This is a genomic window from Streptomyces sp. NPDC057287, assembly GCF_042667905.1.
Classification (GTDB): domain Bacteria; phylum Actinomycetota; class Actinomycetes; order Streptomycetales; family Streptomycetaceae; genus Streptomyces.
The window spans coordinates 456,147-511,848 of the sequence record NZ_JBHUYV010000003.1 but is presented as its reverse complement, the minus strand read 5'-3'; the positions used below and the strand labels follow the sequence as shown (position 1 = coordinate 511,848).

At 70.9% G+C, this 55,702-nt stretch carries 54 protein-coding genes, 1 pseudogene and 1 riboswitch (2 of these 56 only partly in view); of the genes and pseudogenes, 16 read left to right on the top strand and 39 right to left on the bottom strand.

The annotated features are described in order from the left end of the window. A protein-coding gene (locus ACFUNE_RS08850) for a gamma-aminobutyraldehyde dehydrogenase (RefSeq protein ID WP_383564118.1) crosses the window boundary here: on the bottom strand, positions 1–1,387 show its 5' portion. It extends 128 nt beyond the left edge of the window; only the first 1,387 of its 1,515 coding nucleotides appear in the window; its start codon is at positions 1,385–1,387; its stop codon lies beyond the left edge, outside the window. A gap of 220 nt (positions 1,388–1,607) precedes the next feature. On the opposite strand from ACFUNE_RS08850, the gene ACFUNE_RS08845 reads away from it, so the two are divergent. Next, entirely contained in the window at positions 1,608–2,147 is a 540-nt protein-coding gene (locus ACFUNE_RS08845; RefSeq protein ID WP_383564183.1) for an NADAR family protein, read from the top strand. A gap of 82 nt (positions 2,148–2,229) precedes the next feature. Here ACFUNE_RS08845 and ACFUNE_RS08840 read toward each other — a convergent pair whose 3' ends face one another. Then, the gene (locus tag ACFUNE_RS08840) at positions 2,230–2,943 is read right to left on the bottom strand and encodes a DUF4190 domain-containing protein (RefSeq protein WP_383564116.1); all 714 of its coding nucleotides are present in this window, start codon (positions 2,941–2,943) and stop codon (positions 2,230–2,232) included. Positions 2,944–3,061: 118 nt separating this feature from the next. Between ACFUNE_RS08840 and ACFUNE_RS08835 the strand changes: the two genes are divergently transcribed. From ACFUNE_RS08835 to ACFUNE_RS08810, 6 genes are all read left to right on the top strand, one after another. Continuing rightward, positions 3,062–4,096, top strand: a complete 1,035-nt coding sequence (locus tag ACFUNE_RS08835; RefSeq protein WP_383564114.1) for an adenosine deaminase — start codon at positions 3,062–3,064, stop codon at positions 4,094–4,096. A gap of 22 nt (positions 4,097–4,118) precedes the next feature. Continuing rightward, the gene (locus tag ACFUNE_RS08830) at positions 4,119–4,823 is read left to right on the top strand and encodes a glycerophosphodiester phosphodiesterase (protein WP_383564113.1); all 705 of its coding nucleotides are present in this window, start codon (positions 4,119–4,121) and stop codon (positions 4,821–4,823) included. Positions 4,824–4,859: 36 nt separating this feature from the next. Beyond that, a complete protein-coding gene (locus ACFUNE_RS08825; protein ID WP_383564111.1) occupies positions 4,860–5,681 on the top strand; it encodes an SAM-dependent methyltransferase in 822 nt (273 codons plus the stop codon). A gap of 116 nt (positions 5,682–5,797) precedes the next feature. Then, positions 5,798–6,889: a sensor histidine kinase gene (locus ACFUNE_RS08820; RefSeq protein WP_383564181.1), complete on the top strand. Its 1,092-nt coding sequence runs from the start codon at positions 5,798–5,800 to the stop codon at positions 6,887–6,889. Then, positions 6,886–7,617 (top strand): response regulator, encoded by a 732-nt coding sequence (locus ACFUNE_RS08815; protein WP_383564109.1) that lies wholly within the window; start codon positions 6,886–6,888, stop codon positions 7,615–7,617. The genes ACFUNE_RS08820 and ACFUNE_RS08815 overlap by 4 nt, the downstream gene beginning before the upstream one ends. Before the next feature lie 71 nt (positions 7,618–7,688). Next, a complete protein-coding gene (locus ACFUNE_RS08810; protein ID WP_383564107.1) occupies positions 7,689–8,888 on the top strand; it encodes a serine hydrolase domain-containing protein in 1,200 nt (399 codons plus the stop codon). A gap of 3 nt (positions 8,889–8,891) precedes the next feature. On the opposite strand, the gene ACFUNE_RS08805 is transcribed toward ACFUNE_RS08810, so the two are convergent. The 3 genes from ACFUNE_RS08805 to ACFUNE_RS08795 form a co-directional block, all read right to left on the bottom strand. Continuing rightward, positions 8,892–9,401 (bottom strand): hypothetical protein, encoded by a 510-nt coding sequence (locus ACFUNE_RS08805; protein ID WP_383564105.1) that lies wholly within the window; start codon positions 9,399–9,401, stop codon positions 8,892–8,894. A gap of 200 nt (positions 9,402–9,601) precedes the next feature. Further along, positions 9,602–10,765, bottom strand: a complete 1,164-nt coding sequence (locus ACFUNE_RS08800; protein WP_383564179.1) for a spermidine/putrescine ABC transporter substrate-binding protein — start codon at positions 10,763–10,765, stop codon at positions 9,602–9,604. Between the two features lie 235 nt (positions 10,766–11,000). Beyond that, positions 11,001–12,440, bottom strand: coding sequence for a gamma-aminobutyraldehyde dehydrogenase (locus tag ACFUNE_RS08795; RefSeq protein ID WP_383564103.1), 1,440 nt, complete (start codon positions 12,438–12,440; stop codon positions 11,001–11,003). 177 nt (positions 12,441–12,617) lie between these two features. Here ACFUNE_RS08795 and ACFUNE_RS08790 point away from each other — a divergent pair, with 177 nt between their 5' ends. The 5 genes from ACFUNE_RS08790 (at position 12,618) to ACFUNE_RS08770 (ending at position 17,736) form a co-directional block, all read left to right on the top strand. Beyond that, positions 12,618–13,109 carry an Lrp/AsnC family transcriptional regulator gene (locus tag ACFUNE_RS08790; RefSeq protein WP_187281839.1) on the top strand — a complete coding sequence of 164 codons (492 nt, stop codon included), beginning with the start codon at positions 12,618–12,620 and terminating at the stop codon, positions 13,107–13,109. Continuing rightward, the gene (locus ACFUNE_RS08785; RefSeq protein WP_383564100.1) at positions 13,094–14,473 is read left to right on the top strand and encodes an aspartate aminotransferase family protein; all 1,380 of its coding nucleotides are present in this window, start codon (positions 13,094–13,096) and stop codon (positions 14,471–14,473) included. Before ACFUNE_RS08790 ends, ACFUNE_RS08785 begins: the two co-directional genes overlap by 16 nt. 227 nt (positions 14,474–14,700) lie before the next feature. Next, on the top strand, positions 14,701–15,438 hold the full coding sequence (locus ACFUNE_RS08780; RefSeq protein ID WP_383564098.1) for an ABC transporter ATP-binding protein: 738 nt from the start codon (positions 14,701–14,703) through the stop codon (positions 15,436–15,438). Beyond that, the gene (locus ACFUNE_RS08775) at positions 15,420–16,583 is read left to right on the top strand and encodes a hypothetical protein (protein WP_383564096.1); all 1,164 of its coding nucleotides are present in this window, start codon (positions 15,420–15,422) and stop codon (positions 16,581–16,583) included. The genes ACFUNE_RS08780 and ACFUNE_RS08775 overlap by 19 nt, the downstream gene beginning before the upstream one ends. A gap of 34 nt (positions 16,584–16,617) precedes the next feature. Beyond that, positions 16,618–17,736, top strand: coding sequence for an LOG family protein (locus tag ACFUNE_RS08770; RefSeq protein WP_383564094.1), 1,119 nt, complete (start codon positions 16,618–16,620; stop codon positions 17,734–17,736). 15 nt (positions 17,737–17,751) lie between these two features. Here ACFUNE_RS08770 and ACFUNE_RS08765 read toward each other — a convergent pair whose 3' ends face one another. The 10 genes from ACFUNE_RS08765 to rpsB form a co-directional block, all read right to left on the bottom strand. Then, complete coding sequence (locus tag ACFUNE_RS08765) at positions 17,752–18,204, bottom strand: SRPBCC domain-containing protein (RefSeq protein WP_383564092.1); 453 nt, start codon at positions 18,202–18,204, stop codon at positions 17,752–17,754. A 68-nt stretch (positions 18,205–18,272) separates the two neighbouring features. Further along, on the bottom strand, positions 18,273–19,295 hold the full coding sequence (locus ACFUNE_RS08760) for an ABC transporter ATP-binding protein (RefSeq protein ID WP_383564090.1): 1,023 nt from the start codon (positions 19,293–19,295) through the stop codon (positions 18,273–18,275). Between the two features lie 2 nt (positions 19,296–19,297). After that, positions 19,298–20,911: an ABC transporter permease gene (locus tag ACFUNE_RS08755; RefSeq protein WP_383564177.1), complete on the bottom strand. Its 1,614-nt coding sequence runs from the start codon at positions 20,909–20,911 to the stop codon at positions 19,298–19,300. A 44-nt stretch (positions 20,912–20,955) separates the two neighbouring features. Next, entirely contained in the window at positions 20,956–22,050 is a 1,095-nt protein-coding gene (locus ACFUNE_RS08750) for a thiamine ABC transporter substrate binding subunit (RefSeq protein WP_383564088.1), read from the bottom strand. Positions 22,051–22,121: 71 nt separating this feature from the next. Further along, positions 22,122–22,238, bottom strand: a riboswitch (TPP riboswitch). Positions 22,239–22,317: 79 nt separating this feature from the next. Continuing rightward, entirely contained in the window at positions 22,318–23,424 is a 1,107-nt protein-coding gene (rlmN, locus tag ACFUNE_RS08745) for a 23S rRNA (adenine(2503)-C(2))-methyltransferase RlmN (RefSeq protein ID WP_383564086.1), read from the bottom strand. A gap of 397 nt (positions 23,425–23,821) precedes the next feature. Beyond that, positions 23,822–24,907: a phosphatidate cytidylyltransferase gene (locus ACFUNE_RS08740; protein ID WP_383564084.1), complete on the bottom strand. Its 1,086-nt coding sequence runs from the start codon at positions 24,905–24,907 to the stop codon at positions 23,822–23,824. Next, the gene (gene frr, locus ACFUNE_RS08735) at positions 24,907–25,464 is read right to left on the bottom strand and encodes a ribosome recycling factor (protein WP_031100531.1); all 558 of its coding nucleotides are present in this window, start codon (positions 25,462–25,464) and stop codon (positions 24,907–24,909) included. The genes ACFUNE_RS08740 and frr overlap by 1 nt, the downstream gene beginning before the upstream one ends. Before the next feature lie 115 nt (positions 25,465–25,579). Then, the gene (gene pyrH, locus ACFUNE_RS08730) at positions 25,580–26,353 is read right to left on the bottom strand and encodes a UMP kinase (RefSeq protein WP_383564082.1); all 774 of its coding nucleotides are present in this window, start codon (positions 26,351–26,353) and stop codon (positions 25,580–25,582) included. A 160-nt stretch (positions 26,354–26,513) separates the two neighbouring features. After that, positions 26,514–27,350, bottom strand: coding sequence for a translation elongation factor Ts (gene tsf / locus ACFUNE_RS08725; RefSeq protein WP_383564080.1), 837 nt, complete (start codon positions 27,348–27,350; stop codon positions 26,514–26,516). 100 nt (positions 27,351–27,450) lie between these two features. Then, positions 27,451–28,395, bottom strand: a complete 945-nt coding sequence (gene rpsB / locus ACFUNE_RS08720) for a 30S ribosomal protein S2 (protein ID WP_383564078.1) — start codon at positions 28,393–28,395, stop codon at positions 27,451–27,453. Positions 28,396–28,595: 200 nt separating this feature from the next. On the opposite strand from rpsB, the pseudogene ACFUNE_RS08715 reads away from it, so the two are divergent. Next, positions 28,596–29,276 (top strand): annotated as a pseudogene (locus ACFUNE_RS08715) (murein hydrolase activator EnvC family protein); the annotation flags it as partial. Between the two features lie 176 nt (positions 29,277–29,452). On the opposite strand, the gene ACFUNE_RS08710 reads toward ACFUNE_RS08715, so the two are convergent. The 17 genes from ACFUNE_RS08710 to ACFUNE_RS08630 form a co-directional block, all read right to left on the bottom strand. Continuing rightward, positions 29,453–30,010: a TetR/AcrR family transcriptional regulator gene (locus tag ACFUNE_RS08710; protein WP_099177582.1), complete on the bottom strand. Its 558-nt coding sequence runs from the start codon at positions 30,008–30,010 to the stop codon at positions 29,453–29,455. A 97-nt stretch (positions 30,011–30,107) separates the two neighbouring features. Then, entirely contained in the window at positions 30,108–30,944 is an 837-nt protein-coding gene (gene whiG, locus ACFUNE_RS08705) for an RNA polymerase sigma factor WhiG (RefSeq protein ID WP_033304072.1), read from the bottom strand. A 262-nt stretch (positions 30,945–31,206) separates the two neighbouring features. After that, positions 31,207–32,379, bottom strand: a complete 1,173-nt coding sequence (gene dprA, locus ACFUNE_RS08700; RefSeq protein WP_383564075.1) for a DNA-processing protein DprA — start codon at positions 32,377–32,379, stop codon at positions 31,207–31,209. Further along, positions 32,376–34,001, bottom strand: coding sequence for a YifB family Mg chelatase-like AAA ATPase (locus tag ACFUNE_RS08695; protein WP_383564073.1), 1,626 nt, complete (start codon positions 33,999–34,001; stop codon positions 32,376–32,378). The genes dprA and ACFUNE_RS08695 overlap by 4 nt, the downstream gene beginning before the upstream one ends. After that, on the bottom strand, positions 34,001–34,360 hold the full coding sequence (locus ACFUNE_RS08690) for a YraN family protein (RefSeq protein WP_383564071.1): 360 nt from the start codon (positions 34,358–34,360) through the stop codon (positions 34,001–34,003). The genes ACFUNE_RS08695 and ACFUNE_RS08690 overlap by 1 nt, the downstream gene beginning before the upstream one ends. Positions 34,361–34,492: 132 nt before the next feature. Further along, the gene (locus ACFUNE_RS08685) at positions 34,493–34,801 is read right to left on the bottom strand and encodes a DUF2469 domain-containing protein (protein ID WP_005311352.1); all 309 of its coding nucleotides are present in this window, start codon (positions 34,799–34,801) and stop codon (positions 34,493–34,495) included. Positions 34,802–34,864: 63 nt separating this feature from the next. Further along, a complete protein-coding gene (locus ACFUNE_RS08680; RefSeq protein WP_383564069.1) occupies positions 34,865–35,353 on the bottom strand; it encodes an NUDIX hydrolase in 489 nt (162 codons plus the stop codon). Further along, a complete protein-coding gene (gene lepB, locus ACFUNE_RS08675; RefSeq protein WP_383564067.1) occupies positions 35,343–36,113 on the bottom strand; it encodes a signal peptidase I in 771 nt (256 codons plus the stop codon). The genes ACFUNE_RS08680 and lepB (ACFUNE_RS08675) overlap by 11 nt, the downstream gene beginning before the upstream one ends. A 48-nt stretch (positions 36,114–36,161) precedes the next feature. Further along, complete coding sequence (lepB, locus tag ACFUNE_RS08670) at positions 36,162–37,043, bottom strand: signal peptidase I (RefSeq protein WP_383564174.1); 882 nt, start codon at positions 37,041–37,043, stop codon at positions 36,162–36,164. Further along, complete coding sequence (gene lepB, locus ACFUNE_RS08665; protein WP_383564065.1) at positions 36,961–38,019, bottom strand: signal peptidase I; 1,059 nt, start codon at positions 38,017–38,019, stop codon at positions 36,961–36,963. The genes lepB (ACFUNE_RS08670) and lepB (ACFUNE_RS08665) overlap by 83 nt, the downstream gene beginning before the upstream one ends. Beyond that, positions 38,012–38,779, bottom strand: coding sequence for a signal peptidase I (gene lepB, locus ACFUNE_RS08660; RefSeq protein ID WP_383564063.1), 768 nt, complete (start codon positions 38,777–38,779; stop codon positions 38,012–38,014). The genes lepB (ACFUNE_RS08665) and lepB (ACFUNE_RS08660) overlap by 8 nt, the downstream gene beginning before the upstream one ends. A gap of 45 nt (positions 38,780–38,824) precedes the next feature. Next, a complete protein-coding gene (gene rplS / locus ACFUNE_RS08655; RefSeq protein WP_056791121.1) occupies positions 38,825–39,175 on the bottom strand; it encodes a 50S ribosomal protein L19 in 351 nt (116 codons plus the stop codon). Positions 39,176–39,299: 124 nt separating this feature from the next. Further along, a complete protein-coding gene (trmD, locus tag ACFUNE_RS08650) occupies positions 39,300–40,121 on the bottom strand; it encodes a tRNA (guanosine(37)-N1)-methyltransferase TrmD (RefSeq protein WP_383564061.1) in 822 nt (273 codons plus the stop codon). Then, on the bottom strand, positions 40,121–40,771 hold the full coding sequence (gene rimM, locus ACFUNE_RS08645) for a ribosome maturation factor RimM (protein ID WP_383564059.1): 651 nt from the start codon (positions 40,769–40,771) through the stop codon (positions 40,121–40,123). Before rimM ends, trmD begins: the two co-directional genes overlap by 1 nt. Positions 40,772–40,876: 105 nt before the next feature. Then, positions 40,877–41,116, bottom strand: coding sequence for an RNA-binding protein (locus ACFUNE_RS08640; protein ID WP_014048589.1), 240 nt, complete (start codon positions 41,114–41,116; stop codon positions 40,877–40,879). A gap of 2 nt (positions 41,117–41,118) precedes the next feature. Beyond that, on the bottom strand, positions 41,119–41,559 hold the full coding sequence (gene rpsP, locus ACFUNE_RS08635; RefSeq protein WP_383564056.1) for a 30S ribosomal protein S16: 441 nt from the start codon (positions 41,557–41,559) through the stop codon (positions 41,119–41,121). Between the two features lie 155 nt (positions 41,560–41,714). After that, positions 41,715–42,308, bottom strand: coding sequence for a hypothetical protein (locus ACFUNE_RS08630; protein WP_014153813.1), 594 nt, complete (start codon positions 42,306–42,308; stop codon positions 41,715–41,717). Positions 42,309–42,827: 519 nt separating this feature from the next. Between ACFUNE_RS08630 and ACFUNE_RS08625 the strand changes: the two genes are divergently transcribed. Further along, a complete protein-coding gene (locus ACFUNE_RS08625; RefSeq protein ID WP_383564054.1) occupies positions 42,828–43,694 on the top strand; it encodes a methyltransferase domain-containing protein in 867 nt (288 codons plus the stop codon). Positions 43,695–43,754: 60 nt separating this feature from the next. Here ACFUNE_RS08625 and ffh read toward each other — a convergent pair whose 3' ends face one another. The 5 genes from ffh to ACFUNE_RS08600 form a co-directional block, all read right to left on the bottom strand. Continuing rightward, the gene (gene ffh / locus ACFUNE_RS08620) at positions 43,755–45,302 is read right to left on the bottom strand and encodes a signal recognition particle protein (RefSeq protein ID WP_329233329.1); all 1,548 of its coding nucleotides are present in this window, start codon (positions 45,300–45,302) and stop codon (positions 43,755–43,757) included. A gap of 121 nt (positions 45,303–45,423) precedes the next feature. Next, positions 45,424–47,874: a [protein-PII] uridylyltransferase gene (locus ACFUNE_RS08615; protein ID WP_383564051.1), complete on the bottom strand. Its 2,451-nt coding sequence runs from the start codon at positions 47,872–47,874 to the stop codon at positions 45,424–45,426. Between the two features lie 32 nt (positions 47,875–47,906). After that, entirely contained in the window at positions 47,907–48,245 is a 339-nt protein-coding gene (locus tag ACFUNE_RS08610) for a P-II family nitrogen regulator (RefSeq protein WP_033304048.1), read from the bottom strand. After that, the gene (locus ACFUNE_RS08605) at positions 48,242–49,594 is read right to left on the bottom strand and encodes an ammonium transporter (protein ID WP_383564049.1); all 1,353 of its coding nucleotides are present in this window, start codon (positions 49,592–49,594) and stop codon (positions 48,242–48,244) included. Before ACFUNE_RS08605 ends, ACFUNE_RS08610 begins: the two co-directional genes overlap by 4 nt. A 338-nt stretch (positions 49,595–49,932) precedes the next feature. After that, positions 49,933–51,408: a hypothetical protein gene (locus ACFUNE_RS08600; RefSeq protein WP_383564047.1), complete on the bottom strand. Its 1,476-nt coding sequence runs from the start codon at positions 51,406–51,408 to the stop codon at positions 49,933–49,935. 424 nt (positions 51,409–51,832) lie between these two features. On the opposite strand from ACFUNE_RS08600, the gene ACFUNE_RS08595 reads away from it, so the two are divergent. Continuing rightward, positions 51,833–52,480, top strand: a complete 648-nt coding sequence (locus ACFUNE_RS08595; protein ID WP_383564045.1) for a bifunctional DNA primase/polymerase — start codon at positions 51,833–51,835, stop codon at positions 52,478–52,480. A gap of 65 nt (positions 52,481–52,545) precedes the next feature. Here ACFUNE_RS08595 and ftsY read toward each other — a convergent pair whose 3' ends face one another. After that, the gene (ftsY, locus tag ACFUNE_RS08590) at positions 52,546–53,751 is read right to left on the bottom strand and encodes a signal recognition particle-docking protein FtsY (RefSeq protein ID WP_383564043.1); all 1,206 of its coding nucleotides are present in this window, start codon (positions 53,749–53,751) and stop codon (positions 52,546–52,548) included. Positions 53,752–53,997: 246 nt separating this feature from the next. Beyond that, positions 53,998–55,260 (bottom strand): beta-ketoacyl-[acyl-carrier-protein] synthase family protein, encoded by a 1,263-nt coding sequence (locus ACFUNE_RS08585; protein WP_383564041.1) that lies wholly within the window; start codon positions 55,258–55,260, stop codon positions 53,998–54,000. A 65-nt stretch (positions 55,261–55,325) separates the two neighbouring features. On the opposite strand from ACFUNE_RS08585, the gene ACFUNE_RS08580 reads away from it, so the two are divergent. Further along, positions 55,326–55,702 carry the 5' portion of a TetR/AcrR family transcriptional regulator C-terminal domain-containing protein gene (locus ACFUNE_RS08580; RefSeq protein ID WP_383564039.1) on the top strand. Its footprint extends 241 nt past the window's final position, so 377 of the gene's 618 nt are visible here — the first part of the coding sequence; its start codon is at positions 55,326–55,328; its stop codon lies off the right edge, out of view.

The window sequence follows — 55,702 nt, the reverse complement described above, 5'->3', positions numbered from 1 at the left end:
CCTTGTATCCGCCGTGCGGCATCTCGCTGATGATCGGGATGTGGTCGTTGATCCACACGCAGCCCGCCGCGATCTCGCGGGTGGCGCGGTTGGCCCGGTACAGGTCGCGGCTCCAGGCGGAGGCGGCCAGCCCGTACGGGGTGTCGTTGGCGAGGCGGATTCCCTCGTCGTCCGTGTCGAAGGGCAGCACCACGAGGACCGGGCCGAAGATCTCCGAGCTGACGATCTCGCTGTCCTGGGCGGCCCCCGTGATCAGGGTCGGCAGGTAGTAGGCACCGTCGGCGAGCGCGCCGCCGGGGGCCTCGCCGCCGGTGACGACGGTGGCGTAGGCACGGGCGCGCTCGACGAACCCCGCCACCCGGTCACGCTGCTGGTGGCTGATCAGCGGGCCGAGATCGGTCGACGGATCGAAGGGGTCGCCGAGCCGCACACTCTCCATCAGTGCGGCGACACCGCTCACGAACGCGTCGTACAGGGGGCGCTGCACGTAGGCCCTGGTGGCGGCCGTGCAGTCCTGGCCGGTGTTGATGAGGGATCCGGCGACCGCCCCGTTGACCGCGGCGTCGAGGTCGGCGTCGTCGAAGACGAGGAAGGGCGCCTTGCCCCCGAGCTCCAGGTGCAGGCGCTTGACGGTCTCCGTGGCGAGCGAGGCGACCCGCTTGCCGACCTCGGTGGACCCGGTGAAGGAGGTCATCACGACGTCGGGGTGGCCCACGAGGTGCTCCCCCGCGTCCCGGCCGGCACCGGAGACGATGTTGATCACGCCGTCGGGGATGCCCGCCCCCGTGGCGGCCTGCGCGAACATCAGCGAGGTCAGCGGGGTGATCTCGGCGGGCTTGAGCACGATCGTGTTGCCCGCCGCGACGGCCGGGAGGATCTTCCAGGCGGCCATCTGGAGCGGATAGTTCCACGGTGCGATCGAGCCGACGACCCCGATGGCCTCCCGGCGCACGTAGGAGGTGTGGTCGCCGCTGTACTCGGCGGCCGAACTCCCCTCCAGGTGGCGTGCGGCGCCGGCGAAGAAGGAGGCGTTGTCCACCGTGCCGGGGACGTCGAACTCGGTGGAGAGCTTGAGGGGCTTGCCGCACTGCAGGGACTCGGCGTACGCGAAGTCGTCCGCCTGCTCCGCGAGTACGGCGGCGAAGCGGTGCAGCGCCTCGGAGCGTTCGCCCGGGGTGAGCCCCGCCCAGCCGGGGAACGCCCCGCGGGCTGCGGCCACGGCGGCGTCGACGTCGTCGGTGCCCGCCAGTTCGTAGCGGAGCACCGTCGTGCCCGTCGCGGGGTCCACCACTTCCTGGTGGTGTCCTGACGTGCCGTGGCGCAGGCGTCCGCCGATGTACTGCGCCCCCTCGGCGAAGCGGTCCTGCACCTGGAATCCGTTGCCCATGACGCTCTCCTCCGCCGTCTCCCTGAACAGGGGCGCGGCGTAGCTTCTTCGCGAATTGAGTGCCGATCCTGACAGAGGGACCCTCCACCAACAAGGGATTCCGTTGTTTCCTTTTGGTTACGCGACGGAATCTGTCGACGTTGTGTCGCGTGAACAAGGAAATCCCCATACCTGCTGTCAGTGGCGGATGCCAGACTCGGCTGCCATGGGACAGGAACACATGGACGGCCTGCTGGCGCGCACGGCACGCGGTGAGCGTGTGAAGTACCTGCCGTTCTGGGGACACAGGCCCCGCCCGGACGGTGGGCTCGGGGAGAGCTGCCTCAGCCAGTGGTGGCCGGCCCCGTTCACGGTGGACTCGGTGACCTACGCCTCGGCCGAGCACTGGATGATGGCCGGCAAGGCGCGGCTCTTCGAGGACGCGGAGGCCGAGGCTCTGGCCGTCGCGGCGACCAGCCCCGCGGCGGCGAAGAAGGTGGGCCGGCTGGTCAAGGGCTTCGACGACGGCATATGGGCCCGGGAGCGGTTCGCCCTGGTCGTCGAGGGCAGCGTCCACAAGTTCGGCCAGGATCCCGCGCTGCGCGCCTACTTGCTGGGCACGGGCGAGCGCGTCCTCGTCGAGGCCAGCCCGATGGACCGTATATGGGGGATCGGCCTCACCAAGGACGATCCGCGCGCCGCGGATCCGGCGTCCTGGCGCGGGCTGAATCTGCTCGGCTTCGCGCTCATGGAGGCGCGTGCGCGGCTGCGCGCGGGGTGAAAGGGCCCGTGTCCGGGCCCGGGGACGTGTTTCCCCGGGCCCGGGAGAGCGTGTCCCGGGCCCGGGAAGCGTTCGCGCGAGGTCAGCGCGAGGCGCCGACGACCAGTGACGTCGCGTACGGGTCGTAGTCGTAGTCACTGCCCGAATCGTCGTTGGCGACGGCCCAGATCAGGAAGCCGAGGAAGACCGCGCTGATGACGATCGAGATCGACCCCAGGATGATCCCGGCGAGCGCCATGCCCGCGTTGGTCGCCTCACCCCGCTTGGCGCGGCCCCGGCCGATGATGCCGAAGATCAGGGCGAGGATGCCCAGGATGATGCCGAACCCCCACATGCAGAAGCCGACCACCGCGATGATCCCCAGGACCATCGCAGCGATCCCCAGCCCGTTCGCCGGCGCCGGGCCCCAGGGCGGCTGGCCTCCGTAGCCGGGGTATCCCGGGTAGCCGTAGGACGGCGACGGAGCGGCCGGAGCCGCCGGGTAGCCGTACGCCGCGGAGGGTGCGGCCGGGGCTGCCGGATAGCCGTACTGACCCGGCTGGCCCGGCCCGTTCGGCCCGACCGGCGGCGCGGGCACCGGGGGTTGCTGCGGGCCGAAGGCTCCCGCGGGTCCGGTTCCGGGTATGGGGCCGTGGCCCCCGTCCGCGCCCGACATCGACGTCATGGTCGGCTGGTCGTGCACGGCGGGCGGAACCGCGTCCGCGGGCTGCTTGCCCAGCTCGACCCTGCTGTCCGGCGGAGCCCACGGATCGCGCGGCGCGCCCTCGCCCCCGGGATGCTGTGTGTTGTCTGACATGGGCCTCCCCCATCGTGGTCCCGCCATGCTACGGCCCGGCACACGGCCGCAGGGCCCCGCCTACGATGAACGGTGCAGCCGGTACGCCCGGCCGAAAACAGAGATCCGGGAGTATCCGATGAACGATCTGCACCCCTTCATCGCGGGGCTGCCCAAGGCCGAACTCCACGTCCACCACGTCGGGTCGGCGTCACCCCGCATCGTGGCCGAACTCGCGGCCCACCACCCAGACTCCAAGGTCCCCACGGACCCGGAGGCATTGTCGGACTTCTTCACGTTCACCGACTTCGGGCACTTCATCGACGTCTACCTCTCGGTGGTGGACCTGATCCGTACCCCCGAGGACGTCCGGCTGCTGACCTTCGAGGTCGCCCGGGACATGGCCCGGCAGAACATCCGGTACGCGGAGCTGACCGTCACGCCGTTCAGCTCGACCCGCCGGGGCATCCCGGAGGAGGGCTTCATGGAGGCCATCGAGGACGCCCGCAAGGCTGCCGAGGCCGAGCTCGGCGTCGTCCTGCGCTGGTGCTTCGACATCCCGGGCGAGGCCGGTCTCGAGGCCGCCGAGGAGACGACCCGGCTCGCCGTCGACCTGCGGCCCGAGGGGCTGGTCTCCTTCGGTCTCGGCGGGCCCGAGGTCGGGGTGGACCGGCCGCAGTTCAAGCCGTACTTCGACCGTGCGATCGCCGAAGGCCTGCACTCGGTCCCGCACGCCGGGGAGACCACGGGCCCGCAGACGATCTGGGACGCCCTCACCGCGCTGCGCGCGGAGCGCATCGGGCACGGCACCAGCTCCACCCAGGACCCGAAGCTGCTGGCCCACCTCGCCGAGCACCGCATCGCCCTGGAGGTCTGCCCGACGTCGAACATCGCCACCCGTGCCGTCGCGGACCTCGACCGGCACCCGATCAGGGAGATGGTCGAGGCGGGCGTCCTCGTCACCGTCAACAGCGACGACCCGCCCATGTTCGGTACCGATCTCAACAACGAGTACGGGGTGGCGGGCCGTCTGCTCGGCCTGGACGAGCGCGGCCTGGCCGATCTGGCGAAGAACGCGGTGGAGGCATCCTTCCTCGACCCGGCCGGCAAGCGGACGCTGGCCGCGGAGATCGACACGTACACGTCGAACTGGCTGGGGGCCCCGGGCCGGTGACCCCTCCGGTCACAATGGCCCCATGACCACCACCGTCACCGCCGTGGCCCACCGCGGCGATCCCTACCGTGCCCGCGAGAACACGCTCCCCTCGGTCCGCTCCGCCGTGGACCGGGGGGCTGACGCCGTCGAGATCGACGTCCGCGTCACCCGGGACCGGGTGCCCGTACTGCTCCACGACTCCACGCTGAAGCGCCTGTGGGGCCACGACGTCCGGCTCGACCGGCTGGATCACCGGGAGCTGACGGAGAGGACCGGCGGCGGGGTGCCGACCCTGCGCGAGGCGCTGTCCGCCGCCGGGGACCGCCGGATCATGCTCGACCTGCCCGGTGCGACCGACGCGTCCGTGCGGGACATCGTCGGGGTCGTGCGGGAGTGCGGGGCCCAGGAACGCGTCTACTACTGCGCGGACACACACGCGATGCTGAAGGTGCGCGCGGCCGATCCGTCCGCCGAAATCGCGCTGACCTGGACGACCCTCGCGCCGCCGCGCGCCGTCCTGCTCGAAGCGGTACGGCCCCGCTGGCTGAACTACCGTTTCGGCCTGCTCAGCCGCGGGCTGGCCGACCGCGTCCACGCCGACGGGCTCCTCGTCTCCGCCTGGACGGTGGACACCCGGCGCACGATGCGGCGGCTGCTGGCGTACGGCGTCGATTCGATGACCACCAACCGGATCGATGCGCTCCGCAGCCAGTTGGCCAACTCGGGTTCTGTGGAAGCCTCTTGATCGATCCGGCATCATGGGCGGTCCGTACCGTCCCTGATGCCAGGAGCAGACGTGACCGAGACCGGCCCCCGTACCGCACCCTCCCGGGTCCGTGCCGACATCGCCCACAACGCGCGGGTGTGGAACCACTGGCTGGGCGGCGGCGACAACTACCCCGTCGACCGCGCGGTGGGCGACCGGGTCACCGGAATGTACCCGAGCATCGGCGAAGTGGCCCGTGCCGACCGGGCGTTCCTGGGGCGGGTGGTGCGTCATCTGGCCGGTGACGCGGGGATCGGGCAGTTCCTGGACATAGGCACCGGGCTGCCGACCGCGGACAACACCCATGAGGTCGCCCAGCACACCGCTCCCGACGCACGGGTCGTCTACGTCGACAACGACCCGATCGTCCTGGCCCACGCGCGCTCCCTGCTCACCAGCTCACCCGAGGGCGCCACCGAGTACGTCGACGCGGACGCCCGGGACCCCGAGCGGATCCTGCGTGCGGCCGGGCGGACCCTGGACCTCCGGCGTCCGGTCGCGGTGATGATGCTGGGCATCCTCAACTTCGTCCTGGACACGGACGAGGCGCGGAGCATCGTGACGCGGCTGATGGACGCCCTGCCGCCGGGCAGCCATCTGGTCCTCACCCACCCCACGCTGGAGATGGGCGGGGAGGGCAACGAGGCGGCGATGCGCTTCTGGAACGAGAACGCCACCCCGCCGATCACCGCCCGCAGCCGGTCCGATTTCGCCTCGTTCCTCGACGGCCTGGAGATCCTTGAACCGGGCATCGTGTCCTGCTCCCGCTGGCGGTCGGGCCCCACGCCCCGGACCCCGGAGGTGGCCCAGTTCGGCGCGGTGGGCCGGAAGCCCTGATGCGAAGACCCCGGGTGCCCGGCCTCCGGCCGCCGGGGCCGTGGTCCCGGTGGCTGCCGCGGGACGCGTGGGCCGCCGACATCGGCGTCACCCTGCTGGTGCAGGCCGCGGTGACCATGCCGTTCGTGGTGCCCCGCTCCACCGGCCTGCCGCCGGCCACCTGGGCGGCGTACGGGCTCACGACACTGACCGTACTGCCGTTGGTGGCCCGGCGGCGAGCACCTGCCGCCGTACTGCTGACCGTACTGGCGGCGGGCGCCCTCTACAGGTTCGGCGTGGACGGTCCGGGGCAGCCCCTGCCGTACACCGGGCTGGTGGCGTTCTACACGGTGGCCGAGCTGTCCTCGCCGCGGCTGCGGTCGGCGGTCGCCGTGCTGGTGTCGGCAGCGGTGTTCCCGTCGGTGGCCTGGAACACGGGTGAAGCCAGGGAGCTGCTGTTCTCCCTGTTCGTGTTCGCCGCCGCCTACGCCTTCGGCCGGTTCACGCACACGCGCAAGGCGTACATCCGCGCGATGGAGGACCGGGCACGGCAGCGGGAGGTGACGCACCGGATCGAGGCCGAGCAGGCGGCGGCCCGGGAGCGGGCCCGGATCGCGCGGGAGATGCACGACATCCTGTCCCATGCGGTGAGCCTGATGATCGTGCAGGCGGAGGCCGGCCCGGTGGCGGTGCGCTCGGCCCCGGAACGCACGGAGGCCGCGTTCGACGCCATCTCGGAGACCGGCAGGGACGCCATGGTGCAGCTGCGCCGCATGCTCGGGGTGCTGCGGGAGGACGGCCCCGGGGACCTGGCGTCACCGCGCGCCCCGCAGCCCTCGATGGCCGAACTGCCCGGTCTGGTGGACCGGGTGAGCTCCGGAGGCCCCGAGGTCACCTGCACGGTGACGGGTCAGCCCGGCCCGTTGCCGGCGGACACCGGGGCCACGGTCTACCGGATCGTGCAGGAGGCGTTGACGAACGTCGTCAAGCACGCCCGCGCGGACCGTGTGGCGGTCGAACTGGCCCACTCGCCCATGGAGCTGACCGTCACCGTCACGGACGACGGCCGCGGGCCGGGCACCACCACCGGTCTGGGGCTGATCGGCATCCGCGAACGGGCCGCCGCACACGGCGGGAGGGCGACGGCCGGTGCGGGTCCCGGCGGCAGGGGGTTCCGGGTGCATGTCGTCATTCCCCTTGTAACCTCCCCTCAGGGGGTGGGGAGTTGACGATCCGTGTGGTGGTGGCGGACGACCAGGAACTGGTGCGCAGCGGCTTCGCGATGATCCTGGACGCACAGCCGGACATCGAGGTGCTCGCCGAGGCCGGGGACGGTGCTCAGGCTCTCGACGCGGTACGCGGACTGCGCCCCGATGTCGCGCTGCTGGACGTCAGGATGCCCGTCATGGACGGGATCGAGGCCTGCCGTGCGATCAGCACCCTGGGCGGCTGTCGCACCGTCATGCTGACCACCTTCGACTCGGACGACTACGTCTACGAGGCGCTGCACGCGGGCGCGAGCGGTTTCCTCCTGAAGGACGTACGGCGGGACGACCTGGTGCACGCGGTACGGGTGGTGGCGGCCGGTGACTCGCTCGTCGCGCCGTCGGTGGCACGCCGGCTCATCGCCGAGTACACCTCCCGGCCACCGCGGGGCAGGTCGGCTTCCGAGCCTGCCCGGCTGGACGTCCTCACCGCCCGTGAGCGCGAGACCCTTCTCCATCTGGCCCGGGGGCTGTCCAACGCGGAGATCGCGGCGGCGCTGGTGCTCAGCGAGCACACGGTGAAGACCCACGTGGGCAATGTGCTGTCCAAACTGGGCCTGCGGGACCGCGTCCAGGCGGTCATCTGCGCGTACGAGACGGGGCTCGTCGCTCCCTCGCCCGGGGGAGAGAATTCCGCCGCCTCCCCCGCCCGGGTGAGACGACCTCCCCCGCACGACCCCTCGCTCGGGTGATCCGCCGGGGCCGCCGGATCAAGAGGATGGAGCCATCGAGCAGCACGGACTTCATCTCCCGGAGGCACCCGATGAACACACGCACCCGCACGTTCCTCGCCACCGCCCTGGTCCTCGGACTGGCGGCGGGGCCCGCCGTCTCGGCGGCGTCGGCCCGCGTCACCACTGCCGGGGAACACGTGCGCGCGCACGCCGTCCCCCCGGCCGACGCCGAAGCCCTGAGCGCGGCGATCTCCGGGCTGCCCTCCACCGAAGACGCCACCGCCGCACTCGTACGGGTGAGCGGATCCGACGGCAGCTGGCGCGGCAGCTCCGGCGTGCACGATCTGGTCTCGAACCGTCCGGCCGACCCGTCCGCGCGCTTCCGGGCCGGGTCGGTGACCAAGGTCTTCACCGCGGCGGCGGTCCTTCAGCTGGCCGGTGAGCGGAAGCTGGACCTGGGCCGGACGGCCAGGCACTACCTGCCGGACCTGATCCCCGCGGCGTACGGGCAGGTCACCGTGCGGCAGCTGCTCAATCACACCAGCGGGATACCGGCGGCCGAGATGCCAGGCGACACCCTGGAGGAGTGGTACGCCCACCGCTTCGACCTGCACACCCCGCGCGGCATGGTCGCCTCGGCGACGGCGCAGGATCCGGAGTTCGCCCCCGGCGACAGCCAGCACTACCTCAACATCAACTACACGGTGCTGGGGCTGCTGATAGAGAGAGTGACCGGCGACTCGTACGCCCATCAGGTGGGTCAGCGTGTTCTGCGGCCGCTGGGACTGCGCTCCACGTCGTTCCCCGGCGCCGACCCGGACATACGGGGCCCGCACAACCACGGGTACCAGGTCTTCGGCACGCCGGACGGCGGTACGGAGCTGCGGGACGTGACGGTGTGGGGCACGACGGACGGCTGGGCCGCCGGGGACATCGTGTCGACCACGGCCGATCTGGAGCGCTTCACCCGGGCGCTGTTCTCCGGCCGGGTCGTGCGCGGACCGCTGCTGGAGGAGATGTTCACCCTGCCCGACGAGTCGGTGCTCACCTTCGGGACGGGCGGGCCCGCCCAGTTCAGCGCGGGTCTGAGCGTGCTGAATCTGGGCGGACGTGAGGTGTGGGGGAAGACGGGCGGCCGCTACGGCTACAACACGGCGGTGGCTGCCACCCGCGATCTCTCCAGGATGCTCGTGTACAGCGTCAACTCCACGGACGCGAAGGGCCGGGACGTCAACGCCACCGCCATGGACGTCGTGGTGGCCGCATTCGGGGCCCCGTCGGCCGGGTGAGTCTCAGGCCGGCACGGCTGCCGCCGTCTCCAGGCGCTTGATCATGCGGTGGACGACGAGCAGGGGAATGACGCCGAAGACCCCGAAGGACATGTCGATGACGGTCCACCAGAAGGGGATGTCGCGGATCGGTCCGCAGATCAGGGCGAGCGGGATGATCCCCGCGCAGGCGATCATCCCGAACTCGATGACCCAGATGTTGCGGACCGGGTCGCGGTAGGGGCCGTAGAAGGCGACCGCGATGACGAGGTGGGCGAAGGCCAGCCAGTCGGTGCCGTACAGCACGAAGGGGTAGTTCGCGTCGGCCTCGTCCAGGCCGGTGCGGACCCTGGTGATCCACTCCGCCAGGGCCGGGAAGTGCTCGGGCACGGGAGAGGCGGAGGCGTTCAACAGGTCATCGGCCCAGTGGAGTTCGGTGACCAGCGGGAAGGCGGTGAGCCCGCTGAGCACCAGACACACGATAAAGACGACCAACCACACGCGTATGCGCCGCAAGAGGGCTCGCTCGCTCATGGCCGCAGCTTACGCCTGGCATGAACGCGTTCAAAAACGGGGGTGGCCACGCACCGCGGGTCACCGGTCGCCGGTCGTCGCCACGGCCGACGACAAGGCGGTCGCGGCCCCGGGGAGGACGTGTACCGGGGTGGCCGTCCGCGACCGCACGGACGCGATCCACTGCAGGACGTACGACATCTTCGGCTGAGAGCGGTCCCTCAGAGACCGACGAGGGAGTTCCACTTCTTCGCGAACCCGGTGCGCTCCTCGGAGGTGATGTCGCGGGCGATGGCGAGCCGTGCGCGCATCGCGCGGTCGGGGAAGATCAGCGGGTCCTCGGCGAGCGCGGCGGTCTCCTCGTCCTTGGAGGAGGCCAGGATCTCCCGGGCAGCGGGCACCGGGCAGACGTAGTTGACCCAGGTGGCCAGTTCCGCCGCGACCTCCGGCTCGTAGTAGAAGTCGACGAGCTTCTCCGCGTTCCGCTTGTGCCGGGCGAGGTCGGGGATCATGAGGGACTCCGACCAGAGCTCGGCGCCCTCCTCGGGGACCACGAACTCGATGCCGGGGTTGTCGGCCCGGAGCTGGATGACGTCCCCCGAGTAGGCCTGGCAGGCGAGCACATCCCCGTTGGCCAGGTCCTTGATGTAGTCGTTCCCGGTGAAACGGCGGATGTGGCGGGACCTCACCCGCCTCTCCACCTGCTCGCACATCTCGTGGAAGTCGTCGGCGGTCCAGCGGGTGATGTCGGCCCCGTTGCCCTGCATCAGCAGGGCGAAGGCCTCGTCGAGCCCGGACAGCAGGGTCACCCTGCCCCGCAGGTCGTCCGCCCAGAGCTCGCCCGTGTGCCGGATCTCCCGGCCGAGCTTCTCCCTGTTGTACGCGATGCCGGTGATGCCGGACTGCCAGGGCACGCTGTGCGTGCGCCCCCGGTCGAAAGCGGGCGTGCGCAGCTGGGGGTCCAGGTGCGCGGCGACGTTCGGCTGCCGCGACCGGTCCATCTCCTGGACCCAGCCGAGCCGCACGAACCGGGCCGCCATCCAGTCGCTGATGACGACGAGGTCCCGGCCCGTCGGCTGGTGGTTCATCAGCGCCGGACTGATCTTCCCGAAGAACTCGTCGTTGTCGTTGATCTCCTCCGTGTACGTGACGGAGATCCCGGTGCGGCGCGAGAAGGCGTCGAGCGTGGGCCGCTTCGACTCGTCCTCGTCGTCGGTGTCGATGTAGAGGGGCCAATTGGCGAAGTGCAGCGAGCGTTCGCTGCCCGACCGGTCGCGGCCCGCCCGGTCACCGGGCTCCACGTAGGCGGCGGGCACGCCGCAGGCGGCCAGAGCGGCACCGGCCGGTCCGGCACCGAGGGCTCTGAGGAGGGAACGACGGGACATGAGGTGGTCCGGTATCGAGCGCACCCGCGCAGCATGTCGGTCCGCTGCCGCGCCGGGCAATGGACCAACCGTCCAGCGGGAGCGGCCGGTTGCGCACATCCTGTCCATGTCGCCGGCTGCCCGGCACCTGCCCGGCGGAGCCGGTGCGGCGTCCGGGAGCACGGCAGGGGACGGGGCGGGGACACACGAACGGCCCTGGACGCCGCCCGGGGCCGTTCGTCACCGCTGTGGCCGGTCAGTCGTCGAGCGACGTCATGACGTGCTTGATGCGGGTGTAGTCCTCGAAGCCGTACGCGGAGAGGTCCTTGCCGTAGCCGGACTTCTTGAACCCGCCGTGCGGCATCTCGGCGACGAGCGGGATGTGGGTGTTGATCCACACACAGCCGAAGTCGAGCTTCTTGGACATCCGCATCGCGCGGGAGTGGTCCTTGGTCCACACCGAGGAGGCCAGGGCGTACTCGACGCCGTTGGCGTACTCGACGGCCTGGGCCTCGTCCGTGAAGGACTGGACGGTGATGACGGGCCCGAACACCTCGTGCTGGACGATCTCGTCGTCCTGGCGGAGGCCGGAGACGACGGTCGGGGCGTAGAAGTAGCCCTTGTCGCCGACCCGGTGACCGCCGGCCTCCACCTTGGCGTGCGCGGGGAGCCGCTCGATGAAGCCGCTGACCTGCGTCAGCTGGTTGGCGTTGTTGAGCGGGCCGTACAGCACGTCCTCGTCGTCCGGCAGGCCGGTCTTCGTGTCGGCCGCAGCCTTGGCGAGCGCGGTGACGAACTCGTCGTGGATGGACTCGTGGACCATGACACGGGTGGCGGCCGTGCAGTCCTGGCCCGCGTTGAAGTAACCCGCCACCGAGATGCCCTCGACGGCCTTGGCGATGTCGGTGTCCTCGAAGACGACGACCGGGGCCTTGCCCCCGAGCTCCAGGTGGACCCGCTTGACGTCCTTGGCGGCGGACTCGGCGACCTGCATGCCGGCCCGCACGGAGCCGGTGATGGACGCCATCGCCGGGGTCGGGTGCTCCACCATCGCGCGGCCGGTGTCACGGTCGCCGCAGATGACGTTGAAGACGCCCTTGGGAAGGATCTGCCCGATGATCTCGGCGATCAGCACGGTCGACGCCGGAGTGGTGTCGGAGGGCTTGATGACGACGGTGTTGCCCGCGGCGAGCGCCGGGGCGAACTTCCACACGGCCATCATCATCGGGTAGTTCCACGGCGCGACCTGGGCGCAGACGCCCACCGGCTCGCGGCGCACGATGGAGGTGAGCCCCTCCATGTACTCGCCGGCCGAGCGGCCTTCGAGCAGCCGGGCGGCACCCGCGAAGAAGCGGATCTGGTCCACCATCGGCGGGATCTCTTCGGTACGCGTGAGCTCCAGCGGCTTGCCCGTGTTCTCCGACTCCGCCGCGACGAGGTCCTCGGCCCGCTCCTCGAACGCGTCCGCGATCTTGAGCAGTGCCTTCTGGCGCTCGGCGGGCGTCACGTCGCGCCAGGCGGGGAACGCCGCCGCGGCGGCGTCCATGGCGGCATCGACATCGGCCTGCCCGGAGAGCGGCGAGGTCGCGTAGACCTCTTCCGTCACCGGGTTGACCACGTCGATGGTCCGCCCGTCCGCGGCGTCCCGGAACTCTCCGTTGATGTAGTTGCGCAGGCGGCGCACCTCGGTGGTCACAACCACCCCTCCTGTCGACTGTCCGATGGGTGAGACTTCCACACTAAACCGTTGGGTGACGCTTTCGACATACCCAACCGCCGTGAACTTCGGATTCAGTGAGATTCAGATGCTCAGACAACGAATTTCATCGATTCAGGCTTGCCAGACAGACGAGGCGCAGTGCAGAGTGGAGGTGTGGCCAGTCGCAGCGCAGACTCCAGGACCGGGAACGGATCGTCACCAGCGGTCGATGCCGTCTCCCTCGCAATCATCGAACAGCTCCAGGAGGACGGGCGCCGGCCGTACGCCGCGATCGGCAAGGCCGTGGGCCTCTCCGAGGCCGCCGTGCGCCAGCGCGTGCAGAAGCTGCTCGACCAGGGCGTGATGCAGATCGTCGCCGTCACGGACCCGCTCACCGTGGGACTCCGGCGCCAGGCGATGGTCGGGATCAACGTCGAGGGCGACCTCGACCCGGTGGCCGAGGCCCTGTCGGCCATGGCCGAGTGCGAGTACGTGGTGATGACCGCGGGCTCCTTCGACCTCATGGTGGAGATCGTCTGCGAGGACGACGACCACCTGCTGGAGACGATCAACAAACGCATCCGGGCCATACCCGGAGTGCGCTCCACCGAGAGCTTCGTCTACCTCAAGCTCAAGAAGCAGACCTATATGTGGGGAACCCGATAGCCGTGAGCAAGGACCTCAGCCGAACCGCGTACGACCACCTGTGGATGCACTTCACCCGCATGTCGGACTACGAGAACGCGCCCGTTCCCACCATCGTGCGTGGCGAGGGCACCTACATCTACGACGACAAGGGCAAGCGCTACCTCGACGGTCTCTCCGGGCTGTTCGTCGTCAACGCCGGACACGGCCGCCACGAGCTCGCCGAGGCGGCGTACAAGCAGGGCCAGGAGCTGGCCTTCTTCCCGGTGTGGTCCTACGCGCACCCCAAGGCCGTCGAGCTCGCGGAGCGGCTGGCCCAGCACGCCCCGGGCGACCTCAACAAGGTCTTCTTCACCACCGGCGGCGGCGAGGCGGTCGAGACCGCCTGGAAGCTGGCCAAGCAGTACTTCAAGCTCAAGGGCAAGCCGACCAAGTACAAGGTCATCTCGCGCGCGGTCGCCTACCACGGCACCCCGCAGGGCGCCCTGTCGATCACCGGACTGCCCGCGCTCAAGGCCCCGTTCGAGCCGCTGGTGCCCGGCGCGCACAAGGTGCCGAACACCAACATCTACCGCGCCCCGCTCTTCGGTGACGACCCGGAGGCCTTCGGCCGCTGGGCCGCGGACCAGATCGAGCAGGAGATCCTCTTCGAGGGCCCGGACACCGTAGCGGCGGTCTTCCTGGAGCCCGTGCAGAACGCCGGCGGCTGCTTCCCGCCCCCGCCCGGCTACTTCCAGAGGGTTCGGGAGATCTGCGACCGGTACGACGTGCTGCTCGTCTCCGACGAGGTCATCTGCGCGTTCGGACGCCTCGGCACGATGTTCGCCTGCGACAAGTTCGACTACGTACCGGACATGATCACCTGCGCCAAGGGCATGACCTCGGGATACTCCCCCATCGGTGCCTGCATCATCTCGGACCGGCTGGCCGAGCCGTTCTACGAGGGTGACAACACCTTCCTGCACGGCTACACCTTCGGCGGCCACCCGGTGTCCGCCGCGGTCGCACTCGCCAACCTCGACATCTTCGAGCGCGAGGGCCTCAACCAGCACGTCCTGGACAACGAGAACGCGTTCCTGACGACGCTGCAGAAGCTGCACGACCTGCCGATCGTCGGCGACGTCCGCGGCAACGGCTTCTTCTACGGCATCGAGCTGGTGAAGGACAAGGCCACCAAGGAGACCTTCACCGACGAGGAGACCGAGCGCGTCCTCTACGGCTTCCTCTCCAAGGCGCTGTACGAGAACGGCCTCTACTGCCGTGCCGACGACCGCGGCGACCCGGTCGTCCAGCTCGCGCCGCCGCTGATCTCCGACCAGTCGACCTTCGACGAGATCGAGGGCATTCTGCGGAGCGTCCTGACGGAGGCGTGGACGAAGCTCTGACCCACGCCACCGACTGCCGTCGGCACCGCTTCCGGCAGTCATTTCATACGGTCCACGCGGCCCGGATGCCCCCGTTCGAGTGAGAAGGGGGGCATCCGGGCCGCGTACTGTCCCGACACCCCGGTCCGGCTGCCTAGCGTGCCGAGTGACTGATCGGCTGCGTTTTCGTTGTATTCGTTCCCCCGTACGGGGGAACAGGCAATCTGATCCGAACCGAGGTGTACGCCATGGTGGCCCCGCCCGACAACGACGTGATCTGGGCACGTTCCCTGCACCACTCCCACAACGGATCGCCGGGGCTCGGCGGTGTGTCGCTCGGCGTCCGCGACGGCGAGATCCTCGCCGTGGCCGGGCCCCGGGGGTGCGGGAAGACGACCCTTCTGCACTGCCTCTCCGGCCAGCTGGTCCCCGATCAGGGCGAGGTCTGGTTCAACAGCGTGCCCGTGCACACCATGGGCCCCCGGCTGCGCGAACAGCTCCGCCGCGACAGATTCGGCTGGATCGCGGCCGAGCCGCAGCTCGTCCCGGAGCTCAGCACCTGGGAGAACGCCGCCCTGCCGCTGCTGCTGCGGGGCGTCTCGCACCGGGCGGCGAAGAAGGCCGCCACCGAGTGGCTGGAGCGCCTGGACATCGGCCCGCTCGCCAAGAAGCGGCCGCACACCCTGCTCCAGTCGCAGCGCCAGCGGATCTCCGTGGCCCGTGCGCTGGCCGCGTCCCCGTCCGTGATCTTCGCGGACGAACCGACCGCGTCCCTGCACTACGCCGAGCGCGCGCAGCTCCTGCGCACCCTCACCACCGCGGCACGGTCCCACGGGATCACCGTCGTCCTCGCCACCCACGACGCGGAGGTCGCCGCACTCGCCGACCGTGTGGTCAGCATGCTGGACGGCCGCCGCGTCAACACCGTCTCCCTGCCCGCCGCGTCCGATACGGAAGGCCGCTCGGCGTGCTCGCTCTCCGTCTGACCCGCGGCTCGCACCCTCTGGTCCTGATGCGCCGGCTGATGCTCGCCGCCGCGTCGGCCGGGGTCGGCTTCCTGCTCCTGTGCACGCTGGGATACGCCTCCGGGCACCCGGCGAACGCGTCGAGTTCCGTACTGCGGCTGCTGTGGTGCGCCGTACCGCTCGCCGCGACCGTCCAGTTCGCGGTCGCCGTCGCGCGGACGGATCCGAGCACCCGCCCGAGGCCCGCGCTCTTCGCGGCCGGCCTCGGCCCGGCCCGTCTCGCGGTGCTGGCGGCGATCTCGACCGCGGTGTCCACCACCTTGGGATCGGTGGTGGCGCTGCTCTTCTTCCTGCACCTGCGCGGCGATCTGAGCGGTCTGCCGTTCGACGGCGGTGCGGCGGAGTTCCTGGGCGCGGGCACCCCGCTTCCGCTCGCCGCGGCGCTGACCCTGCTGGCCCTCGTGCCGCTGGCCTCGTCCGCGGCCGGCGGGCTCGCCCTGCGCTCCAGGCCGGTCGCGCCGTCGGAGGCACAGGAGGCCGAGGAGGATCTCGCCCCGTCCCCGACACCGACGGGACTGCCCTGGGGAGTCGCGCTCACCGCGGCCGGCCTCGCGGTCGAGGCGTACACGAGCCGCGGTGCGGCGGGCAGCCCCTTCCCCCTGCCGGGGCGGCTGGACGCCACCCCGGCGGCCGTCCTCGTGGGCTGGACACTCACCGCGATCGGCCTGGCCATGGCGGGGCCCGGCCTGACCTACCTGTGCGGACGGCTGCTCCAGGCGGTGCGCCCGGGAGCCGTCCGGCTCCTGGCGGGCAGGGTCCTGATGGACGAGGCCTCCCGCATCGGCCGGCCCCTGGGAGTCGTCTGCGCCGTGGTGTCAGGGGTGATCGCAGCCTCCGTGCTGTACACGGGCGGGCCCCGCCCCTTCGGTCCGCTCACCGCGCTCGGCGCCGTGCTCGTCATCGGCTGCACGCTGGCCACGCTGCTGACCACCGCGCTGGAGGCCAAGCAGGCCCGTGCCCGTACGGCTGCGACGCTGCTGCGACTGGGCGCCCCCGCCTCCGCGCTCCGCACCGCCGCCGCCCTGCGGGCGCTGGTGCTGCTGGCCGTCTTCGTACCGCTGACCTGGGCGATCGCGGAGCTCGCGGCGCTCCCTCTGACGGGGTGACCACCGCCGCCGGGCAGGTCCGTAGCATGGCGGCGTGGAGAATCCGGACGAGAACACCTACCCGCCGGGCGTCGAGATAGAGACGCTCACCGCATTCGACCAGGCAGTCGCGGCCGGAACCCTCGCGGGCCACCGCGTCCAGTCCGTCGACCTGACGGACCGGGGCGAGGCGCTCCTCGCGACCGACACCCGGGGCGCCGTCTTCCTCGGCTGCCGCATGGAGCCCCGCGCCGACGCGAAGGTACGCGGCGACGGGGCCTTCGTCTTCCCGCCGGTGCCCGGCCTGCCCTTCGACCCGTACCGCGGGCTGCTCTACACCCCCGACGCACTCTACGAGGGCCTGTCGGAGGGCGGTTACGGAGCGACGCCGGACGCGCGGGCGTACGGCTGGTTCCAGCTGACCAAGGCGAACGGCGACGTCTTCGCCTCGATGCTGCGGGCCCTGCACGACGACGCGGTCTCCGACGCCCTGGACGAACACCTCGTCGGCGCCCGCGTGGTGGGGGTGATGGGCGGCCACGCGATGGCCCGGGGCTCCGCGGCGTACCGCGGTGCCGCCGCCCTCGGAAGGGAGCTGGCCCGCAGCGGTCTGACCGTGGCGACGGGTGGCGGCCCGGGCGCCATGGAGGCGGCCAACCTCGGCGCGTACGCAGCGCCGCACTCCGACGCCATGCTGCTCAAGGCCTGCGAACTCCTCGCCTCCGCACCGTCGTTCAGCCCTTCCGTCACCGACTGGGCGAAGGCCGCGTTCGCCGTGCGGGAACGCTGGCCCGACGGGGGTTCCTCGGTCGCGATCCCCACGTGGTTCTACGGCCACGAGCCGCCCAACGCCTTCGCGGACCATATCGCCAAGTACTTCGCGAACGCCGTGCGGGAGGACGGGCTGCTGGCCCGCTCCACCGCCGGTGTGATCTTCCTTCCGGGCGCCGCCGGGACCGTGCAGGAGATCTTCGACAACGCGACGCCGAACTACTACGAGTCGCGTTCCTCGCCCACGCCGATGGTGCTGGTGAACCGCGCGCACTGGACGGAGAAGCTGCCGGCCTGGCCGCTCCTGACCGCATTGGCGGAGGGCCGGGCGATGGAGTCCCGGATCGCGCTCGTCGACACGGTGGAGGAGGCGGCCGGGGCACTCGCCCGGCTGACGGGCTGACCGGACCGGTCGGGCTCAGCGGGCGGCGAGCCGGGCGTCGAGAGCGTCGAAGAACGCCTCCCAGCCGTCCTCGGCCGCCGCGTACTGCTCGCGGGTGAGATTGCCACCGCGCTGCCGGAAGGCCATCTCGGTGGACTTCCGGCTCCTCTCGGTGAGGGTGACCGTCACGGTCTCGCCCTCGATGTCCTCGGGCGCGCTCCCGTCCTTCAGCGTGAAGACGAGCCGCTCGGGGGCCGTCACCTCCCGGTAGACGCCGTGGAAGGGCATCTCCGCGCCGGGGACCACGATGACCAGGCTCCACGCACCCCCCGGCGCGACGTCCATCGACACCCGGTCCAGCGGGACGTCGGCGTCGCCCCCGTACCAGGCGGCGAAGTCCTCGGGGACGGTCCAGGCCTCGAAGACCCGGTCCCGCGGTGCCGCGACGACACGGGTGATGTCGATGCCCTCGCGTACTGACTCGGCCATGGTCCTGTTCCTTTCCGACGTCCCCCGCCCAGAGGATCAGGCTCGGGGGACGAACGCCAGCCGGGCGGTCAGGCCGGGGGAAGGACCACCGTCTCGGCCGGGTCGAACGCCACGCCCACGACGGCTCCCTCCTCCGGGGTGTCCCGCAGACCGCACTCCGCCTCCAGGGCCGGGCCGCCCGCGGGGCGCAGGACCACGGTGACGTGGTGGCCGCGGAACGTGCGTACGCCCACCGTGCAGCGCAGGCCGTCCTCCGGGCTCCCGATCCGGACACCGCCCGGCCGCACGAGCAGCTCGCACTCGCCCTGGGGCGAGCCGTCGGGCACCGGGACCTTGCCCCAGACCGTGTCGGCCGCCGTACCGGTGACCGTGGCGCCGACCAGGTTGTCGAAGCCGAGGAAGCGGGCGACGAACGCCGACGCGGGCTGCTGCCAGACCTCCAGCGGGGTGCCCACCTGGGCGATGCGGCCGTCCCGCATGACCACCACCCGGTCGGCCAGCGCGAAGGCCTCACCCTGGTCGTGGGTGACGGCGAGCACCGTGGTGCCCAGCCGCCCGAAGAGGGTGCGGAGTTCGACGACGAGCCGTTCGCGCAGGCTGCGGTCCAGCTGTCCCAGCGGTTCGTCCAGCATCAGCAGCTTCGGGCGGGGCGCCAGGGCCCGGGCGAGTGCCACCCGCTGCTGCTCGCCGCCGGAGAGTGCGGCGACGGCCCGCCGGCCGGCTCCGGGCAGGCCGACCAGGTCCAGGAGCTCGTCGGCCCGGCGGTCGCTCTCGGTCCGGGCGACGCCGTGCATCCGCAGCCCGAACGCGACGTTGCCGCCGACATCCCGGTGCGGGAACAGCTGGTGGTCCTGGAACATGAGGCCGAGCCCGCGCCGGTGCACGGGCAGCGGTGCCTGGTCCTCCCCGTCCAGCAGCACCCGCCCGCCGTCCAGGGGCTGCAGGCCGGCCACGGCCCGCAGCAAGGTGGACTTGCCGCTGCCGCTCGGCCCCAGCACGCAGACGATCTCGTGGTCCGCGACCTCCAGGTCCACCGCGTCCAGCGCGGTCCGCTTCCCGAACCGGACCGTGGCGGCCTCCACTGCCAGCATCTCTAGAACTCCCCGGATCGGTCGGTGCGGATACGTTCGAGCAGGAGCAGCGACACCGCGCAGACAAGCATCAGGATCGTGCTCAGGGCCATCGCCTGCCCGTAGTTGAGCTCTCCGGAACGCCCCAGCAGCCGGGCCACGGCGACCGGAAGCGTGGGGTTGTCGGGGCGCGCGATGAACACGGTCGCGCCGAACTCGCCGAGCGACACGGCGAAGGCGAAGCCCGCGGCGACCAGGACCGCACGCCGTACCAGCGGCAGGTCCACCTCACGCCAGGCCCGCAGCGGCGAGGCACCGAGCACCGCGGCGGCCTCCCTCAGCCGGTCGTCCACGGCGCGCAGGACGGGCAGCATCGTGCGTACGACGAAGGGGACGCCCACCAGTGCCTGGGCGAGCGGCACGAGGATCCAGGACGTCCGCAGGTCGAGGGGCGGCTCGTCCAGGGTGATGAGGAACCCGAAGCCGACGGTGACGGCCGAGACCCCGAGCGGCAGCATCAGCAGCGCGTCGAAACCCCGTACCAGCCTGCCCGCCCGCCGGGTCAGCGCGGCAGCCGCGAGGCCGCCGATCAGGAGGGCGATGAGCGTCGCGACCAGCGCGTACCGCAGGGAGTTGCCGATGGCGTCGAGCGGCGGCACCAGGAAGGTGGAGCCGTTGGCGTCGGCGGACTGCAGCGCGCGGTAGAAGGCGAAGCCGTAGCCGCCCGAGGTGTCGAAGGAACGCTCCACCAGCACGCCGAGCGGCAGCAGGATGAGCAGGAGAACCGTCAGCAGTACGCCGCCGAGCAGCGTTCGCTGGCCGGCCCCCCGGGGCGGCCGGGCGGTCTGCGCAGGGTCGACCAGTCTCAGGGCGGTCTCCCTGCGCCGTACGGTCCACGCGTGCACGGCCAGGATCCCGCCCACCGCGGCGAACTGCACCAGGGTCAGCACTGCGGCTGTCGGCAGGTCCAGCAGCTGCGCGGTCTGCCGGTAGATCTCCACCTCCAGCGTGGAGTAGGCCGGACCGCCGAGGATCTGGACGACTCCGAAGGAGGTGAACGTGAAGAGGAAGACCATCAGCGCCGCGGCGGCCACGGCCGGGGCCAGTGCGGGCAGGGTCACCCGCCGCCAGGCGGCGAAGCGGCCGGCCCCGAGCACCCGGGCGGCCTCCTCCTGGCGGGGGTCGAGCTGTGACCACAGGCCGCCCACGGTCCGCACGACGACCGCGTAGTTGAAGAACACGTGGGCGAGCAGGATCGCCCACACGGTGGTGTCGAGCCGGACACCCCAGAGCTCGTCGAGGAACCCGCCGCGTCCCAGCAGGGCGAGGAACGCCGTGCCCACCACGACCGTGGGAAGGACGAACGGCACGGTCACCACGGCCCGCAGCAGCTGTTTGCCCGGGAAGTCGAAGCGGGCGAAGACATACGCGCCGGGCAGCGCGATCAGGAGGGTGAGCGCGGTGGAGGCGAGGGCCTGCCAGGTCGTGAACCAGAGGACGTCCAGGATGTCCGGCCGGCTCAGTACCGTGCCGATCCGGCCGAACTGCCAGTCCCCCTCGGCCTTCAGCCCCCGGCCGACGATCGCGACGACCGGGTAGGCGAAGAACAGCGCGAAGAACGCGACGGGCACGGCCATCAGACCGAGCCGCACCGCGTTCCCCCCGCGCGCGTGCCGCGCGGCTACTTCACGACGAGCGAGGACCATGACTGGACCCACTGCTCACGGTTCTTGGCGATCTTCTCCGGGGCCACCGTCGTCGGCTTGTCGACGGTCGCGCCGAACTTCGTGAAGAGCTCCGGCAGCTTCGCGTCCTCGGCAACCGGGTTCACGAACATGTTCAGCGGCATGTCCTCCTGGAACGGCCTGCTGATCAGGAAGTCCAGCAGGGCCTTGCCGCCCGCCTCGTTCTTCGCACCGTCCAGAAGGCCCGCGAACTCGGTCTGACGGAAGCAGGTACCGGTGGCGACCCCGGTCGGGGCCTCGGTGGGCTGCGGATCGGCGTACAGCACCTCGACGGGCGGGCTGGAGGCGTACGAGACGACGAGCGGCCGGTCCGCGCCGGCCTTCCTGCCCCCGGCCGAACCGGAGAACTCGTCGTTGTAGGCCTGCTCCCAGCCGTCGACGGTCTTGACCCCGTTGTCCTTCAGCTTCTTCCAGTAGTCCTGGTAGCCGGTCTCGCCGTAGGTGGCGACGGTGCCGAGGAGGAAGCCGAGGCCGGGCGAGGAGGTCGCGGCGTTCTCGGTGACGAGGAGGTTCTTGTACGCGGGCTTCAGGAGGTCGTCGAAGGACTTCGGCGGGTCGAGCTTCTTCTCGGCGAAGTACTTCTTGTCGTAGTTGACGCAGATGTCGCCGGTGTCGACGGGCGTGACCCGGTGGCGGTCCGCGTCGAGCTGGGCGTCGGCCGCGACACGGTCGAGACCCTTCGCCTCGTACGGCGTGAACAGGCCGTTGTCCAGGGCGCGGGAGAGCAGGGTGTTGTCGACGCCGAAGAACACGTCGCCGCGGGGGGATCCCTTGGTCAGGATCTCCTGGTTGAGCGCGGCTCCGGCATCACCGCTCTTGAGCACCTTGACCTTGTAGCCGGTCTCCTTCGTGAACGCCTTCAGGACGGCGTCCGAGGCGTTGAACGAGTCGTGGCTGACGAGCGTGACGGTCCTGGAGCCGGCCCCCGTGTCACCGGAGGCCTTGTCGTCGGAACCGCCGCAGCCCGCGAGCACGGTGACTCCGAGCACGGCGGCCAGCGCCGTCGCCGCGTACTTCGTGGTGGTGTTCATGTGATTCCTCCTGGAGGTGACCAGGAAGAGACGCGGCCCCGCCCGCTCGTTCAGCGGGCAGGGCGCAACAGCTTGAGTAAGGTCCGAACTTCCTACCCGGAATGACCCGGGCGAGGTTCAGAGGGTCTGCGGCCGACCTGTCCTCGGTGCCGCACTCTCAGCGCTGTGGCGCTCCCCTGCCGGAATATGAAGTTGATTTCGGGGGCCAGGCTACACCGGCCGGATCACGCCGGACCGGCCGGTTCGGGCCGGTCCCCCGCAACCGCCTCAGCGCTCGGAGGCCGCCAGCTGCCCGCACGCTCCGTCGATCTCCTGGCCGCGGGTGTCCCGGACCGTGACCGGCACGCCATGGGCGGCGATCGCCTCGACGAACGCCTTCTCGTCCTCGGGCCGCGAAGCGGTCCACTTGGAGCCCGGGGTCGGGTTCAGCGGGATGAGGTTGACGTGCACCCGCTTGCCCTTGAGCAGCCGGCCCAGCCGGTCGCCCCGCCACGCCTGGTCGTTGATGTCGCGGATCAGCGCGTACTCGATGGAGATGCGGCGGCCCGACTTCTCGGCGTACTCCCACGCGGCGTCCAGGACCTCGCGGACCTTCCAGCGGGTGTTCACGGGCACGAGGGTGTCGCGCAGCTCGTCGTCCGGAGCGTGCAGCGAGACCGCGAGGCGGCACTTGAAGCCCTCGTCGGCGAAGCGCAGCATCGCCGGCACCAGGCCCACCGTGGAGACGGTGATCCCGCGCTGCGAGAGCCCCAGGCCGTCCGGCTCCGGGTCGGTCAGCCTGCGGATCGCCCCGACCACACGCTTGTAGTTGGCCAGCGGCTCGCCCATGCCCATGAAGACGATGTTCGACAGCCGTGCCGGCCCGCCCGGGACCTCGCCGTCGCGCAGCGCCCGCATGCCGTCCACGATCTGGTGCACGATCTCGGCCGTCGACAGGTTGCGGTCGAGCCCGGCCTGGCCGGTGGCGCAGAACGGACAGTTCATCCCGCAGCCCGCCTGGGACGAGATGCACATGGTCACCCGGTCCGGATACCGCATGAGGACGGACTCGACGAGCGTGCCGTCGTGCAGCTTCCACAGCGTCTTGCGGGTGGTGTCGTCGTCACAGCTGATGTGGCGCATGACCGACATCAGGTCCGGGAACATCGCCTCCGCCAGCTTGTCGCGCGCGGCGGCCGGGATGTTGGTCCACTCCGCCGGGTCGTGCGCGAACCGCGTGAAGTAGTGCTGCGACAGCTGCTTGGCGCGGAAGGGCTTCTCGCCGGTCGCGGCGACTGCTTCCTTGCGCTCGTCGGGCGTGAGGTCGGCGAGGTGCCGCGGCGGCCGCTTGGCTCCACGGGGCGCGACGAAAGTGAGTTCTCCGGGCTTAGGCATGGTTCCTCCAGTGTTACAGACACGCCGTGGTCCTTGGGACCTCCGCCGGCGCCGCCGAGTCCCCACGGTCGGCATCGGCCGACGTGGGCGGCCCTGGGACGGCCCGGCGGACCACGGCGACCGTGACCGATCGCACGGCGGCAGGCCGTGCGATCGGCCGCCTGAGAGGGAGCTGAATTCGAATATGCGTACGTGCGTCTGTGAGCCGGGGCCGACCGTGCCGCATGCAGAGGATGCCCGCCCGAGACGGTCTCGGGTCGGCATCCGCATCGGCGTGGGCATCCGCATCGGCCGACCCGGCGAAAGGCTCGCGTGCAGCGACTCGAACCGGCGCATGCGAAAGGGCCCGCCGTGGACGGCGGGCCCTTCGTGAGAACGCGACGCGGAACCGAGGGCCTCAGCCGGATCCGACGAACAGCACTAGCAGCAGCCACACGACCGGCGCGCTCGGCAGGAGCGAGTCGAGCCGGTCCATGATGCCGCCGTGACCGGGAAGCAGCGTGCCCATGTCCTTGATGCCCAGATCCCGCTTGATCATGGACTCGCCCAGGTCGCCCAGCGTGGCGCTGGCTGCGACCGCGAGGCCCATCAGCAGGCCCTGCCACCAGGTCCCGTCGTCGATCAGGAACTCCATGCACAGGGCGCCGGCCACCATGGCGAAACCGACCGCACCGAACAGGCCCTCGCGGGTCTTCCCGGGGCTGATACGGGGGGCCAGCTTGTGCGTGCCGAAGCGCCAGCCCACTGCGTACGCGCCGGTGTCGCTGACCACGGTGAGGAGGAGGAACGTCAGGACGCGCCACGCACCGTCGTCCGCGGTGAGCATCATGGCGACGAACGTCGCCAGGAAGGGCACGTAGAACACGGCGAAAACACCGGCCGTGACGTCCTTGAGGTAGCCCTCGGGCGGCTCCGTCATCCGCCAGACGAGCACGGCGAGGGCAGTGAGCGCCATGGCGACCCAGGCGCCCTCCGCCTCCCGCACATAACCGGCGACCACCATCGCGGCGCCGCCGACGGCGAGCGGCACGAGAGGAGCGTTGATGCCCTTGCGCTCCTTGAGGCGGGAGGTGAGCTCCCAGAGACCGACCACGACCGCCAGCACGACCACGCCGACGAAGACGGCCTTCACGATGAAGAGCGAGCCGACGACGAGGGCACCGAGACCGACGCCGACCCCTATGGCGGCACGCAGATCACGCCCCGCACGCTTCTTCTGCGGAGGGGACGGCGGCGGGGTGGGCATGGGCTCCTGCGGCTTCTCGTCACGGAACAGGGGGCCGCTGACGCGCGCGGCGTCCCCGTTCCGGTCGTCGCGGTCGTCAGCGTCTCTACCTGCGTCGGGAACGTCCGGCACGATGGGCATGGGCCGAGTCTGCTGGGCGCCGTGCACATCGTATGCAGGACCCGCCGGAGCGGCCCCCATCTCGGGCGCGCTCCAGTATCCGGCTCCCTGCGGGGCGCCCCAGGAAGAGTCGTTCATCAGACTTCGAGCAGCTCGGCTTCCTTGTGCTTGAGCAGCTCGTCCACCTGCGCGACGTACTTCGCGGTGGTGTCGTCGAGCTCCTTCTCCGCGCGGCGGACCTCGTCCTCGCCGGACTCCTTGTCCTTGACGAGCTTGTCGAGCGACTCCTTGGCCTTGCGGCGGATGGAGCGGATCGAGATCTTGGAGTCCTCGGCCTTGGTCTTGGCGACCTTGATGTACTCCTTGCGGCGGTCCTGCGTGAGCTCCGGGAACGTCACACGGATGATGTTGCCGTCGTTGCTCGGGTTGACGCCGAGGTCGGAGTCACGGATCGCCTGCTCGATGTTGCGCAGCGCCGTCTTGTCGAACGGGGTCACGACGGCCATCCGCGGCTCGGGGACCGAGAACGAGGCGAGCTGGTTGATCGGGGTCAGTGCGCCGTAGTAGTCGGCGACGATCTTGTTGAACATCGCCGGGTGCGCACGGCCGGTGCGGATCGCGGCGAAGTCCTCCTTCGCGACGACGACGGCCTTCTCCATCTTCTCCTCGGCCTCGAGGAGGATTTCTTCGATCACCACGTGCTCCTGCGTGTCTTGAGCGGACCCGGCATCGTCGGGTCCTGCGGTTCCTGCGTCGCGTCCTCACCTGCACGGTGTCCGACCGGCAGGCCGTTGTCCATCGTTCGGGCCGTCAGGCCCGGGTGCTCCGGTCACTCACGAGCGTGCCGATCTTCTCACCCTTGACCGCGCGGGCGATATTGCCCTCCGTCGTCAGTTCGAAGACCAGGATCGGGAGCTGGTTGTCGCGGCAGAGCGTGATGGCGGTGGCGTCGGCGATCTTGAGATTACGGGTGATCACCTCGCCGTACTCCAGTGCGTCGAACTTCACCGCGTCGGGGTTGGCCTTGGGGTCGGAGTCGTAGACCCCGTCGACCCCGTTCTTGCCCATGAGCAGTGCCTCGGCATCGATCTCCAGGGCGCGCTGGGCGGCCGTGGTGTCGGTGGAGAAGTACGGCATGCCCATGCCGGCGCCGAAGATGACGACGCGCCCCTTCTCCAGGTGCCGCACGGCGCGGAGCGGGATGTACGGCTCGGCGACCTGACCCATGGTGATGGCGGTCTGGACGCGCGAGTCGATGCCCTCCTTCTCCAGGAAGTCCTGGAGCGCCAGGCAGTTCATGACCGTGCCGAGCATGCCCATGTAGTCGGACCGGGCCCGGTCCATACCGCGCTGCTGGAGCTCGGCACCACGGAAGAAGTTGCCTCCTCCGATGACCACCGCGATCTCCGCGCCGTCGCGTACGACGGCCGCGATCTCGCGGGCGATGGTGTGCACGACGTCGGGGTCGACGCCGAGGCCGCCGCCGCCGGCGAATGCCTCACCGGAGAGCTTCAGCATGAAGCGCCCGGAAACCTTGTCGTCGCGCTTGTGGTCGGCCTGGGTGGCGTCCGCGCCCTTGTCCATGGAAATTCTCCTCGTGCACATACGAAGAAGGCCATTGCCGGTGGGTCTGGTGTCCCTCAGCGGCAATGGCCTCCTCGTCAGATCTGCGGTCGTCCGGCATGAGTGCGGCCGTCGACTGCACCAGACCCTATATCGGGTCCACCGTTGTTCGCGGACGGACTCAGATGCCGACCTTGATGCGCGAGAAGCGCTTCAGGGTGGCACCGGCCTCGTCCAGGACCTTCTGGACGGACTTCTTGTTGTCCAGCGCGTAGGGCTGTCCGAGGAGGGTGGCCTCCTTGAAGAAGCCGTTGACGCGACCCTCGACGATCTTCGGGAGCGCGGCCTCGGGCTTGCCCTCGGCGCGCGTGGTCTCCTCGGCGACGCGGCGCTCGGCCTCGACGATCTCGGCGGGGACGTCCTCGCGGGACAGGTACTTCGGCGCGAAGGCGGCGATGTGCTGCGCGAGGCCCTTGGCCAGCTCGGCGTCGGCCTTGTCCAGCTCGACCATGACGCCGATCTGCGGCGGGAGGTCGGGCATCGTGCGGTGCATGTACACGGAGACGTACGCACCGTCGAACTGCGCGAAGCGGTCCAGGACGATCTTCTCGCCGAGGTTGGCGTTGGCCTCGTCCACGAACGCCTGAACGGTCTTGCCGGGCTCGATCTCCGAGGCCAGGAGCGCCTCGATGTCGGCCGGAGAGGTCGCTGCGACGTGGGCGGCGAGCGTGTTGGCGACGGCCTGGAACTTGTCACCCTTGGCGACGAAGTCGGTCTCGCACTTCAGCTCGAGCAGGACGCCGGACGTCTTGTCCTCGGAGACGAGGGAGACGACGGCACCGTTCTCGGCGGAACGGCCCTCGCGCTTGGCGACGCCCTTCTGGCCCTTGATGCGGAGCGCCTCGACAGCACCGTCGACGTTGCCGTCGGCCTCGTCGAGCGCCTTCTTGCAGTCCATCATGCCGGCGCCGGTGAGCTCGCGGAGCTTCTTGACGTCAGCGGCGGTGTAGTTCGCCATGAGTCTGTTTCTCTCTCGAAGTCTGAAAGATCTACGGGTGAACGGCGGGGGCGGTGCCAGAGCACCGTCCCCGCCGTCATTCAGCCGTGACTGACGGGTGTCAGGCCTGCTCGGCGTCCGCGGCCGGCGCCTCGGCCGCGGGGGCCTCGGCAGCGGCGGGGGCCTCGGCCTGCTCGGCAGCCTGCTCGTCGGCGGCGGCGGCGGCCGGCTCGGCGTCGGCGGCCTTCTCGGTCTCGGCGGAGGACTGGACCTCGGCGTCGTCCTTCTTCTCGCCCGTGAGCAGGTCACGCTCCCACTCGGCGAGGGGCTCGCCGGCGGCCTTCTCGCCCGGCTTCGAGTCACCGGTCGCGGCACCGGAGCGGGCGATGAGGCCCTCGGCGACGGCGTCGGCGATCACGCGGGTGAGCAGGGTGACGGAGCGGATCGCGTCGTCGTTGCCCGGGATCTTGTAGTCGACCTCGTCGGGGTCGCAGTTGGTGTCGAGGATCGCGACGACCGGGATGTGGAGCTTGCGCGCCTCACCGACGGCGATGTGCTCCTTCTTGGTGTCGACGATCCAGACGGCGCTCGGCACCTTCTGCATCTCGCGGATACCACCGAGGGTCTTCTCCAGCTTGGCCTTCTCGCGGGAGAGGACCAGGAGCTCCTTCTTGGTGAGGCCGGAGGCGGCCACGTCCTCGAAGTCGATGAGCTCGAGCTCCTTCAGACGCTGAAGGCGCTTGTAGACGGTGGAGAAGTTGGTGAGCATGCCACCGAGCCAACGCTGGTTGACGTACGGCATGCCGACGCGCGTCGCCTGCTCGGCGATGGCCTCCTGGGCCTGCTTCTTCGTACCCACGAACATGATGGAGCCGCCGTGCGCGACGGTCTCCTTGACGAACTCGTAGGCGCGGTCGATGTACGACAGCGACTGGAGCAGGTCGATGATGTAGATGCCGTTGCGCTCGGTGAAGATGAAGCGCTTCATCTTCGGGTTCCAGCGACGGGTCTGGTGACCGAAGTGGACGCCGCTTTCCAGCAGCTCCCGCATCGTGACGACGGCCATGGCCGTACTCCTTGAGGTACTCGGTTGTCGCGACCGCAGGATTGCTGTCGCGCCTGACGCCCCGACGCGCCGTGCCACAAGGGACCGAGAGGCGCGGCCACCGTCCGCAGAGAGGGAGGTGGAGGGGCGTGCGAAGTCGACCCGGTGACCCGGATCGCCAGAAGAAGTGTACGGGACCCGCCGGGTGCCGGGTGACGGCGATGTCCACAACCCGTCGGCCGTCCACAGATCCGGGCCATGATCCCCGCGGAACGGGCGTCCGGGAGATCGTTTCCGGCATGTGCCGCTCACCAGGAACGACCGTCGGCCGGACCCGCGCCGCCCTTCCGGCGGCGCCGCCCGCGCCCGGCGTGCCACCGCCACCCGACGTGTCGCCCTGCGCGTCCGACGTATCACCCTGCGCGCCGACGCCTCCGCGGCCGGCTCCGCCCGCGCCACGGGCGGCCCGGCCACCGGCCCCGCCCGCCGCCGCGTCTTCGGCCGCGCTCCTCTCCGTCCTGCTGGCCGCGCTCCTCGCGGTCCTGCTGGGGCAGGCCACCGCCAGAGCCTCGACGGGAACACCGCCGGGAGACAGCCGGGTCTGGCCGCTCGCCGGCCGGCCCCTTGTCGTGCGGGGCTGGGAGCCGCCCGCGGGCCCTTATGGGCCCGGTCACCGCGGGGTCGACCTGGCGGCCCCGCCGGGCACCCCGGTGCTGGCGGCCGCCTCGGGCCGGGTCGCCTTCGCGGGGCCGGTGGCGGGGCGCGGAGTGGTCTCCGTCGACGTGGCGCGGAGCGGCGAGCCCCCGCTCCGCTTCACCTACGAGCCGGTACGGGCACGGGTCGCCGCGGGCGACGAGGTGTCCGCGGGGGAGGTGGTGGGGGTGGTCGGGCCGGAGCCGTCCCACTGCGCCTCAGGGTGCCTGCACTGGGGACTGCGGCGGGCCGACGTCTACCTGGATCCCCTGTCGCTGCTTCCTCCGTCGCTGCTCCGGCGGGGGCCTTCCCGGCTGCTGCCGGTGTTCGGCGTGCCCTACCCCGGCCAGGCCCCCGGGCCCGCTCGGCACGCCTGGGGAGGAGCTCAGCCCCGGACTCCGCGCAGCACCATGGCGACGGCCGTGTCCGCGACGATGCCGGGTTCCTCCGCGGCACCCAGCTCGATCCTGCGCACAGCAGCGTCCACGGAGCCCTGCAGCAGCATGGCCGCGAGCCTCGGTTCGGTGTGGCCCAGATCGGCGAGCGCCTCGACGATCATGGCGATCAGCCCGCCGTGCGCGGCGCGGATCTTCTCCCGCGCTCCCGCGTCCAGTTCGCTCGCCGAGATCGCCACGACCGCGCGGTGGCGCCGGTCCCCGACCAGGTCGAGCTGCCTGCGCACATAGGCCTCGATCTTCGCCTCGGGCGTACCGGCGCGTTCCATCGCGTTCTCGACCTCGGCGGCCCAGACGGGGAAGTCGACGGCGCAGAGCTCCTCGACCACCGCCGCACGGGAGCGGAAGTACTCGTAGACGGAGGACCTGGCGAGGCCGGTGCGCTCGGCGAGGGCGGGGAAGGTCAGCGCCTCCGTACCGCCCTCGGACAGCAAGGAGCGCGCGGCGTCCAGGAGGGCGCCGCGCTGCATGGTCCGGTGCTCGGCCACGGAGGCCGCTCGAATCCTGGGCACCCGTCCACTCTACGGCGGGGCCACTTCGAAGGGGGGTCCGCATCCGTGGCCGGATGGCCGGAGCGCCTCCGGCTCAGCGCCCGGCGTCGGCCAGTTTCGCCCGGAGCTGCAGCACGGACTTGGTGTGGATCTGGCTCACCCTGCTCTCGGTGACTCCGAGGACGTTGCCGATCTCGGCGAGGGTGAGGCCTTCGTAGTAGTAGAGGGTGACCACGGTCTTCTCCCGCTCGGGGAGCGTGTTGATGGCGCGGGCGAGCAGGCGTCTGAGCTCGCGGTCCTCGGCGACCTCGACCGGATTGTCGGCCGCGGTGTCCTCCAGCGTGTCCATCAGGCTCAGCCGGTCGCCACCCTCGCCTCCGACATGCAGCAGCTCCTCCAGCGCCACCACATTGGCGAGCGACAACTGGCTGAAAACAGCGTGCAGTTCCTCCAGAGCGACGCCCATCTCCGCAGCGACCTCGGCCTCGGAGGGCGTACGCCGCAGCTGGGCCTCCAGCGTGGCGTAGGCGCGTTCGACGTTGCGCGCCTTCTGCCGTACGGACCGGGGGATCCAGTCCAGGGCGCGCAGTTCGTCGATCATCGCGCCCCGGATCCTCGTGATCGCGTAGGTCTCGAACTTGATGGCCCGCTCGATGTCGAACTTCTCGATGGCGTCGATCAGCCCGAAGACCCCGGACGAGACGAAGTCCGCCTGCTCCACATTGGAAGGCAGCCCCACACTGACCCGGCCGGCGACGTACTTCACCAGGGGTGAGTAGTGCAGGATCAGCTGCTCCCGCAGCCGCTCGTCGCCGGTGGTCTTGTACGAACGCCACAACTCGTCGAGGGAGGAGGGGGCGGGAGGGCGCACAGTGCCACGCGCAGCCGGTGGTACTGCCGCACGGTCAGACCCGGAGGTGTGCTGGGGCATGTGGTGCCTTGAGCCGTTCTGATGTGAAGTGCTGGGACGTGTCTCTGGGGCGGATTCCTTGTGAGCGTAGCGTGACTGTGGTGTTGCGGTGCGCGCAGGACAAGGGAACCGTGCGGTGTGATTCCGTTGCAAATCCCTCGCCGTTCCCCCGTCGCCGGACAGGGCCGACGGCCGGGGCCGTCGCCGCTCGCACCGCCCCCTGAGGCCCCGGCAGGGTACTGCCGAGGCCACCGGCATCACCTTTTCACCCGAATGCTCCGGGTCAAGTACCGCCTCGCCGCGCGTTTCCATTGCGTGTCCGTCCCGGCGTCAACCGCCATCCGTCGCCCTCGCGTTCGACGAACCCCAGAGAGTGCAGTTCGTACAAGCGCCCGAGGGTTTCGTCCGTCGACGCGCCGGCGCTCCGGGCCACGTCACGCCCTCCCATGGAACCCGTTCCCGGCAGCGCCTCCAGGACCCTCGCGGAGGCGGCGTCGAGCAGGTCCCGGGGCAGGACCGGGCCGTTCCTGGCCGGTGCGAGGTCACCGATCTCCCCCACCAGCTCGGAGATTTCGGCGGCGTCGGTGACCAGGACGCCCTCGCCGCGCAGGAGTTCATGGACCCCGGCCGAGAGGCCGCTGGTGGCGGGGCCAGGCACGCCCATGGTGAAACGGCCCAGGCGCTGCGCGTTCCTCGCCGTGACCAGCGAGCCGCTGCGGTATTCGGCCTCCACCACCACTGTGCCTCGCGTGAGTGCCGCGATCACCCTGTTACGGAGGATGAATCTGCTGCGCGTCGGATGCTCCGAGGGCGGCAGCTCGCCCATGACCATGCCCTGCTCCACGATCCGCCCGATCAGTTCGGCATGTCCCCGGGGATAGGCCACGTCAACACCGCAGGCCAGCACCGCCATCGTCGCCCCGCCCGCGGCCAGCGCCCCGCGGTGGGCGGCGCCGTCGACCCCGAACGCCGCGCCGGAGACGACCACCCAGCCCCGCTCGGCGAGCCCCGCGGCGAGCGTCGCCGCCATGTGCGCCCCGTAGGACGTGCAGGCCCGGGCACCGACCAGGGCGACCGAGCGCAGCGCCCAGAGGCGGAGGTCGGACCTGCCGCGCACCCAGAGCCCGATCGGCCGCGCGTCACCCAGGTCGTCGAGCTGGCTCGGCCACTCCCGGTCACCGGGGCAGACGAACCGCCCGCCGATCGCCGCCGCATCGGCCAGGTCCCTCACCGGGTCGGCGCTCGACGCCCGTAGCCGGTACCCGGCGAGCCGGGCCGCCGTCATCCCCGCGAGCTCCTGCGCCGGTCCGTCCGGACCGGCGAGACGCCGCATCAGCTCGACGGGCCCGATCTCGCGGATCCAGCGGCCACCTCGCTCGTCCCCCGGCTCGAACACACGCGTCAGGGCGGCACGCGCCGACCGCTCCCGCCCGTCGTCGGCGGGCGGAGCACTCACCGGGCACCCGCCCGCACCGGAACCCCACGCTGGATGCCCGTCCGCAGCTCCAGCGCCACCGCGACGTCCGAGGCGTCCGGACGGTCCGCGGCCCGCAGATCCGCCACGGTCCACGCCACGCGCAGGACCCGGTCGAGGCCGCGCGCCGTGAGGACGCCCCGCTCCATGTCGCGCTCGGCCGCCATCAGGGCGCCGGGCGCCGCGACCAGCCTCGTCCTCAGCTCGTGTCCCGGCACCTCGCTGTTGGTGGCCCAGGGGGTGCCCGCGAGCCGCTCGGCCGCGCGCTCCCTCGCCTCCCGCACGCGGACGGCGACCTCGGCGGAGGACTCGCCCCGGCCCCCGTGCCCCATCAGATCGGCCCTTCCGACCGGCTCGACCTCGACGCGCAGATCCACCCGGTCCAGCAACGGGCCCGACAGCCGCGCCTGGTAGCGGCGGACCGCGGAGGGCGGGCATTCGCATCCCGCACCGGCCAGGGTGTGTCTGCCGCAGGGGCACGGGTTCGCGGCCAGGAGCAACAGGAAGCGCGCGGGCAGCCTGACGACCCCGGCCGCCCGTGCGACCACCACGTGCCCGGATTCCAGGGGCTGGCGCAGCGCGTCGAGAGCCCGGCCTGAGAACTCGGGCGCCTCGTCGAGGAAGAGCACTCCCCGGTGCGCCAGGGACACCGCTCCCGGCCGCGGCAGGCCGTTCCCCCCGCCGACGAGCGACTGCATCGTCGCCGAGTGGTGCGGCGCGCAGTAGGGCGCCCTGCTGACCAGAGGTTCACCCGGCGGGAGGATGCCCGCGACCGAGTGCACCGCCGTCACTTCGAGGGATTCCTGCCGGGACAGCGGCGGCAGGATCGCCGTGAGCCGCTCGGCCAGCATGGTCTTCCCCGCGCCGGGCGGCCCGGTGAGCAGGAGGTGGTGCCCCCCTGCCGCCGCGACCTCCAGGGCCTTGCGTGCCCGGCCCTGGCCCGCGACATCGGCCAGATCGGGCCGGTGCTGCTCGGCGCCTTCGGCCGACGACCGGGCCAGCCCCGTGCCGAGACCCGCTCCGGGCACCATCAGCCCGGCCAGCATCGTGTCGGGGCGGCCCCGGTCGGCGGCCGGCTCGTCGGGTACGGGCTCGTCGCCGAGGACGGCGATCAGCTGGCGCAGACTCCGGACGCCGAGGACGGAGACGCCCGGTACGAGAGCGGCCTCCCCGGCGGTCTGCTCCGGGACGACGACCTGCCGGTACCCCGCTTCCGCCGCCGCGAGCACCGCCGGCAGCACCCCGCGCACCGGGCGGACCCGGCCGTCCAGACCGAGCTCCCCGATCATCACCACGTCGGCGATGGCTGCCGGATCGATCCGCTCCGCGGCGCCGAGCACCGCACACGCGACGGCGAGGTCGAAACCCGACCCGCTCTTGGGTACGGAGGCGGGTGACAGGCCCACCGTGAGCTTCTTCTGCGGCCACTCGGCCCCGGAGTTGACGACCGCGGCCCTGACTCTGTCCCGGCTCTCCACCAGGCTCTTGTCCGGCAGACCGACCAGCGTGAACGCCGCCACGCCCGGTTCCAGGTCGGCCTGGACCTCCACCACCACACCCTCGACGCCGACCAGAGCCACCGAGCAGGCCCGTGCGAACCCCATCAGGCCACGCCCCGCACGTGCTCGGCGACCGGGGCGCCCCGCCTGGGCAGGATCACACCGATCAGATCGATCCGGACCCCGCCCGGCGGCGGCCCGCCGTGCCGGTCGAGCCAGATCTCCGCGAGTCTGCGCAGCCGGTCCGCCTTGGCCGGTGTAACGGCCTCCATCGGATGCTGGAAGGAGCCCGCCCTGCGGGCCTTCACCTCACAGACGACCACCGCCGCGCCGTCCCTGGCGACGATGTCGATCTCTCCTGCGCGACACCGCCAGTTGCGCTCCAGGACGATCATGCCGGCGTCGGCCAGCAGCCGCGCCGCCAGATCCTCGCCGTACCGCCCGAGTGCCCCCCGTGCGTTCATTTCGGCACCACCTCCGGCACCGACTGTGACGCGCCCCGCCCGATCCATTGGATCTTGGTGGACAACCAGTCCTTTGTGGACAACCCGGCCACTCGGACGAGTGAACCGGGTTGCCGGGGAGCACGCCCGGAATCAGCTGCCCGGGAGTTCGAGGTCGCTCTTGTTGAGCTCCTCGATGTTCACGTCCTTGAACGTCAGGACGCGGACCTGCTTGACGAACCGAGCGGGCCTGTACATGTCCCAGACCCATGCGTCCGCCATGGAAACCTCGAAGAAGACCTCGCCCTGGACCGAGTGCACCTGCATCTCGTAGTCGTTGGTGAGGTAGAAGCGCCGTTCGGTCTCGATCACATATTTGAACAGACCGACGACATCGCGGTACTCCCGGTAGAGCTTCAGCTCCATCTCGGTCTCGTACTTCTCGAGGTCCTCGGCACTCATGGCATGTTCCCCTTCAGCCGCGCGTCCCCCTATTGTGCGTCAGCCCCAGGCACCCCTGGCCGATTAGGCGATTTCGGGGGCGAGAACCAGCGGAACACTCGGGGGACCCTCGTCGAGCAGCGTGCGCAGCAGCCCGGCGAGCCTGGTCGGATACACCGTCTCACGCGTGGCCAGAAGTTCGGCGGAGGTCCACCACCTCAGACCGGCGACACTGCGCAGCTCCAGCTCCGTCAGGCCGCTCTGGTCGGTGGCGGTATGTGACGTGCGGGCCAGGAAGTACCACTCGTCCTGGTCCCAGCGGCGCCCGTCGAACGGGAAGGAGCAGATCCTCGTCCACAGCAGCGGGCCGAGAGCGACGTCGGTGATCCCGGTCTCCTCGGCGAGCTCACGCAGGGCGGCCTCCTCCCGCGTCTCGTCGCCCTCCAGGCCACCGCCCGGGGTGAACCACCAGCTCTCGGCCGGGTCCTCGGGTTCGAAGCCGTGCAGCAGCAGGATCCGGTCGTCCGGGTCCAGGAGCACCACGCGGGCGACCCTGCGCGCCTCAGCGGGCACCGGCGGACGCCTTCGGCCGCTCGGTCCCCCGCGCGGACCGCGCCACGAGCGGGCCGTAGGCCGCTCCGCCCAGGATGAGCACCACGCCCAGGACGAGGGCGCCCACCTGCAGGGGCAGCGGTCCTTCCGACGACACGCCGCCGGGCAGGGACGCGAAGGCCTCGGGCCGGCCGATCATGCCGTTCATGGGCCAGGCGACCGCGTCCACGCGCGCCTCGACGGCGCTGCGCGGCACCGAACCGTGCCCCGCGTCCTCGAGATGGACGCGGGAGTCCATGGAGGTGCTGCGCTCGTCACCGAGGAGGAAGAGCTGCCCCTCGGGCACATCGGCCGTGAACTTCTGGGGAGAGGCCGGAGCGCCGGCCGCGGCGCCGAACGACGAGGCCCCCTCCACCCGCAGATACGGTTCGTCGACGGCCTTGCCGTTGACGGTGAGCCGTCCGTCCTTGTCGCAGCAGGCGATCTTGTCACCGCCGACACCGACGACCCGCTTGACCATGGGCACGTCGCCCCACGCCGAATCGGTGAAGACGACCACGTCACCGCGCCGCACGTCACCGCCGTCTATCCGCTCCGCGAGGATCCGGTCCCCGGCGTCGACCGTCGGTGTCATCGAGTCCGTCGGCACGGTGTACGGCTTGTACACCACCGCTCCCCAGGCGAATCCGCCGAGGAAGAGCACACAGCCGACGGCCACGGCGAGGTTCGACAACGTGTTGCCGAGCCGGCCGCGGCCGTCATGACGTCCTGATCCACTCATCCCAGCGCTCCCCATCGGAGATCGACAATCGCTGACCGAGTGGGCACCTTACCCGGCGGTACGCCCCTGGGTCAGCCTGCGGCGACGCCAGAACACGAGGGGCAGCGCTCCGGCTACACCGAGTGCTCCGGGCACGGCGGCAGCGGCGGCCGCGTTCAGCCCCGGCTGGTCGAACGTGCTCGGCACCGGGAGGGTCGCCCAGCGGTTGACGGGCCAGGCCACGACGACGGCCCGCCCGACCACCTCGTCCGTGGACACCGTGCCCTGGCCGGGAAGCTCCTGGTGGTAGCGGGAGTCCAGCGAATTCTGCCGGTGGTCGCCCATCACCCAGATCCGGCCCTCGGGCACATGGATCGGCCCGAACGGCTCGTCGTCACAGGCGCTGTTGCCCGCGAAGATGAACGACTTGTCGTCCAGCGCCTTGCCGTTGACCGTGACCGGCCCGTTCTTCTTGCACTCGACCGTGTCGCCGCCGACCGCGATGACCCTCTTGATCAGGTCCTTCTCCTCGGCCGACGGCATCAGCCCGATGAAGCTCAGGAACTTCTGCACCGCGTTGGGCTCGGGCGTCGCCGTGTCCTCCAGCCAGCCGCCCGGGTCGTGGAAGACCACGACCTCGCCGCGCTCCGGCTCCGAGCCGAACCACGGCGTCAGCTTGTCGACCAGTACCCGGTCACCTCGCTGCAGGGTGTTCTGCATGGAGTCCGAGGGGATCGAGAACGCCTGCACCAGGAACGTCTTGATCAGCAGCGCGAGAATGAGCGCGATACCGATGAGGAGCGGCAGCTCCTTCCAGAAGGAGCGCGGCTTCTTCACCGCCGTACTGCCACCGTCCGGGGACTCGCCGTCACTCTCCGACTCCACCGGGACTCCGTTGCTCGAAGGCCGGTCCTCGGGTTCGTCGTGTCCGGATCGTGCGCCGACCGCCAAATCCCCCACATCCACTCCTCACTCCGTGCCACCGCCCGCGCCCGATTCGGCGCAGGCCCACCACTCCCATAACGAGCGGGAGTTCCGCAGGGGTCGGGAGCAGGACCATTCCGTTGTGATCCTGGGAGGACACACTATTCGACGGGCCCGGCGCAGCCGTCGCTCCGGCGCTCCCCCCGGGGACGGAGGCGTAGGTTCCGGGCTCCTCCAGCCTGCGCCAATGCCCGAACGGCCAGGCGATCACCACGGCACGGCCGACGACCTCGTCCTCCGACACCGTGCCGTTCCCCGGTTTGTCGAGGTGGAATCGCGAGTCCGCGGAATTGGAGCGGTGGTCACCCATCACGAAGATGCGGCCCTGGGGAACCTTTACCTCGAATTTGAGAGTGGATGGCACATCGCCGGGATTCAGGTAGGGCTCGTCGAGCGCGACGCCGTTGACCGTGATCCTGCCGTCGGTGCCGCAGCACTTCACGGTGTCGCCCCCGACGGCCACCACGCGCTTGATCAGATCCTGCTCGTCCTCGGAGGGCAGCAGCCCGATGAAGGTCAGCAGCTCCTTGACCTGTTTGACTCCGGCGGGCGGGTCCTCGGTGGCACCGCTCTCCTGCTGGAGCCAGCCACCCGGATCCTTGAAGACGACGACGTCGCCACGCTGCGGTTCGGAGCCGAACCACGGGGTCAGCTTGTCCACCAGCACCCGGTCACCGATCCGGATGGTCTGCTCCATCGATCCCGAGGGGATCACGAAGGCCTGGACGAGGAAGGTCTTGAGCACCAGCGCTATCAGCAGCGCGACCAGGACGAGGAGGGGGATCTCCTTGATCGCGGACCGGCGCCTGCGGCGCTTCACCTTGCGGGCCAGCTTGCGGCGCTCCGCCCGCGTGGGCAGTGAACGGCCCGTGGTCGGCCTCGATCCGGTGGGCAGCGGCGGGCCCGTGTCCGGCTCTCCCGGCCTGCGCCCCCGGTTACCCATGGTCCGCCGGCCGTATGCCGGTGAAGGCGTCGGAGCCCTCCAGGGAACCGAGCCTGCCGAGCGGCCAGCCGAGCCAGTCGACCCGCCCGATCACGCGCTCGACCGGGACCATGCCGCCTCCCGGCTCTCCCAGGTGGTCGCGGGAGTCCCGCGAGTTGCTGCGGTGGTCGCCCATGACCCACAGTCTGCCGTCGGGCACCACGATGTCGAAGGACACCTCCGAGGGACGGTCGCCCGGGTGCAGATACTCCTCGGTCACCGGAGCGCCGTTCACCTGGAGCCTCCCCCGCTCGTCGCAGCAGACCACACGGTCGCCGCCCACGCCCACCACCCGCTTCACGAAGTCGGACCCGGCGGGTTCGGCCAGCCCCAGGGTCGCGGCGGCCCCGCGCACCAGCGCGCCGACGACGTTCTCCCTCGGCTCCGTCTCCTGCACGAAGGATCCGGTGCCGTCGAAGACCACCACGTCTCCGCGCCGGGGCTCCGAGCCGAAACGGTACGCCAGCTTGTTGACGAGGACCCGGTCGCCGACCCGCAGCGTGGGCTGCATCGACCCACTGGGAATCAGGAAGGGCTGCAGCACGAAGGTGCTGAAGAGCAGCAGGGCGGCCGTGCAGAGCATGCCCAGGAAGACCGTGCGTCCCCAGGACATCGAGGCGGCAGGACGGTCCGGGACATGCGTGGAGCGCGACCCCTCCTCCGCCCCGTCTGCGGGGCCGGAGGAGCGATCGCGCTCCATGTGCTGTGCTTCGGTGTCCATCAGGGCCGAATACTATCGGGCCACGCTGTGGACGCCGGAGGTGAATCAGCGGTCGCGCTTCTCCTTGATCTTCGCGGCCTTGCCGCGGAGCTCACGGAGGAAGTACAGCTTGGCGCGGCGGACGTCACCGCGGGTGACGAGCTCGATCTTCTCGAAGATCGGGCTGTGCACCGGGAAGGTGCGCTCGACGCCGACGCTGAAGGAGACCTTGCGGACCGTGAAGGTCTCGCTGACGCCCGAGCCCTGGCGGCGGATGACGACGCCCTTGAACTGCTGGATACGGGAGCGGTTGCCCTCGATCACGCGCACGTGGACGTTGACGGTGTCACCGGGGCGGAACGCCGGGAGGTCGGTACGGAGCGAGGCGGCGTTGACGCCATCGAGCAGGGAAGCCATGTTGTCTGCTTTCTTCGCCGATGCCACAGGTCATCGACGGGAGAGAGTGAAGTTCGGATGCCGTTCACGCCGGGCGGGCGTCTTTCCCCCTGTGGCAGGGGCGCACGCCGGACGTACAGCGGACCTATTGTTCCACGGCCTCGGGCCTGCGCCAAAATCGTCCGTCGGGCCCGGGTGACCAGCCGAGGATGGAGAGCATCTCGCGGTCCTTCTTGTCGAAGCCGGACGCCTCGCAACGCTCGATGAGATCCGGCCTGTTGAGGGCGGTACGCCGGAAGGCCTCGTCCCGTCGCCAGCGTGCGATCCGGCCGTGGTGACCGCTGAGCAGCACGTCGGGAATGCCGTGTCCGCGCCACTCCGGAGGCTTCGTGTAGACCGGGCCCTCGAGCAGGTCGGCCATGGCCCCGGGCGCGAAGGAGTCGTCGCGGTGCGACTCGGCGTTGCCGAGCACACCGGGCAGCAGTCTGGCGACGGCCTCCGTGATCACCAGGACCGCGGCTTCACCGCCCGCCAGGACGTAGTCCCCGATGGACACCTCGACGACCGGTATGCGGGTCGCGTACTCGTCCATCACCCGGCGGTCGATGCCCTCGTAGCGGGCCGGGGTGAAGATCAGCCACGGGCGTTCCGAGAGCTCGACGGCCAGTTCCTGGGTGAAGGGCCTGCCGCTGGGCGTCGGCACGACGAGCACCGGGGAGTGCGCCCCGGCCTCGTACCCGCCGGCCAGCGCGTCGTCCAGCGCCTCGCCCCAGGGCTCGGTCTTCATGACCATGCCGGGGCCGCCGCCGTAAGGGGTGTCGTCCACCGTGTTGTGCCGGTCGTGGGTCCAGTCCCGGAGGTCGTGGACGTGCACGTCGAGACGGCCGCGGGCGCGGGCCTTGCCGACGAGCGAGACGTTCAGGGGTTCGAGGTACTCGGGGAAGATCGTGACGACGTCGAGCCGCATCACGCCTCTCCCTTCTCGGCGCCGCCCTCGGCCTCGTCCCCGTCATGCGCGGAGGCGGTCGCGGCGTCGTTCGCGTCATCCCGCGTGGAGGCGGTCACGGCGTCGTTCTCGCCGTCACGCGTGGAGGCGATCACAGCCTCGCTCTCGTCGATCAGACCCGGCGGCGGGGTGATGACGGCCCGCTGCTCCTCCAGGTCGATCTCGGTGACGATCTCCTCGACGAACGGGATCATCACCTCGCTGCCGTCCGGCCGTTCCACGATGAACAGGTCCTGGGACGGCAGGTGCGAGATCTCGGTGATCCGGCCGATCTCCGTGCCGTCCGCGAGGACGACGTCCAGGTCCATCAGCTGGTGGTCGTAGAACTCCTCGGGGTCCTCGGGGAGTTCCTCCGGGTCCACCTCGGCGATCAGCAGCGTGTTGCGCAGCGCCTCGGCGCCCGTACGGTCGCGCACGCCCTCGAACCGCAGCAGCAGCCGGCCGCTGTGCACCCGGCCGGTCTCGATCGTCAGCGGCCCTGTGCCGGCGGGCTCCGTGGCCAGCACGGCCCCGGGGCCGAGCCGGAGCTCGGGCTCGTCGGTGCGCACCTCGACGGTGACCTCGCCCTTGATGCCGTGGGCGCGACCGATCCGCGCAACTACCAACTGCACGCTACTTCTCCTGGTGATCTCTTGCCGAGGAGGCGGAATGTACGGACGACAAAGGCCGGGGACGGCTCGAAAGCCCTCCCCGGCCCCGGCCGGTGTTCAACTCTTTCAGCGAACCTGGTCCACATCGACGAGGTCGACACGGATTCCACGGCCACCGATGGCACCCACGACGGTACGCAGGGCGCGCGCGGTGCGGCCGTTGCGGCCGATCACCTTACCGAGGTCTTCGGGGTGAACCCGGACCTCGAGCACGCGTCCACGGCGCAGGTCGCGCGAGGCGACCTGCACATCGTCGGGGTTGTCGACGATGCCCTTCACGAGGTGCTCAAGAGCCTCCTCGAGCATGCTCAGGCCTCGGTCGACTCGGTGGACGCGGCAGCGTCGGCCGCCTCGTCCGCCTTCTTGTCCGACTTCTTGGCCTTCTGGGTGATGGCCTCACCCTTGGCCTCGTCGCCGTCCGCGGTCAGGGCCTCGAACAGGGCGCGCTTGTCAGCCTTGGGCTCCGGCTGCAGCAGCGGCGCGGGGGCCGGGAGGCCCTTGTGGGCCTGCCAGTCACCGGTGAGCTTCAGGATCGCGAGGACGGCCTCGGTCGGCTGGGCGCCGACGGACAGCCAGTACTGCGCGCGCTCTGCGTTGACCTCGATGCGCGAGGGGTTCTGCACCGGGTGGTACAGGCCGATCTCCTCGATGGCCCGGCCGTCACGGCGGGTACGGGAGTCGGCGACGACGATGCGGTAGTGAGGCGAACGGATCTTGCCCAGACGCTTCAGCTTGATCTTGACTGCCACGGAAGTGGTGTCTCCTGGTCTCTGACGTGGTTGGGCACAAAAGATGCCACGTGGGGTTGCGGTACTCGGGTGCCCGATGGACGCGTCAGCCGGAGGAGAGAGGGGTCCTATGCGACTGTCGAGTACAGCTAGCCATTGTGCCACACCACATCGGGTCACCCCACCGCGACCGCTCCTTCCGGGATGCGGAAGGGCTTGCCGCACCCGCCGCAGACGATCGGGGCCTGGGCGAGGACCGAGGGGACGACGCGGACGTTGCGTCCGCAGTCGCAGACCGCCTTGACCCGCACCCCTCCCCCGGACGAGCCGTGCCGCGCCGCGGGGCCGCGGAACGAGCGCTTGGTGTCCGCCGCGGTGGCCACGGTGTGCGCCTTGAGCGCACGCTGCAGCCGCTCCGCCGTCGGACGGTATCTGCGTTTGGCCTCGGGATTGAGCGTCACCAGCGAGAATCCGCTGCTGGGGTGGGGCTCCTCGGCATGATCGAGGCCCAGCTCCTCGGCGATCGCGAGGAAGCGTCGGTTGTGGTAGCGGCCGGCGCGAGAGGTGTCCCGGACACCTCTCGCGGCAGCGATGCCGTGGACTGCCTCATGAAGCAGCCGTTCGAAGGAGAGCTCGGCGCCACAGGCGGACGAGGACTCTCCGATCAGGGACTCGGGCGCGGCAAGATCGGGCAGCTCGGGGTGGTACCGCTGAATGTCGGCCCACGCCTGTGCCAGCTCTGCGGCAAGTACAGGTGGTGTCGTGCTCACGTCGTGACAACGAGCCTGAGTGCTCCGGTGTTCCTATTCCGGGGCATCCCAAATAATTTGCACGTACCAGTCAGTTGCCCTTGATGCGTCCGGACGAGGGCGGGTGCGCAGATCAGCGGAGAAGTCTCACAGCTCGCACCAAGGTGGTACGTAGCAACGCGTACGCACCGGCGTGGACGGGCGCCCGACGGGCGACCCTACCCGGCACGGAGCAGCGGCCGCACACCGGGCGCGGCCCCGGCCGGGGCGCTCGACGTGCTGCGCTCCGTGTGTCGGGTAAGACTGTGGGGAAGCGAGCAGCAGGCGTGCTGTTCCCGGCGCCCGCCCTCGCCACGCGGCGCCGGGGGCGCACGACCGGAGCACGCAAGCATTGCCATCCCACCCCGTCCGACCCCTGGACGGGACCGCCGATGCGGAGTTCTCTGACATACGGGGGCTGTGGGCGCACACACACAGCACATAGACATGGGGGACCTCACTCGGGCACGACCGACCTCACGGCGGATTGGGGCGCATTCCATGACACCTACGCTCGTCCGGCACCACAGGTACGCGGATTCGTCCGCCCCGGTGGACGCCGGTACCCGTGCCCGCGACTGGGCCGAGATCCAGGAGCGCATGCTGGCACCGCTCTACGAGGCGGTGTACGAGCGCCTCGAAGTCGGAGCCGGTACGCGGATGCTCTCCCTCGGCTGCGGTTCCGGGCTGGCGCTGCTGATCGCGGCCTCGCGCGGGGCGCGCGTCACCGGCGTCGACACCGACCGCGAACGGCTCGCGCTGGCCCGCGAGCGCCTCGCCTCCGATCCCGGACAGGACGCGGGTCCTGGCGGTCCGGACCGGCGCGCGAGGCTCGTCGACAGCGTTCCGGCCGCCGCTCAGGACGGCGAGGTCCCGTACAACCTGCTGACCGCCTTCCAGCCGATCGGCTGCGCGGCGGGCGACTCGGAGGGGCTCGCGCCCGCCCTGGCGTCCGCCGTACCGCTGGCCGTGCGGGGATCCACGGTGGTGCTGGCCGGCTGGGGGCCGCCCGAGCGGTGTGCCACGGCTCCGGTGCTGCGGGTGGCGGCCCGGCTCACGGAGTCGGCGCGCGCCACGCGCCCCGGGAACGGCTGGCGGCCGACGCTCCGGGACGACCTGGAAGAGGTCGCCGCGCGGGCCGGGCTCAAGCCGGACGGATCGGGCCGGGTGTCCTGCCCGTTCGGCTACGCGGACGTGGACAGCGCGGTGCGCGGCCTGCTGTCGACCGGGCTCTTCGACACGGCCGTCCGGGCGACGGACCGTACCCAGGTGGAGAAGGAGGTCGCGGAGGCCCTGCACCCGCATCTGCGGCCGGACGGCACGGTGTGGATGCCGAACGTCTTCCGCTACCTGGTGTGCGTGACGTGACGGGATGACGAAGGGGCGCCCCGCCGAGCGGGGCGCCCCTTCGTTCGTGTCTCCGGCCGGTCAGCCCATGAACTTCTTGAACTCGTCCGGCAGCTCGAAGTTCTTGTCCTCCTGGGCGGGGAGGTTGAACGCGCCACCCTGCGCCGCCTGCTCGCGACGTGCGGCCTCGGCCTGCTCCTCGGCCTTGCGCTTCATCGGGTTGCCGCTCTTGCGCTTGCCCTTGGCCTGCTTGACCTGCTTCTTCTGGCGGCCGGGGCCGCCACCCATGCCGGGCATGCCCGGCATCCCGGGCATGCCGCCGCCCTGGGCCATCTTCGACATCATCTTGCGGGCCTCGAAGAACCGCTCCACGAGGTTCTTCACGGCGGAGACCTCGACACCGGAACCCTTGGCGATACGGGCCCGGCGCGAGCCGTTGATGATCGTCGCGTCGGCGCGCTCCTTGGGGGTCATCGACTTGATGATCGCGGCCGTGCGGTCGACGTCGCGCTCGTCGATGTTCGCGATCTGGTCCTTGATCTGCCCCATGCCGGGCAGCATTCCGAGCAGCTTGGAGATGGAGCCCATCTTCCTGACCTGCTCCATCTGCGCCAGGAAGTCGTCGAGCGTGAAGTCCTTGCCCTTGCTCGACGCCAGCTTGGAGGCCATTTTGGCGGCCTCTTCCTGGCTGAAGGTCTTCTCCGCCTGCTCGATCAGGGTGAGCAGGTCACCCATGTCGAGGATGCGGGACGCCATGCGGTCGGGGTGGAAGGCGTCGAAGTCCTCGAGCTTCTCACCGTTCGACGCGAACATGATCTGCTTGCCCGTGACGTGGGCGATCGACAGGGCGGCACCACCGCGGGCGTCACCGTCGAGCTTGGAGAGCACCACGCCGTCGAAGCCGACGCCGTCGCGGAAGGCCTCGGCGGTGTTGACCGCGTCCTGACCGATCATCGCGTCGACGACGAAGAGGATCTCGTCGGGGCTGACGGCGTCGCGGATGTCTGCGGCCTGCCGCATCAGCTCCTCGTCGATGCCGAGGCGTCCGGCGGTGTCGACGATGACGATGTCGTGGACCTTGGACTTGGCGAACTCGATGGAGTCCTTGGCGACCTTGACCGGGTCGCCCACGCCGTTGCCGGGCTCCGGGGCGTAGACCGCGACACCCGCGCGGTCGGCGACGACGCTCAGCTGGTTGACGGCGTTGGGGCGCTGGAGGTCGCAGGCGACGAGCAGCGGGGAGTGGCCCTGGCTCTTGAGCCAGAGACCGAGCTTTCCGGCGAGGGTGGTCTTACCGGCACCCTGCAGACCCGCCAGCATGATCACGGTGGGCGGGTTCTTGGCGAACCTGAGCCGCCGGGTCTCGCCGCCGAGGATGCCGACGAGCTCCTCGTTGACGATCTTGACGACCTGCTGGGCGGGGTTCAGGGCCTGGGAGACCTCGCTCCCCCGCGCGCGCTCCTTGATGTTGGCGATGAACGCGCGGACGACGGGGAGGGCGACATCGGCCTCGAGCAGGGCGATACGGATCTCGCGAGCCGTGGCGTCGATGTCCGCCTCGGACAAGCGGCCCTTGCCCCTGAGGTTTTTGAAAGTCGCGCTAAGGCGGTCGGAGAGAGTATCGAACACGGCGCTCGTCGGTCCTCAGGGTCGGGGGCGTGGCAGGTCAGTCGCCCTCCAGGGTATCCGGACCCCGGAGAACGCAAAGCCCTCACCCGATTCTCGTGACGAACGGGCCTGGGGCGAGGGGTCAGCCGAGCTCCTTCTCGACCTCTCCGGCCACCTCCGCGGCCCGTTCCGGGGAGAGCGGCCGGCCGTCGCCGTCCGTGACGTAGAAGGCGTCCACGGCGTTCGCTCCGAGCGTGGACACGTGGGCGCTGCGGACTCGCACCGCGCAGTGTTCCAGCGCACGTCCGATCCGGTGCAGCAGCCCCGGGGCGTCCTGGGCGCGGACCTCGATGACCGTGGCCAGGCGTGAGCCCGCGGCGGGGACGGTCACCCTGGGTGGCGGGGCCTTCACCCCGCGCCGCCGCGGATAGGCGGCCTCGCGCTCGGCGAGCCTGGCCCGGATGTCCAGGGAACCGTCCAGGGCCCGTACGAGGTCGGCCCGCAGCCGGGTGGCCTGGGGAAGCGAGCCGTACTCGGCGGCGACCCGCCAGCTGAGCACCAGCAGGTCGGCCGTCTCGCCCAGCTCCGTGGGGAGCTCGACGGCGCGGAGGTCGGCGGCGCGCACGGTGAGGCGGTGCAGGGCGAGCACCCCCGCCGCCGCGGGCAGGACACCGGGGCGGTCGGGCAGCGCGATGAGGAGTTCGACACCGACGGGTTCGGATCCGCCGTCCTCGGGGGCCGGTTCGGGCCGGGTGTGCAGGGACAGGACGGGCTCGCCCGTCCGCAGGGCCTCGACGGCGAGCCGTTCCTGCTCGGCGCTGGGCGCGAGGGGTTCCGGTGCGGGGGGCTCCTCACCGGCCAGGAGCGCGGCGACGCGCTTGACGAGATCGGTGACGAGGGAGGCGCGCCAGGAGCTCCAGGCGGCGGGGCCGGTCGCCAGTGCGTCGGCCTCGGTGAGCGCGTGCAGGAGTTCCAGGGTGGAGGCGCTGCCCACGGCGGTGGCGACGGAGCGGACGGTCGCGGGATCGTCGAGGTCGCGCCGGGTGGCGGTCTCGACGAGCAGCAGGTGGTGCCGCACGAGCGTGGCGACGACGCCCACGTCCTGCTTGTCGAAGCCGATGCGGGCGGCCATGTCGCGGGCGATGACCTCGCCCGCGACGGAGTGGTCCCCCGGCCAGCCCTTGCCGATGTCGTGGAGCAGGGCGGCGATCAGCAGGAGGTCGGGGCGGCCGACGCGGCGGGTGAGGTGGGAGGCGCGGACGGCTGTCTCGACGAGGTGCCGGTCGACGGTCCAGGTGTGGACGGGGTTGCGCTGCGGCCGGCAGTGGACCCGTTCCCAGTCGGGCAGCAGCCGGGTGATGATGCCCTCCGCCTCGAGGGCTTCCCAGACGCCGACGGTGGACTCACCGGCGCCCAGCAGGGTGACGAGCTCCTCGCGTGCCTGGGCGGGCCACGGCACGGGCAGCGGCTGGGCCGCCGTGGACAGGTGGCGTACGAGGTGGCGGGAGAGCGGCAGCCCGGCCTCCGCCGCCGCGGCCGCGGCCCGGAGGGTGAGCACCGGGTCGCGTTCGGGGCGCGCGGTGCGCGCGAGGACGACTTCGCCGTCGGCCTCGACGACGCCCTCGGCGAGCGGGGTGCGTTCAGGTGCGGCCTTGGCGCCGCCGAGGATCGTCCGCAGCCGTGGCCGTACGGAGCGGGCGCGCAGGACGCGGTTGACCTCGCGCCAGGTGACGTCGGTGGCGTACGAGACGGTCCGGGCGGCCTCGTACACGTGGCGCAGCAGGGCGTCGGCGTCGAGGAGGCCGAGGGCCCCGGCGACCTGGTCCTGCTCCTGCAGGGCGAGGCGGTCGGTGGCCCGGCCGGTGGTGAGGTGCAGGGCGTCCCGGGCGTCGAGGAGCGTACGGCGCGCCTCGGCGAGTCCTTCGCGGGGCGCGTCCGCGACCCAGGAGGCGGCGACGGCGCGCAGCGCGGTGGCGTCGCGGAGGCCGCCGCGGGCCTCCTTCAGGTCGGGTTCCAGGAGGAACTGGAGCTCGCCCATGCGTTCGGCCCGCTCACGGCAGAGCTCGTCCAGCGCGGGGAGGCGCTTCGGCGCCTGGTTGCGCCAGTCGGCGAGGATCGCGGTCCGAAGGCCGGTGACGAGGCCGAGGTCCCCGGCGACGGGGCGCGCGTCGAGCAGCCCGAGCTGGACCTTGAGGTCCTCCCCCGCGGTCCTGCGTGCTTCGCCGGGGGTGCGTACGGAGTGGTCGAGGGCGAGGCCGAGGTCCCAGACGGGGTACCAGATCCCGTCGGCGAGGGCGGCGACGGCCCCGGCGTCCGCGGTGCCGTCGTGCAGGAGCAGCAGATCGAGGTCGCTGCGCGGGGAGAGCTCGCCGCGGCCGTATCCGCCGACGGCCACGAGGGCCGCGCCCCGGACACCCGCCCGCTCGGCGGCCGCGTCGAACAGGCCGGTGAGCCAGTCGTCGGTGAGCCGCGCCAGGGCGGCACGGCGCGGCGGCCCGGACCGCGCCTCCTCCTGGAGGAGGCGCAGCCGGGCCGCCGCATAGCCGCTGGGTCCCGAGTCCTCGGATTCGGTGGTCACTTCGGTGCTCGTCACCCAGCTGCCTTTCCGTTCACAGGGACCGTCGGTCAGAGTGCGTCCGGGCCGCGTTCGCCCGTCCGTACGCGGATCGCGGTGTCGACCGGGACGCTCCAGACCTTGCCGTCACCGATCTTGCCCGTCCGGGCGGCCTTGACGACCACGTCGATGAGCTGTTCGGCGTCCTCGTCCTCGACGAGGACCTCGATGCGGATCTTCGGCACCAGGTCGACGGTGTACTCGGCACCACGGTAGACCTCGGTGTGCCCGCGCTGACGCCCGTACCCGCTGGCCTCCGTGACCGTGAGGCCCTGGACGCCGAAGGCCTGGAGGGCCTCCTTGATCTCGTCCAGCCTGTGCGGCTTCACGACTGCGGTGATGAGCTTCATGCGTCCACCTTCTTGTTCGTCGGGGCTGCCGGGGTGCCGGGGGCCGGCGGAGCGGTGCGGGTGGCCGCGCCGCCGCCGGCGCCGCTGAAGTCGTACGCCGTCTCGGCGTGTTCGACCTGGTCGATGCCGGAGACCTCGTCGTCCTCGCTGACCCGCATGCCGATCGCCTTGTCGACGATGAACGCCAGGGCCGCGGAGACGACCAGGGAGTAGGCCAGGACCGCGAAGACCCCGACGGCCTGCTTGCCGAGCTGGTCGAGCCCGCCGCCGTAGAACAGGCCCTTGGCGTCGGACTGCACACCGCCGGTGGCGAAGAAGCCGATCAGGAGGGAGCCGAGGATGCCGCCGACGAGGTGGACACCGACGACGTCCAGGGAGTCGTCGTAACCGAGCTTGTACTTGAGGCCGACGGCCATGGCACACACCACACCGGCGATGACACCGATGGCGATGGCGCCCAGCGGGCTGACCGCACCACCCGCGGGGGTGATGGCGACGAGGCCCGCGACGGCGCCGGACGCGGCACCCAGGGTGGTGAAGGAGCCGTGGCGGATCTTCTCGTAGGCGAGCCAGCCGAGGACCGCCGCACCGGCGGCCACCTGCGTGTTGACGAACATGACGGCACCGACACCGTCGTCGTTGCCGAGCCACGAGCCGGCGTTGAAGCCGAACCAGCCGAACCACAGGAGGGCGGCACCGAGCATGACGAGCGGCAGGCTGTGCGGCCGCATCGGGTCCTTCTTGAAGCCGACCCGCTTGCCGATGACGAGGATCACGCCGAGGGCCGCGGCGCCGGCGTTGATGTGGACGGCCGTACCACCGGCGAAGTCGATGACACCCAGCTCGAAGAGCCAGCCGCCGGCGCCCCAGACCCAGTGCGCGACCGGGAAGTAGACGACGGTGACCCACAGCGTGATGAACAGGGCCCAGGAGGTGAACTTGACGCGGTCGGCGAGGGCGCCGCTGATCAGGGCGGGGGTCAGGATGGCGAACATCAGCTGGAAGACGGCGAAGACGTACACCGGGATGGTGTAGCCGTCCCAGAGTTCGGTGACGCCGATCCCGCTGAGGCCGACGTAGTCCGAGCTCCAGCCGATGACGGAGCCGACGTCGGTGCCGAAGGCGAGGCTGAATCCGTAGAGCACCCACAGGATCGTGACGATCCCGAGGCTGATGAAGCTCATCATCAGCATGTTCAGGGTGCTCTTGACGCGGACCATGCCTCCGTAGAAGAAGGCCAGACCCGGGGTCATGAGCATCACCAGCGCGGAGCAGATGAGCATGAACCCTGTGTTGGCGGCAGACAGCTCCGGGGCGTCTGCGGCAAGCGTCGTGATGCCTGGGGGCATCGGCGTCTCCTCGTCGTCGGTGCGGCCACGTGCGGGGGTGCGGGACCACGGTGAAAAGGTGCGGGCCGGTTATGCGCCATGAGATTCGCGCAGCGCGGTTTCCACGAATGCCGCACGATGTTTCACCACAGTGACGAAGGGGAGCGGCGTGTTACGGACCGATGAACCGGGAGTGGCGGACCCTGTGCGCTGCCTACCATGCTGCCCGCGCCGCATACGGTGCGGTTGGAACGCCGGGAGACGTGAACCGGCCACGACGGTGACCCGCTGACCTGGCAACGGGGGAGCCGAGTCGGATGGTACGGGGCGGCCGTCGTGGCCGGTGGCGGGAGTGCCGGTCAGACCGCTTCCGCAGTCTCCGGGAGCTGTTCGGTGAGCAGGTCGGTGAGCCGGGCGACCTCGGGAATGTCGCCGAAGTCCCTGGCAGCGGTGTCGACGGTCTTGCGGAGCCTGGTGTTGACGCGCTCGGACCTGACCTTCTTGGCGATCTTCAGGGCATGGGTGGCCAGGACCGTCGACTCCTCCGGCTCGCGCTTGAGCAGGTGCACCGTGGCCATGCCGATCAGGTTGAGCGCGTAGGACCTCTGGTGCTCGTCGTCCTCGCCGAAGAGCTCGACGGCACGGGCCATGACGGGCTCGGCGAGCGAGGCGTACGTGGGGCTGCGGCCGGCGACATAGGCCAGGTCACGGTAGGAGTGGGAGTTCTCGCCGTACAGCTCGGCCTCGGAGAAGAAGCGGATCCAGTCGGGCTCGGGCTCGTCGTCGAGGACGGCGTCGGCGAAGGTGTCCTCGGCCATCCGGACCGCCCTCTTGCACTTGCTCGGCTGGCCCATGTTGGCGTACGCGCGCGCCTCCATCGCATACAGCATGGCCTGGGTCCGCGCGGTGGCGCAGTCACGGCTGCCGTACTGGGCGAGGTGGACGAGCTCGAGTGCGTCGTCGGGCCGGCCGAGGTGGATCATCTGGCGGCTCATGCTGGAGAGGATGTACGAGCCGAGCGGCTTGTCGCCGGCCTCCTTGGAGGCGTGCAGGGCGAGCACGAAGTACTTCTGGGCGGTGGGCTGGAGACCCACGTCGTAGCTCATCCAGCCCGCCAGCTCGGCCAGCTCGGCCGCGCAGCGGAACAGGCGCCTGGCGGTGGTCTGGGGCTGCGGCTCCTGCAGCAGGTCGGTGACCTCGTGGAGCTGGCCGACGACGGCCTTGCGGCGCAGCCCGCCGCCGCACTGGGCGTCCCACTGACGGAACATCGCCGTGGTGGACTCCAGCAGGTCCAGCTCGGGACCGGAGAGCCGCGAGGGGCGGCTCTCGGCACTGGGCAGCTCCGGCTCCGCCTGCCCCGGGCGGGTCACGGGCACGAGCCACCGCTGCATGGGCTCGATGAGGGTGGGACCGGCGGCCAGGGCGAGGGAGCTGCCGAGGAAGCCGCGCCGGGCGAGCATGAGGTCGCTGCGGGAGAACTCGCTGAGCAGCGCGACGGTCTGCGGTCCCGCCCAGGGGAGATCGACCCCCGCGACCGAGGGCGCCTGATGGGCGGTGCGCAGTCCGAGGTCCTCGACCGGGACGACCGCGCCGAAACGCTCGGAGAAGAGCTCGGAGAGGATCCTCGGGATCGGTTCGCGCGGCTGCTCACCGTCGAGCCAGCGGCGCACCCGGGAGGTGTCGGTGCTGATGTGGTGGGCACCCAGCTGGCGGGCCCGCCGGTTCACCTGGCGGGCGAGTTCGCCCTTCGACCAGCCGCTCCGCACGAACCACGATCCCAATTGCCCGTTGGGGCGCTTCCCGGCATTCGTCTCGCCTGCGCCACTGCCACCCACTGGAACGCCCCCATCCCGCCGAAACCTGTCGCGCGAACCTCTATCAGAATGCCGTGCCCCTGCGCCGCCTGTACCGGCGTTGCGCACCGTCGAACAGAAAATCGAGTTGCCCGAGGCATACCCACAAGCTCATGCAATTGCAGGTTCGAGTACCGACGGTAATCCTACGATCACCGTCACCGCGAGGGCCGTTGCTGAAACGCCACCATTCGCCACCCCTTCGGATGAACCCGTTCGGCGCTGTCCGCGATTCACTTGACAGGCCGCGATCAGCAGCAGGCGGAGAGAAGCATTCGGGAGCGCGGGAGCCGTGGCGCGCACCCCTGGAACGCCACCCCGCGCGCCGTCGGATCGGCGGCGGCGACGGAGGATGTCCAGGACTCCGGGTCGTAACCACCGGCGAGTCGGACCCGTTGGAGGGGGCATGGGCTTCACGATCGGCGGCATACGGGAGATGCGGTCCGGCACGCGGCGTCGAGGCCGCGGCGCCGGGGCGACCGCGGTGGCCGAGTACACAGGACTCTGGGGCTGGGCGGTGGCTCCCGGCGCGCGCGCCGCGGCGGGCGTCTGCTCGTGCGGCGACAGCATGTGCCCCGCCCCCGGCGCTCATCCGCTGGACTTCGCCCCCGAGGTGCCGCCCGGCGCCACCCTCGGTGCGGCGGCGGACGCCTGGGCCGAGGTGCCGGGCGCCTCGATACTGCTCCCCGCGGGCCGGACCTTCGACGTGCTCGACGTCGCCGAGGCCGCGGGCCGGCACGCGCTGGTGCGGATGGAGCGGATGGGACTGCCGCTGGGGCCGGTGGCGGTGACACCCGCCGGCCGTACACAGTTCTTCGTCGCCCCCGGGGCCGCCGCCGGACTGCCCGGGCTGCTCTACCGGATGGGCTGGGACGACGCGGACCTGGATCTGCGGGCCCTGGGACCCGGGTCGTACATCACCGCTCCCCCCTCGGACCTCGGCGGCCTCGGCCCGGTCCGCTGGCTGCGTCCGCCGGTGCCGGACACGGCTGCCGCTCCCCCGCAGGCCAGGCTGCTGCTGGGCACACTCGCCTACATATGCCACCGCTCGTGAACGCGGAAGGGCGGTGAACCCCTCTCGGGTCCACCGCCCTGCGCGTGCACGCGGTACCGCGCCGGTCAGTCGCCGATCAGCGCGTCGACGAAGGCGCCCGGCTCGAACGGGGCCAGGTCGTCCGGGCCCTCACCGAGGCCGATGAGCTTCACGGGGACGCCCAGCTCACGCTGTACGGCGATGACGATGCCGCCCTTGGCGGTGCCGTCCAGCTTGGTGAGGACGATGCCGGTGATGTCGACCACCTCGGCGAAGACCCGCGCCTGGACCAGGCCGTTCTGCCCGGTCGTGGCGTCGAGCACGAGGAGGATCTCGTCGAGCGGCCCGTGCTTCTCGACGACCCGCTTGACCTTTCCGAGCTCGTCCATCAGGCCGGTCTTGGTGTGCAGCCGGCCCGCGGTGTCGATGAGCACCACGTCGGCGCCCTCGGCGATGCCCTCCTTCACCGCGTCGAAGGCGATCGACGCGGGGTCGCCGCCCTCGGGGCCTCGCACGGTACGGGCGCCGACGCGCTCGCCCCAGGTCTGGAGCTGGTCCGCGGCGGCGGCGCGGAAGGTGTCCGCCGCCCCGAGCACGACGCTGCGGCCGTCGGCGACGAGCACCCGGGCGAGCTTGCCCGTCGTGGTCGTCTTGCCGGTGCCGTTGACGCCGACGACCATGACGACGCCGGGGGTCTTCTCGCCGCCCTCCGTCTTCACCTCACGGTCGAGATCGGGACCGAGCAGGGCGACGAGCTCCTCGCGCAGGAGCGCGCGCAGCTCGTCGGGCGTACGGGTGCCGAGGACGCGGACCCGCTCGCGGAGCCGCTCCACCAGCTCCTGGGTGGGGGCGACGCCCACATCCGCGGTGAGGAGGGTGTCCTCGATCTCCTCCCAGGTGTCCTCGTCGAGGTTGTCGCGGGACAGGAGCGTGAGCAGCCCCTTGCCCAGGGAGTTCTGCGAACGGGCGAGCCGGGCGCGGAGCCGCACCAGGCGGCCCGCCGTGGGCTCGGGGACTTCGAGCTCGGGGGTCTCCGGCTCGATGACGACCGGGGTATCCCCGACGGGAGTCCCGGCGCCGGGGAGACCGACCTCCTCGATGGTGCGCCGCGCTTCGTCGCGCGGCGCCTCGGCTTCCTCGCCGACATGGGGCTCGGCGGGAGGAGTGATGGTCGGCGTGCTCGACGGTGCCGAGGGCGGCAGCTGCTTCTTCTTGCGGCTGCTGACCACGAGCCCGCTGATCAGGCCGACCGCGACCAGGGCGATGACTACAGCAAGGATGACGATTTCCATAACCCGTCCAGTATCGACCACCGGAGGCGGGGAATCGCAGAAGGTGCGAACCCGTGACGATGCGCGTACGAGCGATCACGGCCTGCCTGAGCCTGTCCGGCACAACCCCTCTGAGCGGCGTGCCTGGTGCAACCGAGGGTGTTCGTACACGTCAGCGCGGTGCCACGGCGCCCTTTCGGTCTCCGTCGCACCACGTCCGTCCGGCGACAGCGGTCGGGGCCACTCCCCCGACGGTGCGTTCCTGCGTCAGGGTGCGGTCGGGGATGTACGGGACGCGTGGCGCCCTGCGCCGGTCACGACGAGTGAGACGTTCTGCCCGCCGAAGCCGAAGGAGTTGCTGAGCACGGCCTCCTGGGGGACGTCTCGTCGCTCTTGGACGACATCGAGATCGATGTCCGGACCGACGCCGGCCGCGGTGAGGTTGCGGGTCGGCGGGATGACACCGTGTTCGACGCTGAGGACGGCGATGAGCGCTTCGATCGCGCCGGCGGCGCCGAAGAGGTGACCGAGCGCCGCCTTGGGGGCCGTCACGGTGGCGCGGCCGAACACTTCCCCGACCGCGTGGGCCTCTGCGACATCGCCCACCGGAGTACCGGTCGCGTGGGCGTTGATGTGACTGACCTGCTCGGGAGCCAGACCGGCTTGCGCGAGGGCCTTGCGCATGGCCGAGATCTGACCGGAGCCGTCGGTGGCGGGCGCCGTGATGTGGTGGGCGTCCGCGGCGATGCCGGCGCCCGCGAGTACCGCGCGGACGCGCGCCCCTCGGGCGCGGGCGTGCTCGGCGCTTTCGAGCACCACGACAGCCGCACCTTCGCTGAGGACGAATCCGCTGCGGTCAGCGGCGAACGGCCGTGACGCCGAGGCGGGTTCGCCGGTGTACCGCGACAGCGCCTGTGCCTGGACGAAGCCGGCGACGGTGATCGGGGTGATGGCGGCCTCGGTTCCGCCCGCGATGACCACGTCCGCCTCTCCGGCGCGGATGAGCCTGGCCCCCAGGGCGATCGCCTCGGCACCGGAGGAGCACGCCGAAACGGGCGTGTAGGCCCCGGCCCGGGCGCCGTATTCGATACTGATCAGCGCCGCCGCCGCATTGGGCATGATCATCGGGATCGTACGTGGCGAGACGCGCCGCGTCCCGGCCGTCTCCAGCGCGTCGTCCTCCTTCAGCAGTGTCCGCACGCCACCGATGCCCGTGCCGATCGCTGATGCGAGCCGGTCCGGGCCCACCTCCGGGGCGCCCGCATCGGCCCATGCCTCGGCCGCCGCGGCGAAGGCCGCCTGTTGCGAGCGGTCGAGCCGCCTGGCCTGCACCGGCGGCAGCAGTTCGGCGGGGTCGATCGCCATCGTCCCCGTGACGGTGTCGGGAAGGCCGAGGCCGTCGTGGCCGCGCAGGGCGCCGCCGCGGATGCCGGACTCCCCGGCGAGCAGCGCGTCCCAGGTGGACACCACGTCTGCCCCGAGTGGCGTGATCGCGCCGAGTCCGGTCACGACGACTTCAGTCCGGTACATACCCTTCGGCCTTTCTTGTATGCGATACAAGCAACGAGGCTTGTTGTATCACATACAATTCCGCCGTGGAGAAGAAGCGAACCGAAGCCGGATCACCCCCGGCCCGGTCGCGCGACCGCGGTCGCGCGACGAGACGCCGGCTGATCGAGGCGACCGCACAGCTCTGCTCGGAGCGGCCCGGCGCCGAGGTCAGCGTCGCGGAGATCGCGAACGCGGCCGGCGTCTTCCCCAATCAGGTCACCTACCACTTCGGCTCCAAGGACTCGCTCCTCGTGCACGCCGCCTTTCTCGGCTTGCTGCACGACGCCCGACGGATCGAGCGCATCGGTCGCCAGGCCCCCGACGCGGCGACCTTCCGGCGCAACATCGCCCGCGCCGTCATGGCCATGCCCTCGCTCCCGTCGGTCACGCGAGCACTCGCCGCCGGGATCTCCAGGCCCGA

Excerpts from the sequence above, each read along its gene's own strand:
- ACFUNE_RS08840 (WP_383564116.1), bottom strand. The coding sequence starts at position 2,943 with ATGTCAGACAACACACAGCATCCCGGGGGCGAGGGCGCGCCGCGCGAT.
- ACFUNE_RS08780 (WP_383564098.1), top strand. The coding sequence starts at position 14,701 with ATGGTGGCCCCGCCCGACAACGACGTGATCTGGGCACGTTCCCTGCAC.
- ACFUNE_RS08765 (WP_383564092.1), bottom strand. The coding sequence starts at position 18,204 with ATGGCCGAGTCAGTACGCGAGGGCATCGACATCACCCGTGTCGTCGCG.
- ACFUNE_RS08835 (WP_383564114.1), top strand. The coding sequence starts at position 3,062 with ATGAACGATCTGCACCCCTTCATCGCGGGGCTGCCCAAGGCCGAACTC.
- ACFUNE_RS08805 (WP_383564105.1), bottom strand. The coding sequence starts at position 9,401 with ATGAGCGAGCGAGCCCTCTTGCGGCGCATACGCGTGTGGTTGGTCGTC.
- lepB (WP_383564063.1), bottom strand. The coding sequence starts at position 38,779 with ATGGACACCGAAGCACAGCACATGGAGCGCGATCGCTCCTCCGGCCCC.
- ACFUNE_RS08755 (WP_383564177.1), bottom strand. The coding sequence starts at position 20,911 with ATGGCCGTGCCCGTCGCGTTCTTCGCGCTGTTCTTCGCCTACCCGGTC.
- lepB (WP_383564065.1), bottom strand. The coding sequence starts at position 38,019 with ATGGGTAACCGGGGGCGCAGGCCGGGAGAGCCGGACACGGGCCCGCCG.
- ftsY (WP_383564043.1), bottom strand. The coding sequence starts at position 53,751 with ATGGAAATCGTCATCCTTGCTGTAGTCATCGCCCTGGTCGCGGTCGGC.
- ACFUNE_RS08685 (WP_005311352.1), bottom strand. The coding sequence starts at position 34,801 with ATGAGTGCCGAGGACCTCGAGAAGTACGAGACCGAGATGGAGCTGAAG.
- tsf (WP_383564080.1), bottom strand. The coding sequence starts at position 27,350 with ATGGCGAACTACACCGCCGCTGACGTCAAGAAGCTCCGCGAGCTCACC.
- ACFUNE_RS08695 (WP_383564073.1), bottom strand. The coding sequence starts at position 34,001 with ATGGGGTTCGCACGGGCCTGCTCGGTGGCTCTGGTCGGCGTCGAGGGT.
- ACFUNE_RS08690 (WP_383564071.1), bottom strand. The coding sequence starts at position 34,360 with ATGAACGCACGGGGGGCACTCGGGCGGTACGGCGAGGATCTGGCGGCG.
- ACFUNE_RS08825 (WP_383564111.1), top strand. The coding sequence starts at position 4,860 with ATGCCAGGAGCAGACGTGACCGAGACCGGCCCCCGTACCGCACCCTCC.
- rpsB (WP_383564078.1), bottom strand. The coding sequence starts at position 28,395 with ATGGCCGTCGTCACGATGCGGGAGCTGCTGGAAAGCGGCGTCCACTTC.
- ACFUNE_RS08605 (WP_383564049.1), bottom strand. The coding sequence starts at position 49,594 with ATGCCCCCAGGCATCACGACGCTTGCCGCAGACGCCCCGGAGCTGTCT.
- ACFUNE_RS08830 (WP_383564113.1), top strand. The coding sequence starts at position 4,119 with ATGACCACCACCGTCACCGCCGTGGCCCACCGCGGCGATCCCTACCGT.
- ACFUNE_RS08585 (WP_383564041.1), bottom strand. The coding sequence starts at position 55,260 with ATGTACCGGACTGAAGTCGTCGTGACCGGACTCGGCGCGATCACGCCA.
- ACFUNE_RS08610 (WP_033304048.1), bottom strand. The coding sequence starts at position 48,245 with ATGAAGCTCATCACCGCAGTCGTGAAGCCGCACAGGCTGGACGAGATC.
- ACFUNE_RS08595 (WP_383564045.1), top strand. The coding sequence starts at position 51,833 with ATGGGCTTCACGATCGGCGGCATACGGGAGATGCGGTCCGGCACGCGG.
- ACFUNE_RS08625 (WP_383564054.1), top strand. The coding sequence starts at position 42,828 with ATGACACCTACGCTCGTCCGGCACCACAGGTACGCGGATTCGTCCGCC.
- ACFUNE_RS08820 (WP_383564181.1), top strand. The coding sequence starts at position 5,798 with ATGCCGTTCGTGGTGCCCCGCTCCACCGGCCTGCCGCCGGCCACCTGG.
- ACFUNE_RS08740 (WP_383564084.1), bottom strand. The coding sequence starts at position 24,907 with ATGAACGACTCTTCCTGGGGCGCCCCGCAGGGAGCCGGATACTGGAGC.
- rplS (WP_056791121.1), bottom strand. The coding sequence starts at position 39,175 with ATGGCTTCCCTGCTCGATGGCGTCAACGCCGCCTCGCTCCGTACCGAC.
- ACFUNE_RS08760 (WP_383564090.1), bottom strand. The coding sequence starts at position 19,295 with ATGCTGGCAGTGGAGGCCGCCACGGTCCGGTTCGGGAAGCGGACCGCG.
- ACFUNE_RS08640 (WP_014048589.1), bottom strand. The coding sequence starts at position 41,116 with ATGCTCGAGGAGGCTCTTGAGCACCTCGTGAAGGGCATCGTCGACAAC.
- whiG (WP_033304072.1), bottom strand. The coding sequence starts at position 30,944 with ATGCCCCAGCACACCTCCGGGTCTGACCGTGCGGCAGTACCACCGGCT.
- trmD (WP_383564061.1), bottom strand. The coding sequence starts at position 40,121 with ATGCGGCTCGACGTCGTCACGATCTTCCCCGAGTACCTCGAACCCCTG.
- ACFUNE_RS08845 (WP_383564183.1), top strand. The coding sequence starts at position 1,608 with ATGGACGGCCTGCTGGCGCGCACGGCACGCGGTGAGCGTGTGAAGTAC.
- pyrH (WP_383564082.1), bottom strand. The coding sequence starts at position 26,353 with ATGGACAAGGGCGCGGACGCCACCCAGGCCGACCACAAGCGCGACGAC.
- lepB (WP_383564067.1), bottom strand. The coding sequence starts at position 36,113 with ATGAGTGGATCAGGACGTCATGACGGCCGCGGCCGGCTCGGCAACACG.
- ACFUNE_RS08800 (WP_383564179.1), bottom strand. The coding sequence starts at position 10,765 with ATGTCCCGTCGTTCCCTCCTCAGAGCCCTCGGTGCCGGACCGGCCGGT.
- ACFUNE_RS08750 (WP_383564088.1), bottom strand. The coding sequence starts at position 22,050 with ATGAACACCACCACGAAGTACGCGGCGACGGCGCTGGCCGCCGTGCTC.
- ACFUNE_RS08810 (WP_383564107.1), top strand. The coding sequence starts at position 7,689 with ATGAACACACGCACCCGCACGTTCCTCGCCACCGCCCTGGTCCTCGGA.
- rlmN (WP_383564086.1), bottom strand. The coding sequence starts at position 23,424 with ATGCCTAAGCCCGGAGAACTCACTTTCGTCGCGCCCCGTGGAGCCAAG.